This window comes from Caproiciproducens sp., assembly GCF_053840905.1.
In genome coordinates this window covers 1-57,671 of sequence record NZ_JBNLXQ010000014.1, presented here as the reverse complement: position 1 = coordinate 57,671, position 57,671 = coordinate 1, and the positions used below count along the sequence as shown (strand labels likewise).

General features: G+C 54.9%; 54 protein-coding genes and 1 other annotated feature (1 of these 55 running past the window's edge). Of the genes, 8 read left to right on the top strand and 46 right to left on the bottom strand.

The window, feature by feature from the left end; genetic code table 11:
- The 19 genes from ACQGQ5_RS13385 to ACQGQ5_RS13295 form a co-directional block, all read right to left on the bottom strand.
- On the bottom strand, nt 1–438 hold the 5' portion of the coding sequence (locus tag ACQGQ5_RS13385; RefSeq protein ID WP_455736992.1) for a hypothetical protein. 195 nt of this gene lie to the left of the window's left edge; the window shows 438 of its 633 coding nt (coding positions 1–438); it begins with the start codon at nt 436–438; its stop codon lies off the left edge, out of view.
- A 255-nt stretch (nt 439–693) separates the two neighbouring features.
- Nucleotides 694–1,119, bottom strand: a complete 426-nt coding sequence (locus ACQGQ5_RS13380) for a hypothetical protein (protein ID WP_455736991.1) — start codon at nt 1,117–1,119, stop codon at nt 694–696.
- 109 nt (nt 1,120–1,228) lie between these two features.
- Entirely contained in the window at nt 1,229–2,263 is a 1,035-nt protein-coding gene (locus ACQGQ5_RS13375; protein WP_455736990.1) for a hypothetical protein, read from the bottom strand.
- A 256-nt stretch (nt 2,264–2,519) separates the two neighbouring features.
- Nucleotides 2,520–3,002: a Cys-tRNA(Pro) deacylase gene (gene ybaK, locus ACQGQ5_RS13370; RefSeq protein ID WP_455736989.1), complete on the bottom strand. Its 483-nt coding sequence runs from the start codon at nt 3,000–3,002 to the stop codon at nt 2,520–2,522.
- 31 nt (nt 3,003–3,033) lie between these two features.
- The gene (gene cysS, locus ACQGQ5_RS13365) at nt 3,034–4,440 is read right to left on the bottom strand and encodes a cysteine--tRNA ligase (protein WP_455736988.1); all 1,407 of its coding nucleotides are present in this window, start codon (nt 4,438–4,440) and stop codon (nt 3,034–3,036) included.
- On the bottom strand, nt 4,427–5,089 hold the full coding sequence (cysE, locus tag ACQGQ5_RS13360) for a serine O-acetyltransferase (protein ID WP_455736987.1): 663 nt from the start codon (nt 5,087–5,089) through the stop codon (nt 4,427–4,429). The genes cysS and cysE overlap by 14 nt, the downstream gene beginning before the upstream one ends.
- A 41-nt stretch (nt 5,090–5,130) precedes the next feature.
- Nucleotides 5,131–5,335: a binding site (T-box leader), on the bottom strand.
- Nucleotides 5,336–5,450: 115 nt separating this feature from the next.
- Nucleotides 5,451–6,050 carry a CDP-diacylglycerol--glycerol-3-phosphate 3-phosphatidyltransferase gene (gene pgsA, locus ACQGQ5_RS13355; RefSeq protein WP_455736986.1) on the bottom strand — a complete coding sequence of 200 codons (600 nt, stop codon included), beginning with the start codon at nt 6,048–6,050 and terminating at the stop codon, nt 5,451–5,453.
- On the bottom strand, nt 6,047–7,393 hold the full coding sequence (gene rimO, locus ACQGQ5_RS13350; protein ID WP_455736985.1) for a 30S ribosomal protein S12 methylthiotransferase RimO: 1,347 nt from the start codon (nt 7,391–7,393) through the stop codon (nt 6,047–6,049). Before rimO ends, pgsA begins: the two co-directional genes overlap by 4 nt.
- Nucleotides 7,394–8,005, bottom strand: a complete 612-nt coding sequence (locus ACQGQ5_RS13345) for a regulatory protein RecX (RefSeq protein ID WP_455736984.1) — start codon at nt 8,003–8,005, stop codon at nt 7,394–7,396. It abuts the gene before it with no gap.
- The gene (recA, locus tag ACQGQ5_RS13340; protein WP_455736983.1) at nt 8,005–9,114 is read right to left on the bottom strand and encodes a recombinase RecA; all 1,110 of its coding nucleotides are present in this window, start codon (nt 9,112–9,114) and stop codon (nt 8,005–8,007) included. Before recA ends, ACQGQ5_RS13345 begins: the two co-directional genes overlap by 1 nt.
- Nucleotides 9,115–9,251: 137 nt before the next feature.
- On the bottom strand, nt 9,252–10,082 hold the full coding sequence (prmC, locus tag ACQGQ5_RS13335) for a peptide chain release factor N(5)-glutamine methyltransferase (RefSeq protein ID WP_455736982.1): 831 nt from the start codon (nt 10,080–10,082) through the stop codon (nt 9,252–9,254).
- 46 nt (nt 10,083–10,128) lie between these two features.
- Complete coding sequence (locus ACQGQ5_RS13330; protein WP_455736981.1) at nt 10,129–11,088, bottom strand: DUF1385 domain-containing protein; 960 nt, start codon at nt 11,086–11,088, stop codon at nt 10,129–10,131.
- On the bottom strand, nt 11,081–12,550 hold the full coding sequence (locus ACQGQ5_RS13325) for an ATP-binding protein (protein ID WP_455736980.1): 1,470 nt from the start codon (nt 12,548–12,550) through the stop codon (nt 11,081–11,083). Before ACQGQ5_RS13325 ends, ACQGQ5_RS13330 begins: the two co-directional genes overlap by 8 nt.
- Before the next feature lie 46 nt (nt 12,551–12,596).
- Complete coding sequence (locus ACQGQ5_RS13320) at nt 12,597–13,301, bottom strand: response regulator transcription factor (protein WP_275713287.1); 705 nt, start codon at nt 13,299–13,301, stop codon at nt 12,597–12,599.
- 22 nt (nt 13,302–13,323) lie between these two features.
- Nucleotides 13,324–14,658, bottom strand: a complete 1,335-nt coding sequence (locus ACQGQ5_RS13315) for an FG-GAP repeat domain-containing protein (RefSeq protein ID WP_455736979.1) — start codon at nt 14,656–14,658, stop codon at nt 13,324–13,326.
- A 181-nt stretch (nt 14,659–14,839) separates the two neighbouring features.
- Nucleotides 14,840–16,864, bottom strand: a complete 2,025-nt coding sequence (locus tag ACQGQ5_RS13310; RefSeq protein WP_455736978.1) for a DUF5107 domain-containing protein — start codon at nt 16,862–16,864, stop codon at nt 14,840–14,842.
- A gap of 39 nt (nt 16,865–16,903) precedes the next feature.
- On the bottom strand, nt 16,904–17,770 hold the full coding sequence (locus ACQGQ5_RS13305; protein ID WP_455736977.1) for a carbohydrate ABC transporter permease: 867 nt from the start codon (nt 17,768–17,770) through the stop codon (nt 16,904–16,906).
- 13 nt (nt 17,771–17,783) lie between these two features.
- Nucleotides 17,784–18,695: a carbohydrate ABC transporter permease gene (locus ACQGQ5_RS13300; RefSeq protein ID WP_455736976.1), complete on the bottom strand. Its 912-nt coding sequence runs from the start codon at nt 18,693–18,695 to the stop codon at nt 17,784–17,786.
- Between the two features lie 82 nt (nt 18,696–18,777).
- The gene (locus ACQGQ5_RS13295) at nt 18,778–20,076 is read right to left on the bottom strand and encodes an ABC transporter substrate-binding protein (protein ID WP_455736975.1); all 1,299 of its coding nucleotides are present in this window, start codon (nt 20,074–20,076) and stop codon (nt 18,778–18,780) included.
- 544 nt (nt 20,077–20,620) lie between these two features.
- On the opposite strand from ACQGQ5_RS13295, the gene ACQGQ5_RS13290 reads away from it, so the two are divergent.
- The 4 genes from ACQGQ5_RS13290 to ACQGQ5_RS13275 all read left to right on the top strand — a co-directional run bounded on the left by ACQGQ5_RS13290 (nt 20,621) and on the right by ACQGQ5_RS13275 (nt 24,407).
- Nucleotides 20,621–21,535: an AraC family transcriptional regulator gene (locus ACQGQ5_RS13290; RefSeq protein WP_455736974.1), complete on the top strand. Its 915-nt coding sequence runs from the start codon at nt 20,621–20,623 to the stop codon at nt 21,533–21,535.
- 183 nt (nt 21,536–21,718) lie between these two features.
- Nucleotides 21,719–22,648, top strand: coding sequence for a sugar phosphate nucleotidyltransferase (locus ACQGQ5_RS13285; RefSeq protein ID WP_455736973.1), 930 nt, complete (start codon nt 21,719–21,721; stop codon nt 22,646–22,648).
- Entirely contained in the window at nt 22,645–23,772 is a 1,128-nt protein-coding gene (locus tag ACQGQ5_RS13280; RefSeq protein WP_455736972.1) for a phosphotransferase enzyme family protein, read from the top strand. The genes ACQGQ5_RS13285 and ACQGQ5_RS13280 overlap by 4 nt, the downstream gene beginning before the upstream one ends.
- Nucleotides 23,769–24,407, top strand: a complete 639-nt coding sequence (locus ACQGQ5_RS13275; protein WP_455736971.1) for an SGNH/GDSL hydrolase family protein — start codon at nt 23,769–23,771, stop codon at nt 24,405–24,407. Before ACQGQ5_RS13280 ends, ACQGQ5_RS13275 begins: the two co-directional genes overlap by 4 nt.
- Nucleotides 24,408–24,492: 85 nt before the next feature.
- Here the strand turns inward: ACQGQ5_RS13275 and ACQGQ5_RS13270 are convergent, their stop codons facing one another.
- From ACQGQ5_RS13270 to ACQGQ5_RS13195, 16 genes are all read right to left on the bottom strand, one after another.
- Nucleotides 24,493–26,004 carry a leucyl aminopeptidase gene (locus tag ACQGQ5_RS13270; RefSeq protein WP_455736970.1) on the bottom strand — a complete coding sequence of 504 codons (1,512 nt, stop codon included), beginning with the start codon at nt 26,002–26,004 and terminating at the stop codon, nt 24,493–24,495.
- A gap of 119 nt (nt 26,005–26,123) precedes the next feature.
- Complete coding sequence (locus ACQGQ5_RS13265) at nt 26,124–27,986, bottom strand: substrate-binding domain-containing protein (RefSeq protein WP_455736969.1); 1,863 nt, start codon at nt 27,984–27,986, stop codon at nt 26,124–26,126.
- An 11-nt stretch (nt 27,987–27,997) separates the two neighbouring features.
- Nucleotides 27,998–29,215 carry a response regulator transcription factor gene (locus tag ACQGQ5_RS13260; RefSeq protein ID WP_455736968.1) on the bottom strand — a complete coding sequence of 406 codons (1,218 nt, stop codon included), beginning with the start codon at nt 29,213–29,215 and terminating at the stop codon, nt 27,998–28,000.
- A 17-nt stretch (nt 29,216–29,232) separates the two neighbouring features.
- Entirely contained in the window at nt 29,233–31,011 is a 1,779-nt protein-coding gene (locus tag ACQGQ5_RS13255; RefSeq protein WP_455736967.1) for a cache domain-containing sensor histidine kinase, read from the bottom strand.
- A 92-nt stretch (nt 31,012–31,103) separates the two neighbouring features.
- The gene (gene yjfF / locus ACQGQ5_RS13250; protein ID WP_455736966.1) at nt 31,104–32,108 is read right to left on the bottom strand and encodes a galactofuranose ABC transporter, permease protein YjfF; all 1,005 of its coding nucleotides are present in this window, start codon (nt 32,106–32,108) and stop codon (nt 31,104–31,106) included.
- Nucleotides 32,105–33,145, bottom strand: coding sequence for an ABC transporter permease (locus ACQGQ5_RS13245; RefSeq protein ID WP_455736965.1), 1,041 nt, complete (start codon nt 33,143–33,145; stop codon nt 32,105–32,107). Before ACQGQ5_RS13245 ends, yjfF begins: the two co-directional genes overlap by 4 nt.
- On the bottom strand, nt 33,120–34,652 hold the full coding sequence (locus ACQGQ5_RS13240) for a sugar ABC transporter ATP-binding protein (RefSeq protein WP_455736964.1): 1,533 nt from the start codon (nt 34,650–34,652) through the stop codon (nt 33,120–33,122). The genes ACQGQ5_RS13245 and ACQGQ5_RS13240 overlap by 26 nt, the downstream gene beginning before the upstream one ends.
- 114 nt (nt 34,653–34,766) lie before the next feature.
- A complete protein-coding gene (locus ACQGQ5_RS13235) occupies nt 34,767–35,786 on the bottom strand; it encodes an ABC transporter substrate-binding protein (RefSeq protein ID WP_455736963.1) in 1,020 nt (339 codons plus the stop codon).
- Between the two features lie 311 nt (nt 35,787–36,097).
- A complete protein-coding gene (locus tag ACQGQ5_RS13230) occupies nt 36,098–36,790 on the bottom strand; it encodes a DUF3298 and DUF4163 domain-containing protein (RefSeq protein WP_455736962.1) in 693 nt (230 codons plus the stop codon).
- Between the two features lie 56 nt (nt 36,791–36,846).
- Nucleotides 36,847–37,842, bottom strand: a complete 996-nt coding sequence (locus tag ACQGQ5_RS13225; RefSeq protein WP_455736961.1) for a spore photoproduct lyase family protein — start codon at nt 37,840–37,842, stop codon at nt 36,847–36,849.
- Between the two features lie 98 nt (nt 37,843–37,940).
- Complete coding sequence (locus ACQGQ5_RS13220) at nt 37,941–38,543, bottom strand: methyltransferase family protein (RefSeq protein WP_455736960.1); 603 nt, start codon at nt 38,541–38,543, stop codon at nt 37,941–37,943.
- 104 nt (nt 38,544–38,647) lie between these two features.
- Entirely contained in the window at nt 38,648–39,352 is a 705-nt protein-coding gene (locus ACQGQ5_RS13215; protein ID WP_455736959.1) for a LiaF transmembrane domain-containing protein, read from the bottom strand.
- Nucleotides 39,342–39,806, bottom strand: a complete 465-nt coding sequence (locus ACQGQ5_RS13210; protein WP_455736958.1) for a LytTR family DNA-binding domain-containing protein — start codon at nt 39,804–39,806, stop codon at nt 39,342–39,344. Before ACQGQ5_RS13210 ends, ACQGQ5_RS13215 begins: the two co-directional genes overlap by 11 nt.
- A 202-nt stretch (nt 39,807–40,008) precedes the next feature.
- Nucleotides 40,009–41,145 (bottom strand): toxic anion resistance protein, encoded by a 1,137-nt coding sequence (locus ACQGQ5_RS13205; RefSeq protein WP_455736957.1) that lies wholly within the window; start codon nt 41,143–41,145, stop codon nt 40,009–40,011.
- 37 nt (nt 41,146–41,182) lie between these two features.
- A complete protein-coding gene (locus tag ACQGQ5_RS13200) occupies nt 41,183–42,388 on the bottom strand; it encodes a 5-bromo-4-chloroindolyl phosphate hydrolysis family protein (protein ID WP_455736956.1) in 1,206 nt (401 codons plus the stop codon).
- A 618-nt stretch (nt 42,389–43,006) separates the two neighbouring features.
- Nucleotides 43,007–43,639, bottom strand: a complete 633-nt coding sequence (locus ACQGQ5_RS13195; RefSeq protein ID WP_455736955.1) for a hypothetical protein — start codon at nt 43,637–43,639, stop codon at nt 43,007–43,009.
- 283 nt (nt 43,640–43,922) lie between these two features.
- On the opposite strand from ACQGQ5_RS13195, the gene ACQGQ5_RS13190 reads away from it, so the two are divergent.
- Nucleotides 43,923–44,537, top strand: a complete 615-nt coding sequence (locus tag ACQGQ5_RS13190) for a hypothetical protein (RefSeq protein WP_455736954.1) — start codon at nt 43,923–43,925, stop codon at nt 44,535–44,537.
- 170 nt (nt 44,538–44,707) lie between these two features.
- On the opposite strand, the gene ACQGQ5_RS13185 is transcribed toward ACQGQ5_RS13190, so the two are convergent.
- Both ACQGQ5_RS13185 and ACQGQ5_RS13180 read right to left on the bottom strand, forming a co-directional pair.
- Nucleotides 44,708–44,896, bottom strand: coding sequence for an SHOCT domain-containing protein (locus ACQGQ5_RS13185; protein WP_455736953.1), 189 nt, complete (start codon nt 44,894–44,896; stop codon nt 44,708–44,710).
- 236 nt (nt 44,897–45,132) lie between these two features.
- The gene (locus ACQGQ5_RS13180) at nt 45,133–45,441 is read right to left on the bottom strand and encodes a hypothetical protein (RefSeq protein WP_455736952.1); all 309 of its coding nucleotides are present in this window, start codon (nt 45,439–45,441) and stop codon (nt 45,133–45,135) included.
- A gap of 167 nt (nt 45,442–45,608) precedes the next feature.
- Here ACQGQ5_RS13180 and ACQGQ5_RS13175 point away from each other — a divergent pair, with 167 nt between their 5' ends.
- The 3 genes from ACQGQ5_RS13175 to ACQGQ5_RS13165 all read left to right on the top strand — a co-directional run bounded on the left by ACQGQ5_RS13175 (nt 45,609) and on the right by ACQGQ5_RS13165 (nt 47,599).
- Complete coding sequence (locus ACQGQ5_RS13175; RefSeq protein ID WP_455736951.1) at nt 45,609–45,803, top strand: hypothetical protein; 195 nt, start codon at nt 45,609–45,611, stop codon at nt 45,801–45,803.
- A 367-nt stretch (nt 45,804–46,170) separates the two neighbouring features.
- Nucleotides 46,171–46,857: a SatD family protein gene (locus ACQGQ5_RS13170; protein ID WP_455736950.1), complete on the top strand. Its 687-nt coding sequence runs from the start codon at nt 46,171–46,173 to the stop codon at nt 46,855–46,857.
- On the top strand, nt 46,850–47,599 hold the full coding sequence (locus ACQGQ5_RS13165) for a DUF3307 domain-containing protein (RefSeq protein WP_455736949.1): 750 nt from the start codon (nt 46,850–46,852) through the stop codon (nt 47,597–47,599). The genes ACQGQ5_RS13170 and ACQGQ5_RS13165 overlap by 8 nt, the downstream gene beginning before the upstream one ends.
- Before the next feature lie 44 nt (nt 47,600–47,643).
- On the opposite strand, the gene ACQGQ5_RS13160 is transcribed toward ACQGQ5_RS13165, so the two are convergent.
- The 9 genes from ACQGQ5_RS13160 to ACQGQ5_RS13120 form a co-directional block, all read right to left on the bottom strand.
- Nucleotides 47,644–48,945 carry a S41 family peptidase gene (locus ACQGQ5_RS13160; protein ID WP_455736948.1) on the bottom strand — a complete coding sequence of 434 codons (1,302 nt, stop codon included), beginning with the start codon at nt 48,943–48,945 and terminating at the stop codon, nt 47,644–47,646.
- Nucleotides 48,946–49,205: 260 nt separating this feature from the next.
- Nucleotides 49,206–49,907 (bottom strand): GntR family transcriptional regulator, encoded by a 702-nt coding sequence (locus tag ACQGQ5_RS13155; protein ID WP_455737020.1) that lies wholly within the window; start codon nt 49,905–49,907, stop codon nt 49,206–49,208.
- 362 nt (nt 49,908–50,269) lie between these two features.
- Nucleotides 50,270–51,328, bottom strand: coding sequence for a zinc-dependent alcohol dehydrogenase (locus ACQGQ5_RS13150; protein ID WP_455736947.1), 1,059 nt, complete (start codon nt 51,326–51,328; stop codon nt 50,270–50,272).
- 14 nt (nt 51,329–51,342) lie between these two features.
- Nucleotides 51,343–52,239, bottom strand: a complete 897-nt coding sequence (locus ACQGQ5_RS13145; protein ID WP_455736946.1) for an NAD(P)-dependent oxidoreductase — start codon at nt 52,237–52,239, stop codon at nt 51,343–51,345.
- A 77-nt stretch (nt 52,240–52,316) separates the two neighbouring features.
- On the bottom strand, nt 52,317–53,273 hold the full coding sequence (locus ACQGQ5_RS13140) for an ABC transporter permease (protein WP_455736945.1): 957 nt from the start codon (nt 53,271–53,273) through the stop codon (nt 52,317–52,319).
- The gene (locus tag ACQGQ5_RS13135; RefSeq protein ID WP_455736944.1) at nt 53,270–54,259 is read right to left on the bottom strand and encodes an ABC transporter permease; all 990 of its coding nucleotides are present in this window, start codon (nt 54,257–54,259) and stop codon (nt 53,270–53,272) included. The genes ACQGQ5_RS13140 and ACQGQ5_RS13135 overlap by 4 nt, the downstream gene beginning before the upstream one ends.
- Nucleotides 54,256–55,773, bottom strand: a complete 1,518-nt coding sequence (locus ACQGQ5_RS13130) for a sugar ABC transporter ATP-binding protein (RefSeq protein WP_455736943.1) — start codon at nt 55,771–55,773, stop codon at nt 54,256–54,258. The genes ACQGQ5_RS13135 and ACQGQ5_RS13130 overlap by 4 nt, the downstream gene beginning before the upstream one ends.
- Nucleotides 55,774–55,964: 191 nt before the next feature.
- Nucleotides 55,965–56,996: a sugar ABC transporter substrate-binding protein gene (locus ACQGQ5_RS13125; RefSeq protein ID WP_455736942.1), complete on the bottom strand. Its 1,032-nt coding sequence runs from the start codon at nt 56,994–56,996 to the stop codon at nt 55,965–55,967.
- Between the two features lie 30 nt (nt 56,997–57,026).
- On the bottom strand, nt 57,027–57,524 hold the full coding sequence (locus tag ACQGQ5_RS13120; protein WP_455736941.1) for a cupin domain-containing protein: 498 nt from the start codon (nt 57,522–57,524) through the stop codon (nt 57,027–57,029).
- Between the last annotated feature and the right edge of the window lie 147 nt (nt 57,525–57,671).

The following is a 57,671-nucleotide window of genomic DNA, read 5'->3' as shown; positions in this document are numbered from 1 at the left end:
CGGCTCTATAAAGTTGGAAACCGCGTTCAGGGTCGCCTGGCAGATCATTTTATTGACGTCCACGCTGTCGTTTAAAGCGGAGGCTTCCCCGCTGAAGGTGGATTCTCCGTCGCAAAGGGAAACGGCGGCCGTAGAACGGTTCTTGCTTTTTGCAATGCTGATCTCTTCAAAGACGAGCCTGTCCTTTATTTTCCGGCTGTTTTCCGACGGAATCTGAGCGATACTGATCAGCTTATGGTCAACCGTCGTATCGAACCGTACCAGGATGGCCGACTGTATGTCGCGCGCGATCTGTTTTGGCGAGCGGCTCATATCGGAAAGAACATGAATTTCAGTGATCGTGTCACCGGACTGGACAATGCTGGATTTGATTACGCCCGGCAGCTTGTCTATCAGATCGGAATATTCCTTTGCCGCCGTGCTTTGACTGTTCTCCATTTGAGAACCTCCCGATTTTTAAACTGTCTGTGCAGAAACATCTGACCATCTGCGCCATTAGGATTGAATGAAAGCGTTTTCTACATATTCACTCAAATTATATTAAATTGCATCCTGTTTATCAATGCCTTTTGGAAATATTTTGAAAGATCGCCTGTTAAAATTTATAAAAAATACATCCCGCGGCAGAATCCGCGGGATGTACGGCAATATATGGCTGAGATTTCGTTCGGAACAGGGGAGGCCTGCCGCTTGTCAGGTTTTTTTAATAAATTCCGTCCGGCACACGGGACAGGTGATGCTGATTTTCCCTTTCCCTTTCGGAACACGCAGGATATTGGAGCAATGGGGACATTTATAGTACCGGTGGGTCTTTCTGTCCCTCATCCTGTACGCGGTGTTATGCGTCCGGCTGCGCAGCCGGTAAAACGTGCGGCGAAGGCGGTCCTGAACGGGGCTCCACCATTTCAGGAAACGGGTGTTTTCCTGATACCGCCTGCTGATATTTTTTGAAAACATCCTGTAAAAGCAAAACACAAGGGGAACATAAGCCAACAGCAGCAAAACCGGCAGCCTGAAAAGCTGCGCGATTAAGGACAGCAGCGCATAGAACACCGCCAGCGCAACGGAAAACTGATCGGTGCCGTACCTTCCCGTCATCATTCTTCTGAACCAATCCATCGGGCAATCCTCTTCCTTTATGGTACGGCCGGAAAGCTTTCCCAGCGTACCTCAATACTATGATTATAGCTCATAAGGATGAAAAATATCTAAATAAACCGTAAACTTTTTAAGCAAAGCGTACCTCCGGCATGGCGGCCAGCTCCGAAACCGTCGCGCTGTGCAGGTCGGCCAGGCGTCCGTCGGCCAGCCGGGCCCTTCCGTCCGCGCCGACAAACAGGTCCGTTCCGCACAGGATGGTGTTTCCGATATACCGTTCATCCCGATCCAGATCAAAAACGAACAGCGGTCCGCCCTTTTTCCCGCGTTTGGAACAGACGTATTTGTAAATCCTGTCCTCCAGTTCCCCATCGCCGCGCCCGGCGCTGACATAGCAGCCGAAAATACAGCCGCAGTCAATCATCCTCTGCCGGAATTCTTCGGAGGTCAGCCGCCGCGCGTTTTCACCGGTATAGCCGACGTGGAAGCCGTAGAAGCATTTCCCCGCGTGCAGCTGCCGCAGCGCGCAGTTTGCTTCATCCTCCCCGCAGCCCGCGGACATATCGACGGACAGAATCAGGTTCGGCGTTTTCATCAGCTGTTCCTTATTCCGGTCAAAGATAAAGTTGGGAGTCACCGCCGCGAAAAAACAGCATTCCTCATGATTCCGGCAAAGCTCCAGAAGCTGCGCCAGCCGTTCGGCGGAATCCCCGATCTGAAAAACGTAGGTATAGATGCCGAGGGAAACGGCGTCTGAAACGATTTCCTCCATCCGGCGCGGCTCCAGGGAAGCCGCATGGTCCGGACCGCATTCAAACCGCAGCAGCCACGGGAGCTTTCGCTTTACGGCGGCTTCCTTTGTCCGAAGGATCTCCGCCCCGTAATTCAGACAGCTGTACCCGAAATTCAGGCTGACGGTTTTGATCGTCTCCGCGTCAACATTCCGGATCATGTTGAAAATCAGCTTATAGTACGGATTATCGGGATTTTTCAAAACCTCGTGAGCGATCTCAAAAAAGCGCTTCTGAGCCGTCGTTTTTGAAAAATTGTCGCCCATATCCGCCAGATTGCGGATACTGCGCCGGGGGTCGGACCGGATGTCCCGGATCGCTTTTTCTATGACCGCGCCCACGGCGGTACGCATCATCTTATGTCTGTATTCCATTTTTTACGCTCCGTTTGCAAACCGATATTTTTACGGCGTCCGCCGGCTTCGGGTAAAAGTTTCGTTCCCGAAAGAAAATGCCGGCAGTATCACTATAGAATGGATTCCCGCGGAATAAAATAGACAGTTTCAGGTTTTGTCCTGTTTTTCGACAAACAGGGGGATATGTCTAAAAAGGAAGGGCTCCGGTAAGGCTTCTCCGCGCCCGCGCCAAAGGGGATTTCCCATGCAGAAAGCCGCGAACGCGAGCGGTGTCCTACAGGGTGAGCGCGGCCGTCTTTCCGCCGATAAACCGGAGCAGCTCCCGCGGCGCGACTTCCACCTGCGCGCCGATTTTTCCCGCGCTGACGATGATGGCCGGCAGCTGCTCGCAGCTGCTGTCAATCACCGTTTGGAACTGCTTTTTCATCCCGACGGGCGAACAGCCGCCGCGGATGTACCCGGTCACCCTGTTGATTTCGTCCACGCGGATCATTTCCACCGATTTTTCGCCCACGCTTTTGGCGGCTGCTTTCAGATCCAGCTCCTGCGCGACGGGGATGACAAACACGTAATATTCCCGGCCGGCCCCGCGGGTCACCAGCGTTTTAAAGACCTGCTCCACGTCCTGCCCCAGCTTGCGCGCCACGGAAACGCCGTCGATCTTTCCGTCCTCATGGTCGTAAAAATAGTGGTTGTACGGGATTTTTGCCTGATCCAGAATCCGCATCACATTCGTTTTGCTGTTGTCCTTTGCCATTCTCAATCTGCCTTTCGCCGCCGTAACGGAATTACTGCTCTATTTTCCATTTGATTCCCTGCGGAGTATCTTCCAGAACCACATGGCGGGCCTTCAGTTCGTCGCGGATTTTGTCCGCGGTCGCCCAGTCCTTGTTCTTTCGGGCCTCTGTGCGTTCCGCAATCAGCTTTTCGATTTCCTCGTCGAGCGCGGATTCCTTTTTGACATAGAGCAGTCCGAGCACGTCGGCAAGCTCCTGGAACAGGTTCAGCGCGAAACGGCACAGCTCCTTTGACGGCGCGGCGGAAACGTTCAGGCTCGAATTGATGTCGCGCGCCAGATCGAACAAAGCGGAAATCGCGTCGGCGGTGTTCAGGTCGTCCTCCATCGCTTCGATGAAGTGGTCCTCATACTCGCTCAGCCTGCGGCGGACGTCATGCTCGCCCTGCTTTTCGCCGGAGGGCGCGTGCTCCATCAGAAATTTCAGGTTGTCGCGGCAGTTGTAAAGCCGTTCCAGCGCCGCCTGGCACTGTTCGATGACCTCCGTGCTGTAATTGATGGGCGTGCGGTAATGCGAGGCGACCATCAGGTAGCGGATCGGCTCGTAGCCGTACCGTTCGGCGACGTCGCGCACCGTGAAGAAATTGTTGAGGCTCTTGCTCATCTTGCGGTTGTCCACGTTGATGTAGCCGTTGTGCATCCAGTAGTTAGCGAAAGGCGCGTCGTTGCAGCATTCGCTCTGCGCGATCTCGTTCTCATGGTGGGGGAAGATCAGGTCCTGACCGCCGCAGTGGATATCGATGGTTTTTCCCAGATAGCGGCGCGCCATGGCGGAGCACTCGATGTGCCAGCCGGGCCTGCCCTTTCCCCAGGGAGAAAGCCAGCTGGGTTCGCCCGGCTTGGAGCCCTTCCAGAGGGCAAAGTCCATGGCGTCCTCTTTGATTTCCCCGGTGGCGATGCGCGCGCCGGCCTGCAGGTCCTCCAGCGGCTGGTGGGAAAGCTTGCCGTAACCCGCGTCCTTTTTGGTGCGGAAATACACGTCGCCGTTCTCAGCAGGATAAGCGTAGCCCTTCTTAACCAGATCGGAAATAATGCTGATAATCTCGTCGATATTCTGGGTCGCGAGCGGATGGATGGTGGCGGGGCGGACGTTCAGCCCCTTCGCGTCGGTCTCGTACTCCTCGATATACCGTCCGGAAACCGTCAGGTAGTCCGTGCCCTCATCCTTTGCCTTATTGATGATCTTGTCGTCGATGTCGGTGAAGTTCTGGACGAAAGTCACCTTCATGCCGCGGTACTCGAAATAACGGCGCAGCACGTCAAACACACAAATCGGCCGCGCGTTGCCGATATGGATGTAATTGTACACCGTAGGGCCGCACGCGTAAATTTTGACTTCCCCCACAGTGATCGGAACGAACTCTTCCTTCCGGCGCGTCAACGTGTTATAAATTTTCATCTTCTTTTTCCTCTCTTTTTCCGAGCGCTTCTTCAAGCAGATTTTGTATGTTCTTCAGTCTTATTTCCATCTGGCAAAGCTCCTGCGCAACCGGGTCCGCAACGTGGATCTGGTCCAGGTTGCACGGCCGGACGCCGTTCAGACGGACGATCCGCGCCGGTACGCCCACCGCCGTGGCGTTGTCCGGCACCTCGTCCAGCACCACCGCGCCCGCCGCCACGCGGGCGTTGTTCCCTACGCGGAACGGGCCGAGCACCTTCGCGCCCGAACCGACCATCACATTGTCGCCGAGGGTGGGATGGCGCTTTCCGTGGTCCTTGCCGGTGCCGCCGAGCGTCACTCCCTGGTACAGCGTGCAGTTGTCGCCGATGACGGTGGTTTCGCCGATCACCACGCCCATGCCGTGGTCGATGAACAGCCCTTTTCCGATCTGCGCGCCGGGGTGGATCTCGATCCCGGTTTTATGCCGCGCCCGCTGCGATAAATACCGCGCGATGAATTTCATATTGTGCCGGTAAAACCAGTGCGCCCTGCGATAGGCACGGACCGCCTTGAAACCGGAATAAAGGAAATACACCTCCAGCCGCGACCTTGCCGCCGGGTCGCGGTCCATTACCGAATCAAGCTCTTCTTTCAGATTGTTAAACATACCTGCCTCCAATAAAAAAGCCGCCCACGTCCCCAAAAAGGGACGGAGGCGGTCATTGTACCGCGGTTCCACTCCGTTTTATCACTTATATCAGCGGGTAACGGCGCCGGCCGTGCGGAGATACTGATTTCCCCCCGCCTGCTCACGGATGCATTTCGCCGCCCGCCCGGCAAAAAGCGCTTCCAGCCCCGGCGCTTTCTCTCTGATGCCCGCACTGCGGTTACTTCTTCCGCTCAACGCATTTCAATCGTACTGATAATATAGCACGATTTTCAAAGAATGTGACAATAGTATATACCAAAATATTTGTGAAGTAAACCCCCGTCAAGGCCATGCCTTATCCTATCCTTTTTCGGTGAGTTTATTTTGTCGTATTGATGACCCCGATATTCTGCACGATATAAATTCCGCCGGAAAGCAGCGCGAAAAAGGTCGCGATCAGGATCAGGGCGTAGCCCACGCCGTCAAAAACCGCCGCGCACGGCACCCCGCCGAAGGTAAAGGCGGGAATCCATCCCATGGAAACCAGCTCCTCCGCGTACTGGAAAACCAGAATGGCGACGACCGCGATGATCTGGCTGACGGTCTTTGTCTTGCCCCAGTTATTGGCGGCGATCACAACGCCGTTGTCCACCGCGACCAGACGGATGGAGGTCACCATAAATTCCCGCGCGACGATCAGGATCACGCACCAGGAAGGGGCCAGCCTGAGGTCGACAAAACAGACGAGCGCCGACACCACAAGGATCTTGTCGGCGAGCGGATCGAGGAATTTCCCGAAATTCGTGATCTGGTTGTTCCTGCGGGCCAGCTTTCCGTCGTAGTGGTCGGTCAGCGCCGCGCCGGAAAACAGGATCGCCGCCCAAAGATAATGGTGCGGAACCCCGGGAATCAAAAGCACCGCTACAAAAAAAGGAACCAGAACAATGCGCAGAACGGTCAGCTTATTCGGCAGGTTCATTTCCTTTCCTCCTCCAATATGATTTCTCCGGTCAGGTCACAGTCGACGCATTCGGTTATTTTCACATCCGCAAAGCTTCCGGTTTTCGGCCTCGCACCCTTTGCGGTAAAGAATATTTTTCCGTCTATGTCGGGAGAATCGGCGTACGAACGGCCGAACCAGCATTCGGCGTAACGGTCGAACCCTTCCACCAGCACGCGGTAAGTCTTTCCGACCTGCTTTTCGCCCCACTCCTGCATGATGTTCATCTGGTCTTCCATAATCCGTTCCATCCGGCGGCTTTTCACGTCCTCGTCGATCTGGCCGGGCATTTCCGCCGCGGCGGTGCCCTCCTCCTGCGAATAGGTGAAACAGCCCAGCCGTTCAAACCGGATTTCGCGGATGAATTCCGCAAGCTCGGTAAAGTCCTCTTCGGTTTCTCCGGGAAAACCCGTAATCAGCGTGGTGCGCAGCACCAGGCCGGGAATTTTCTCCCGCATTTTATGGATCAGGGCGGTCAGCTCCGCGCGGCTTCCCGTGCGGCGCATCGCCTTTAAGAGCCTTTCGCTGCAGTGCTGGAGCGGCAGGTCCATATAGTTCACGATTTTCTCTTCCTGCGCAATGGTGGTGAGAAGCTCGTCGGTAATAGAGTCGGGATAACAGTACAGCACGCGGATCCAGGAAAGGCCGTCGATTTTACACAGCTCCCGCAGCAGCTTCGGCAGCCGGAGCTCCCCGTAAAGGTCCCAGCCGTAACGGGTGGTGTCCTGCGCGATCAGAATCAGTTCCTTCGCGCCGCCGCGGACAAGGTCTTTCGCCTCGCTTACAATATCCTCCTGTGTCCGGGAGCGGTAGGGCCCGCGGATGAACGGAATCGCGCAGTAGGCGCAGCGGTTGTCGCACCCTTCCGCGATCTTCAGATAAGCGAAATATCCCGGCGTGGACAGCCGGCGTTCGCCGCTGAGCGGCAGAAGCGTCTTTTCCGGAAAGCTTTCCACCTTTACGCCGCCGAGGGCTTTTTCAATCACCGCGGCAATGTCGCCGTCCGCGCCGATGCCTGCGACGGCGTCCACTTCCGGCAGCTCCTTCAGGATTTCCTCCCGGTAGCGCTCGGCCATACAGCCGGTAACGACGATCGCCCTGATTTTTCCCTCCGCCTTCAGCCTGGCAAGCTCCAGAATCTCTTCGATGGATTCCTTTTTCGCCGCGTCGATAAACCCGCAGGTGTTTACGATCGCGGCGTCCGCAAGAGCGGCGTCGTCGCGGATTTCATAGCCCGCCTTCTGCAGTGCGGCCATCATCATTTCGCCGTCCACCTGATTTTTGGCGCAGCCAAGGCTCACCAGTCCTACACTATATGCCATCTATTCGTCCTCGTTTTCAAATTGATTGATCGCGGCGCGGATATCGTCCCAGCCGTAGCCGAGCCTCTGCAGCGCGGCAATGCTCCTGCGGCGCCCCTTTTCGTCGCCCAGAAGCCGCCCGTACTTTTTATCGAGCAGTTCCCGGATCTTCTCCGCGGGATCGGGGGCTTTTTCGTCCAGAATCCGCTGTACAAGCTCTTCCTCGATCCCTTTTTGCAGCAATTCCCGCCGCACGCGCGAAGCGGAATAGCCTTTGCGGCGAAAGAGGTCGGCCGCCAGGTCCCGCGCGTATTCCCCATCGTTGACAAGGCCCAGCTCCGCCATATGCCGGGCCGCCGCCTCGGCCGCTTCCCGGGTGGTGACCCGGCTGATCTTATCGGCAAGCTCCTTCTGCGAATGGTTCCGGTGTTCCAGAAGATACAGCGCCTTTTCCCCGGCGCGCCGGCTGTCGCTCTCCAGAATCAGCCCGTGCAGCCGGTCGTCGTCGATTTCGCGGCCGGGCCGAAGACCCGACCTCAGAAGCGTTTCCGTGTCGATATTCGCAGCGAATTCTCCGTCCAGAAACAGCGCGGAAAGCCCCTTCCTGCGCGGTTCCACCGCCGTAATCAGCATCAGTCGTCCGCGGAGATGTCAATGTTCGCGGAACGGCCCCGGCTGCTCGTTTTCGCGGGCGCGGGGGGCGCGACCTCCACCGGCCTGACGGCGGGGGCCGCCGGAGCGGTCTTCGTGTAAAGCTTCCCCACGTTCTCCTTGACAAGGGCCTCCACTTCATTTGCAATATCGGCGTTTTCCGCCAAAAACGCTTTCGCGTTGTCGCGGCCCTGTCCCAGCCGCGTTTCCTTGTAGGAGAACCACGCGCCGCTCTTCTGGATGACCTCCAGCTTGACCGCAAGGTCCAGCAGCTCGCCTTCGCGGGAAATTCCCCTGCCGTACATCACGTCAAACTCCGCCTCGCGGAACGGCGGGGCGATCTTATTTTTTACGACCTTCGCGCGGGTGCGGGAACCGATCATCTCGGTGCCGTTTTTCAGCGTTTCGATCTTGCGGATATCGATTCTTACGGAAGCGTAAAATTTCAGCGCGCGGCCGCCGGGGGTCACTTCCGGGCTGCCGTACATCACGCCGACCTTTTCACGCAGCTGATTGATAAAAATGGCGACGCAGCTCGATTTGGAAATCGCGCCCGCCAGCTTGCGCAGGGCCTGGCTCATCAGGCGGGCCTGCAGGCCGACGTGGCTGTCGCCCATTTCGCCCTCGATTTCGGCGCGCGGCACCAGGGCCGCGACGGAGTCGATGACGATCACGTCGATCGCGCCGGAGCGCACGAGCGCCTCCGTGATTTCAAGCGCCTGCTCGCCGGTGTCCGGCTGGGAAACCAAAAGGGAATCCACGTCGACGCCCAAAGCGCGGGCGTACACGGGGTCCAGCGCGTGTTCCACATCAATAAACGCCGCGTTGCCGCCGTTTTTCTGCCCCTGTGCGATACAGTGGAGGGCAAGCGTGGTTTTACCGGAGCTTTCCGGCCCGTAAATCTCGGCGATACGGCCGCGCGGAAGGCCGCCGATCCCCAGCGCAAGGTCCAGCGACAGGGAGCCGGTCGGGATGGCTTCCACATGCATGGCCTCGTTCTGGCCCAGACGCATCACAGCGCCTTTTCCAAACTGCTTTTCAATCTGTGCCAGCGCCGTTTCAAGCGCCGCGTTTTTATCTGTTGCCGCCATTTTCCCCTCCGGTTTATGACAGGCCGCGGCTGTGCGGATTTCCCCGCCGCGCGGCCTCAAATTTTTTATCGTCTAAAAAATTATACCGTATTCCCCGCCGAAAATCAAGACGGGGAAAGAAAAATTCGAACAAATGTTTAATTGCTTTTCCGGATACCCGCGACGACCCGGTCAAAGCCGTTAAAGTCTTTGACCACCCGGATTTCAGACAGGCCGGCGTTTTGAAAAAGGCGGGCCACCGGTTCGGCCTGCCCTTCGCCGATCTCTGCCGCCGCCGCGCCGCCGGGCTTCAGCTTCGGCAGCCAGATCGAGGCGATCGCGCGGTAAAACAGCAGTCCGTCCTCCCCCCCGAAAAGCGCCGTGCGCGGTTCCCGCCGCACCTCGGGCTGGAGCGTTTTTATCTCGTCGGCGGCCACGTAGGGGGGATTGGATACGACGCAGTCAAAGGAAGAAAAACGCGCCGCGCTTTCGGGGTTTAAAACATCCGTTTGCACGGATTTCACCTGACGGAGCCCGGTATTTCTGATATTGAGGTCGAGATAGAAAAGCGCCTCGCCGTAAAGCTCCGCCGCGAGCACGGACGCGCCCGGAAGAAGGGAAGCAAGCCCCAGCGCCACCGCGCCGCTTCCGGAGCAGAGGTCGAGGATTTGCGGGTTTTCCCCGCCGTGCAGCAGCTCCGCCGCCGTCTGGACCAGAAGCTCGGTTTCCTCCCGCGGGATCAGCACGCCCTCGCCGACCGCAAGCGTAAGCCCCAGAAAGGGCCAGCTGCCCAGAATATACTGCAGCGGCCTGCCGCCCGCGCGTTCGCGCGAAAGGCGGAGATATTCCTCCGTCTTCTGCTCTTCGGCCGGTTCCGCGGCGTGGACGATTCTTTTCTGGCGGTCAAGTCCGAACACCTTCTCAAACAGGCAGGAGGCGTCGAACGCGGGGCTTTCGACCCCCGCGCCGGCCAGTATGTTTTTTCCCATCCGGTATGTTTCGCCCAATGTCAAGCTGTCCGCACCCGCTTTTCTTTTATTCGCCGATCTTGATTTTGTCCTCGCCGTTTTCCGGAATGACCTGTTTCATGGCTTCGATCGCCACCTCGATCATGCCGTCGTCCGGTTCCTTGGTGGTAATCCGCTGCACCCACAGCCCCGGGGCGGCAATAACGCGCGTGAAGGCGTTGTCGTGACGGCCGCACAGGCGGATAAATTCGTAGCCGACGCCGACGATGAGCGGGACGCACAGAATTTTGACAAACGTCCTGACAAACGGATTGCCGAACGGAATGAAAAATCCCACGATAATGCTCAGGAGCAGCATAATAACCAGAAAGCTTGTCCCGCAGCGCGGGTGGAACCGGCTGTGCTTGCGCACGTTTTCGACGGTGAGCTCCTCGTCGTTCTCATAGCAGAAGATGGTTTTATGCTCCGCGCCGTGATACTGGAAAAGCCGTCTGATTTCCGGCATCCGGGAACAGAAATAAATGTAACCGATAAAAATCGCAATTCGCATGGCTCCCTCGATCAGGGAACGCCACGGCGCTATGGCCGGGCCGGCCGCGTAGTCGCGGACAAGATTGAAAAGGATCGTCGGCAGGAAGAAGAACAGCCCCACCGCCAGCAGAAGGCCCAGCACGGTGCTCGCCGCCATAATCGCGTTCATCATTTTATCGCCGAAGGTCTTTTCGACCCATTTGTCAAATTTGGACGGTTCCCCGTCCTCTTCCAGCCCCGCCTTGTCCACGGAATAGGAAAGCGCCTTGTACCCCACGGAAAGCGAATCGATAAAGCCCGCGATCCCGCGCAGCAGCGGCAGGCGCAGGACGGAATGCTTATCCCGCATCGGGCTGCCGCCCATTTCCTGCGTGGAGACGGAGCCGTCGCTCACGCGCACGGAGGCGACCGTTTTTTTCGGACCGCGCATCATGATTCCCTCCACCAGCGCCTGTCCTCCGATGGACGTGATGCATTTTGTCTTTTCTCTAGCCATTCTTTTCGGAATTCCTTTCTTCGTTTATTGTCTCGTCGGTCTGCGGCTGGGTTTCCAGCTGTTTCAAGGTCGGTATAAAGATGGTGACGGCGGTCCCCACGTTTTCATGGCTCTCGATCTCCAGGCTGCCGGAGTGGAGCTTCATGATCTCGTCGGCAAGCGCAAGGCCGATTCCGGAACCGCGGATGGTCTGGTTCGCCTTGTAGAATTTCTTTTTTACCTTCGGAAGATGCTCCGCCGGAATCCCGCAGCCGTTGTCGCTGATGACGACGCGGATAAACCCGCCGGACTCCGTCGCGGTCACGCTGATGGTGCCGCCCTCTTCGGTATATTTCAGGGCGTTGTCGATGATATTGACAAACACCTGCCGCAGGCGGTTGATGTCGCCCAGAACGGGCGAAAGCATAGCGGGCTCCTCGTAAAGCAGGAATTTATGTTCCATGTTGGCGCGGTCGCTGAACATATAGACCGCCTCCCCCAGCTCGGCGAGAATGTCGATCTTGTCCATGGTCAGCGTCATGCGCCCGCTCTGCATCCGGGAGAAATCCAGAAGCTCCTCCACGATCCCGGACAGGCGCTCCGATTCGCGGATAATGATGCCCATGCCGCGGTCCAGCGTCTCCTTGTCGTTCCCGCCGCCCTGCATGGTCTCCGCCCAGCCCTTGATGGCGGTCAGCGGCGTGCGCAGCTCGTGGGACACCGAGGAGATGAAGTCGTTCTTCATTTTTTCGGCGGCGCCCAGCTCGTCGGCCATGTCGTTGATGGTGTCGCAGAGCTGGCCGATTTCGTCGTCGTTGCTTTTTTCTATTCTGGCCTTAAAGTCACCCTGCGCGATCCGCTTGGCGGTCGCGCCGATTTCCTTGATCGGCGTAATAATCGAATTCATAAAATAATAGCTCGAAACAATCACGAACAGAATGATCAGAAGCCCCGCGAGGATCAGGGACCCCAGAATAATGGCGACCTGCTTGTCGGCTTCCTCCAGCGAAACCACATAGCGGATGGCACCCACAAAGCCGCCCTCGTTGTTGCGCATGACGCGCGTAACGGCCATCACCTTTTCCCCGCTGGTCAGGCTGCCCGTCCAGGTGCCGTAGCCCCCCGTGCTTTCCAGCGCCAGCTTATAGTCCGGCATGGGCTGGCTTTCGTCCGGCGCAAAGCCCACCGAGGTAATGATGATCTTTCCGTTGGAGTTGAACACCATCAGCTCCATGCTCTCCTTATTGGGGAAGTTTTCCACATAATTGCGGGCGGCGGTGCTGAATTCCTGCGGCGATTTCCTGCCGTAATCCGCGAACACGTTGGTCAGCTCGTCGGAGCGGCTGCTCAGCGCCGTCTGGATCCCGTTGTACACATAGCCGCGCACAACATAGGAAAGGACGAGAATCAAGGTAACCAGAATGAGCAGAATGACACCCAGACTGTTTAAGAGCCAGCGCCTGGTGATGCCGTTCGTTCTCATGCCGATTTCCCCTTTCCTTAACGATCGTTGATCTGCCCCGGGAAGGCTATGCCTCCCACTTGTACCCCAGCCCCCAGACCGTGACAATGTGCTTGGGGTTGGAGGGTTCGTCCTCCACCTTCATGCGCAGGCGGCGGATGTTCACGTCCACAATCTTCTCCTCGCCGAAATACGCGTCCCCCCACACATGCTTTAAAATATCGGAGCGGTCGAGCGCAGTGGCCGGATTGGAAAAGAAATACTCCATGATCTGAAACTCCACCTGCGTCAGTTCGATCGGCACGCCCTTCTTCATCAGGGTGCGGTTGCGCAGGTTGAGCGCGAATTCCCCGGAGCGGATTTCCTCCTTGAAGTTGTTTTCGTTCCTCATCTGCTCCAGCGCGACGCGGCGGTACACCGCGTCCACCCTTGCGACGAGCTCGCTGGGGCTGAACGGTTTTGTCACATAGTCGTCGGCGCCCATCATCAGGCCGCTGACCTTATCCATTTCCTGTGTGCGCGCGGTCAGAAGGATGATGCCGATGGAGCCGCTTTTCTGCCGCAGCTCCTTACAGACGGCAAGGCCGTCCCTGTTGCCGGGCATCATGATGTCCAGCACCGCCACGTCGATATTGCCCGCTTCCCGGTCGTAAACCGCGAGCGCCTCGTCCCCGCTGGCCGCCTCAAAAGCGTTGTAGCCGGCCCGTTTCAGATTGATTACCACAAATTCCCGGATTGCCTGTTCGTCCTCGGCAACAAGGATATTTTTCATACCCGTTCCTCCATATCCTGATTTAATCCTGGCTGATCAGCTCAAAGCTGTTTTTTACGTCGCCGACGCTGAGGGAAAGCGCGTCGTCCGGCGACGGGGAGCTGGCTGCAAACACCAGGCTGTCGGACTCAAGCAGCTTGTAAAAGCCGGCCGTTCCTGTGCCGCTGTCCCATTCCTTCTGGGAAAACACCTGAATTTTCAGAAGCGCCGGGCCGAGGGACCCCGAATTTTTCCCCGCCGCATTCCAGCGGTAAAACGTAATCATACGCGTCACGGTATCCGTTTTGGTGGTCACTTTGCCCCGCCACATGTCCGGTATCAGAAACCAGTAGCCGTCGGAATAATCCAGGACCATGCTCATTACCCGGACAAACGTGCCGGTCTGGGTGTCGTAGCGGTGCCAGTTGGTAATATAGTCCGCGTCGTCCGTTTTTTCGCCGCTGTGGCCCGGCATCAGGCTGACGATCGGAACCTCTATGATTTTATCGCCGTTGATATCCTTGGAAACAACGGACGTATTGCGCATCGTATAATTGGCCGTCTGCGTTTTCACGTCGTAAAACGGCGATTTCAGTCGCTTTGTCTTCTGGTCCCAGTAAAGGAGCTCCGTCACGAGGGAACCCTCGTTTTTGACCCCGTCCAGAACAATGCCGTTCTGGCGCTCGTTGATCAGCCCGGCCTTCACGGAGGCGTATTTCGTGACGCCGCCGTCCATACGGCAGGAGCCCATCACCTCCACGGCGCCGTCCTTGACCCGGAACAGCCGGGCAAACGCGGGCTGGTCGCCCACGCTGGTGTTGGCGGTGAAAATCTCGTCCCTGCCGTCGCCGTCAAAATCCATCACCGCAAGCTCGGTGTAGGTCTGTTCCAACTTCAGCTCGTTCATTTTCCCGTTTTTATAATAATAGACGCAGATGGTGCTGGTATTGTTCAGACTGCTGCCCCAGCCCACGACGACCTCGCTCTTTCCGTCGCCGTCAAGGTCGCCGAAGCAGACTTTGTCCACCTGGGCGGCGGGATTGCTGAAAGAGCCCATATCCACCCATTTTCCGTCCTTTTTCATGAACATGATGTTGGTTCCGGAGGTCTCGTCTTCCTTCTGGTAAATCGCCATGGCCTCGTCGTTTTTATCACCGCACAGGTCGTGCGTGATAATCGCGGAGCGGTAGTCCCCGCTTTTCGGATATTTCAGCGTCATCTTCCCGTCGGTTTTGCTTTCCAGCAGCGCGTGAATATCCGCTTTTTCCCCGGTCGGTTTCGGCGGGTGCATCAGCGTCTGGGCGTCAAGGCCGATAAAGGAGCAGCCCGACAGGGTCACCGCCATCACAAGCGCCGCCGCAACGGCTCTCAGCTTCATTTCACCACGCCTTTCTTTATTTACATTGATTATTTATTATATCATTATATACCGAAAATGAACAGTATCAATTATGTTACGAAAAATATCCGAGGCTCCCGCACGCGCGTAAGTATGCCCGTATTCTCACACAAAAAACAGCCGTATGGCTTAATAAACGCCATACGGCTGCCAAAAGCAGTCACATTGTCATACGGAAATCCAGATTGTAGGGCGGGTCGAGCGTGGCCCGCGCTTCGTCCAGAAGCGTTCTCCAGTCCGGCTCCCCCCGCTGCCGCGCCAGCCGCACGGCCTGCGTCATGAACCAGGTGTCGAGCAGCAGGGTCTCCCCCTCGCGCATCACGGCGAAAGGAAACGCGAACTGTTCCTTTAGAAAATCCCATTGTTCCAGCTCGAACGCGGCGCGCACGGCGCTCAGCCGCACCCGCTCCGCGGCCTTCAGCGAATCCGGAAGCGCGCGGTAGCAGTCCCACGCCTTCTGCCAGCGCCCGGCCTTTGTGAAGAGATCGATCGCGTCCTGCGCCATAACCTCGGACTGTTCGGCGCCGCCCAGAGCCAGCGCCTGTTCCATATAGGAGCAGGCCTCTTCCAGCCGGTTGTCCTGCACCATGGCCTGCGCCAGATTCCGGCAGCAGACCGCGGTGGGGCAAACGGCAAGGGACTGCTCCATCGCGCCGATTCCCTCCCGCCATTCGCCGCTTTCGTAAAGCATCAGCCCCAGGTGGAGCAGCGCCTGCGCGCTTCTATTTTCCTCTTTTTCCAGAGAAGCGGCCAGAAGCGCCGTCCAGCGGGGATCCGTCATCCAGGAAACGGGCAGCCCCTTTTCCTGTTCGGGCATCCGGCCCGTCTGCAGCAGGGCGAGCCACGGCGCCTGCTTTTCGCCGAGCGTCTCCTTTGGGAAAACGAGGCCCTTCGGAATCATTCCTGGGTCGCGGGCGGCTTCCAGCGCGCCCCAGCCGCTGCCGAAATGCAGTACCTCGTCCGGCGGGGTATCCTCCAGCGCTTCGTAAAGGCTGTCCGCCCGCAGCAGCTCTTCCCCGCTCAGACGGCGGTCGATCAGGCTGTGAACATACTGCTTGGAGGCTTCCCAGTCACCAAAGGCCTTCTGCGGGTCGGCCTCCATCCCGCCGAAAACCTGTGTGAACCGCACGCAGCCGTTCGGCCCGATGTCCCCGCCGTGCACCTGCGAAGGGAATAAGCCCGCCTGAATCTCAAGGTAGTTCCCTTCCCCGTCCCGCGAAAGGAAGTCCTTCCAGTGGCAGCCCCCGCGCTGCATGCCCCAGCAGAACATTTTCCGGTAGCGCAGCGCCGCGGTGGAGCGTTCCCAGAACGCGGAGCCGTCGTCGTACACCGCCGCTTCCCACGCGTCGGACAGAGCGTGCCGGTTCTGGAAGAAATATTCGCTGGAATACGTGAGGTTCTGCGGATAGCTCGCGTCCAGCCCGTTCAGGCTTTTCAGATACGGCATGGTGTCGTGGGCAAAGCCGTGGGCGGAATTCTGCGAGCCCATGGTTTCCGGCCGGATGCAGACGACCCCGTCGCTCTGCGACAGGACGCGGACATTCCGTTCCTCGCGCACCGCGATATTGGTCCACCAGTAAAGCGGCACCGCACGGGGCTGCGTATTGAGGATTTTCACATGGGCGAACAGCCGGTCGGAATCCTCCGGCAGGTGGAAATCGATCTGCAGGAAGAAGCATTTCTGCCGCTCGTACTCGTACATGCGCAGAAACGGCTCCCCGTCCTTTCCCGTGCATCGGGCGAAAAACATCGGCTCGCAGGTCAGGCAGCTGTGGCCGTATTGCCCCAGATTCCACTCGATGCCGCCGGAGAACCACGCGTTGCGGATCGCAAGGTTGGCAAGGCGGAAAACCGGGTTGGAAAACAGGAGCTCCCGCCCCGCCTTTTTGTCGAAAAGCGACCACAGCCGCCCGCCGAAATCGGCAAGGAAGACGGCGCGCAGAAAACCGTTCTCCATAACGACGGTTTTCAGTTCCCGCGGCTTCAGGCCGCGGTGAAAGCCGTCCTGAACCGTATAGGGCAGCTCGCGGAAACCGGTCTGGTAGGCGAAGCCCTTTTTCTCGCTTTCCAGCAGACCCGCGTCGATCAGGGGCTGATCCTGCGCGCGGTCGCGAAAGCGCGGCAGGGGATTCCCGTTTTCCAGCGCGGCGCCGGGTATTTTCAGCAGCGACGGATAAATTTTCAATGAAAACGTCCCCCTTGGTTTTTTTCGGCAATTCCGGACTTACCCTTTGATGGCTCCGCCGGTCACGCTGGCAATGATCTTTTCCGAAAGGAAGATATACAGAATGAACGTCGGCAGGAACACAATGACCACTGCCGCGAACATGCCGCCCCAGTCCCCCGTATAGCGCATGGACTGGATCATGGAGTACAGGCCGACGGCGACCGGGCGGGTCTTTGCCGTATTGGCGAAAATCAGGGAAATAAAATACTCGTTCCAGATGGTGATGAAGTTGAAGATCGTCACCGTGATAATCCCGGGCTGCGCCAGCGGCAGCATGATCGTCCAGAACGTTTTCATGGGCGAACAGCCGTCGATTGCCGCGGCCTCCTCAAACGTAACCGAAAGATTGTGGAAAAAGGTATTCAGGAAGAAGACGGTAAACGGGACGTTGATCGCTATGTAAAGGAAAATCAGCAGCCCTCTGGACTGGCTGACATGCATCTGGCTGAACAGCGCGAACAGGGGCATGATGATCATGATCGAGGGAATCCCCAGCGCGGTCGCGAATAAGTTCTGAAGAAACCCGTTGCCGCGGAATTTGAAGCGGCTGAGCACATAAGCGGCCGGCGCGGCAACGATAATGACAACCGCGCAGGAAATCAGCGTGTAGACAAGGGAATTCATAAAATAGCTGGATACCTTATGCGTTTTCCACGCCTTCACGTAGTTTTCCGGATGCAGCCCGGTTGCGAATTTGAACAGGTTTCCGTCGAAAATCTCTCTGGTGGTGGAGAAGGACGCCAGGATAATCCAGCCGATCAGCACAAAGGTAAAAACGATCCAGATTCCAACGACCAGATAGCCCGGAGCAAGGGCCAGTTCTTTTTTCCAATTGATTTTCCGTCTGATTTTTTGATTAGCCATTGTTCATTCCCCCTTAAAGCTCAACGTCGTCGTGACGGACAATGAGCTGCGTAAACAGAAAGACGATCACGACCACAATGGTCAGGATGACGCCGATCGCCGCGCCCGCTCCGGAATCGCGCACCGTAATGGCCGAGTTGCTCGCGCCGAACACCAGCTCATACATATAGGACATCGGCGTGACGGTGCTCGCGCTCAGGTTTACGGGCGAAAACAGCTGGCTCCATACGAAGAAAGCCATGGTGCTGACGGTCCAGAGCACGATATTGGTGCGGCAGACTCCCTTCAGAAGGGGAAGCGTAATTTTTGAAAACCGCTGGAACACGTTGGCCCCCTCGATGGTGGCGGCCTCGTAAAAATCCGTCGGGATCCTCTCGATCCCGCTCATCCAGATCAGCATATGGTACCCCACCATGCCGAAGCAGTAGGCGACGAGCATGCTCCAGAACACCATTTCCGGGCCGGTCCACTGCGTGGCGGCCGCTTCCGAAAAACCGAGGGCTTTCAGGATCGAGCTGAGAAGGCCGAAATTGGGATTGTAAACATAGTTGATCCACATGGTCCCCATGGCGACCGCCGAAATGACGTTCGGCAGGTAGATCACGGAGCGGAAAAAGCTTTTCCCGTGGACTCCGCTGGTGAGGATCACCCCGAAAAGCAGCGAGACCAGCATGACGCCGATACCGCCCACAAGCCAGATCAGGCCGATGTTCTGCAGCGCGCTCATAAAAAGGGGCGTATGGAAAAGGGTCCTGAAATTCCCCAGCCCGTTAAACTTCCATGCCGAAACGGCATCCGTAACGCCCTCTGCTTTAAAGAAGCTCATGATGACGGTCCTTATGGTAGGGTACAGGAAAACCATGGCGTACAGAAAAACCGCGGGTGCCAGAAAAATAACAATCATCGATTTATTTTTTGTTTTCATAAGAACCTCCCGAGAATCCCAGGGACAAAAGGGCGGCAGCGTAAACACGATGCCGCCCTTTCCCCGCCGCTGTGTCGTTGAATTATTTCTTCATTGCGTCCGCAAAGCCCTTCGCGTCAAGCTTGCCGCTGACAAGCAGGGCGAAATTGGTCTTGATCTTCGCGTTGATGTCCGCGTCGTTTTCCATGCCGACCGCCCAGGGATACCGGGTGGTGGTCGCGTCCAGAACCGCCTTGGCGTCCGCAAGCTGCGTCGGCCACGTTGCGTCGTTCGCCATCGGTACGCCGATGGATTCCGCCGCAAGCTTGTTGTCCCATTCGCCGGTGGTCATAAAGACGATGAATTGGAAGGCTTCCGCCGCGTGTTTGCTGTCCTTGTTGATGCCGAAGCACTGCGCGCCGTACTGGTTGGCCTCCGGGCCGTCGCCGTCCTTGCCGACCGCCGGATACGCGAAGGTGCCCCAGTTGAAGTCCGCCGGGGCGGAATTCTTGATTTCATTCGGAAGCCAGGTCCCGTTCAGGTACATGGCCACGCTGCCGCTTGCGACCTCCTGCTGTCCCGCGGGGTAAATATTGCCGGCCGCGTTCTTGGATATGTAGCCCTTGTCGTACATTTCCTTCCACTGCTCGCCGAAGGTCTGGACGGCGGGATCGTCGATCTTTTTGTTTTCCACCATGGCAAGCGTCTTATCCCCGCCGATCAGGCGGGCCATATGGTAGCCGAACAAGGCGGCCATATATGCGTCGTCCACGGTAATCGCGGTCTTGCCGGCCGCCTTGATTTTGGCGCAGGCGTCGAGCCACTCTTCCCACGTCTTCGGGACCGCCGTAATTCCGGCCGTCTTGAAGATGTCCTTGTTGTACATGACAAGGAACGAGGACGGCTGGTAAGGAATGGTGGAAAGCTTTCCGTCCGGCCCGAGGGAACGGGCAAGGTCGACCAGCTTCTTATTGATCACGTCGGTCAGCGGTTTGCCGTCCGTGGTGTCGTAGGACTTGGCGGCCAGATCCTCCACATTGAGCAGATATTTGCCCCAGGTGCCGTTTACACGCTCGACGTCCTCGTCAAAGAGGTCGACTTCCTGTCCGGCGTCCAGCGCGGGCTGCAGGGTCTTGCGGATATCGCGGCCCTGCCAGTTGATGTCGACGGTGATCCCCGTCTTCTCCTTAAAGGCTTCCGCCGCTGCCGCAATGGTCTGTCCCTGCGGCTCGGTTTCGTTCCACATGGAGTAATAAGTAACGGTTACGTCGCTCTTCGCGGCTCCGGACGCCGCTTCGCCGGAGGCGGCCGGCGCCGATGACTGAGCGGCTCCGCCGCAGCCGCCGAGCGCCATGGCGCAGACTAAAACAATGGCCATAAGAGAACATAATTTCTTTTTCATTTTCAGACCTCCTAATTTTATGTTTGAATTTGAGGCGTCCCTGAATTTGCATATTGACCAATAAATTGGACTCCAATGTTTCATTTTTATCCAATTCGCCGTTCAACATCCCTATTTTACGGTGTTTTCACTAATATTGATTTAGAATTTTTTGCATTAAATTTGCACAATCCATTTAAGTTGCACAAACGGTCTTTTGCTTTCGCGGGCGGCGGTTTTCTCCTGTCTTGCGGGCGGACCCCGGCCCGCGACAAATTCCGTATCAGCTTACTCCCCGGAAACAAAAAAACGCCCCGTTCAGCCGAACGCAGCGCCTTTGCCTTGTGTTGCTCGTATTATAGCACGGCCATTTCATTTGTCAATTCGCAAAACGGCTAAAAGCACCGGAAAACGGACATTGTACAAATTTTATGCGCAGAATGACAAACCTTCCCCGGGCGGTGATTCCCATCCCGGATATTTCCGTATTGAAATATTTACAGAGAAAAGGAATGCTATGATTAAATATTATAAAAGGATTGACGCAGGTGAGGAGCTGAGACTGATGACGCAATTTGTAAGCACCTTTTTGAAGCAGGAAATCGTAATCGATGAACTGATCACCGTCCATTATTTTGAGTACAACAGCGATTTCTATTTTCCGGGCGAAACCCACAATTTCTGGGAATTCCTGTACGTGGACAAGGGGCAGGTGGACGTAACCGCCGGAAACACCAACTATGTGCTGAAAAAGGGGGACATCATCTTTCACAAGCCCTATGAATTTCACAGCCTGTGGGCCAACGGCGTGATCGCGCCGAACCTTGTGGTCATCACGTTCAAATGCGGCTCCCCCGCCATGCGTTTTTTCGACAACAAGATCCTGAAGGTGGGCGACTTTGAACGCGACCTGCTCGGCCGCGTGATCGAGGAATCCTTCGGCGCCTTTTCCTCCCCGCTGGACGATGTGGATATGAAGGAGCTGGTGCGCAGCGGCAAAGGCGCTTTTGCCTGTGAACAGGTCATCAAGCTCTGCCTGGAGCTGATGCTCATCAGCCTGATCCGGAAGGGCGGGGCCGGCGAGGAACGCGTTTCCTCCTCCATCAAGGAGAAATCGGGTCAGGACACCTTTTCCCGGATCGTGGCGTACCTGAGTCAAAACATCCACAACAAGGTCACCCTGAGCGACGTGTGCCGGGACAACATGTGCGGCTGTTCCTTCCTGCAAAAGGTGTTCCGCGAAAAAACCGGCGGCGGCGTGATGGAATACTTCGGGAAGATGAAGGTGGACAGCGCCAAGCAGTCCATCCGCGAGGGGACGAAGAATTTCACCGAAATCGCGAACGACCTCGGATACTCGTCCATCCACTACTTTTCCCGCCACTTCAAAAAGGTGACCGGGATGACCCCCTCGGAGTACTCTTCCTCCGTCAAGCTGCGGACCGACAGCCAAAAAGGCCGCCCGCCCCATTTTGAGTGATGCCGATCCATAACAGAACAGCAGAAAATACGGCCCGTCCGGGAATCCCGGACGGATTCTTTTTGTGCAAAAATGATTTTTTGTGCAAATTTTGTGATGGATAAGATATTTATTTTAAAGCAAGCATCCTCTAAAATAAGGGCAGAGAATGTAAAAAAGCAAACATACAAAGGAGAATGCGGCATGAAGGAACCTGTACTCGTTGTCATGGCGGCGGGAATGGGCAGCAGATACGGCGGGCCGAAGCAGATCGACCCCGTAGGGGACAACGGGGAGATCATCATCGATTTTTCGCTTTACGACGCGGTGAAGGCCGGCTTCAAAAAGGTTGTTTTTCTGATCAAGAAATCCATTGAGGCGGATTTTAAAGAAATTATCGGAGACAGAATGTCCAAAATCATAGAGGTAAAATACGCGTATCAGGAGGTCGGCGTACTGCCCGAGGGGTACCGGGCGCCTCCGGGACGCGAAAAGCCCTGGGGCACCGCGCACGCGGTGCTCTGCTGCCGCGAAGCGATCGACGCGCCCTTCGCGGTGATCAACGCCGACGATTATTACGGAAAAGACGCGTTCCGCCTGATTTACGATACTCTCCTCCACAGCCGGGACGACGGGCTGTACCGTTACGCGATGGTGGGCTACACGCTGGAAAACACGCTGACGGACCACGGCCACGTGGCAAGGGGCGTCTGCGCCGCCACCCCGGACGGGTTTCTCGAGGATATCCACGAGCGCACCCACATTGAAAGGCGGGAAAATGCGGTCCAGTACACCGAGGACGGCGGAAACACCTGGGTAACCATCCCCCCGGGGAGCGTCGTCTCCATGAATCTGTGGGGCTTTTCCGAATCGATCCTGGGGGAAATCGCGGCAAGGTTCCCCGCTTTCCTGGACGATGCTCTGGAAAAGGACCCGCTGAAAGCAGAATTCTTCCTGCCCACCGTGGTGGATGAGCTGCTCAAGGGCAAAAAAGCCAGCGTAAAAGTGCTGCGGTCCCCGGACAAATGGTACGGGATCACCTACCGCGAAGACAAACCGGTGGTGGTGGAAGCGATCCGCAGAATGAGAAAACAGGGGATCTATCCTGATAAGCTTTGGGAGGGCAATACATGAAACCGGTGAAAAAGGAGCTTCTTCCCGCGATCGCGGAAAAATTCCAGTTCGAGGGCCAGTATGTGGGAATCCTGCCCTATGGAAGCGGACATATCAACGACACCTTTTCCGTCTTTTTCCAGCTTGAGGAACAAACCCGCCGGTACATCCTGCAGCGGATCAACACCAACGTGTTCCGCAAGCCGGCGGAGCTGATGGAAAACGTGGTGGGCGTCACCCGTTACCTGCACAACGCCATCGCCGCCGCCGGCGGCGACCCGTACCGCGAAACGCTGAACCTGATCCCCACGCGGGACGGCGCGTACTATTATGTCGACGGGGAAGGCGGCTACTGGCGCTCCTATTACTTTATCGAGAACACCGTCACCCTTCAGCAGACAAGGACCAAAGAAGAATTTTACGATACCGCCCGGGCCTTCGGCCGGTTCCAGCTGCTTTTAGCCGACTATCCGGCGGCTACGCTCCACGAAACCATCCCGCTGTTCCACGACACGCCGAACCGCATCCTCCAGTTTAAGGAGGCGCTCGCCGCGGACGTAAAAGGCAGGGCGGCCGGTGTGAAGGAGGAAATCGCTTTCGTTTTCGGGCAAGAGGACTACACCCGTCTTCTGGTGGATATGCAGGCGCGGGGGGAGCTTCCTTTGCGGGTCACCCACAACGACACCAAGCTGAACAACGTGCTGGTCGACAGCGAAACCGGTAAGGGCGTATGCGTCATTGACCTGGACACGGTGATGCCCGGCCTTTCCCTGTACGATTTCGGCGACTCCATCCGCTTCGGGGCAAGCACGGCGGCGGAGGACGAACGGGATCTGTCCAGGGTGCATTTTGACCTTGAGCTGTTTGAAGCATATACCAAAGGCTTTCTGGAGGTCGCGGGAAGGGTGCTGACCGACGAGGAAATCAGGAGGCTGCCCGACGGCGCGAAGATGATGACGCTGGAATGCGGCATCCGCTTTCTGGCGGATTATCTCGCCGGCGACACCTATTTCAAGATCAGCCGCGAGAGCCATAACCTTGACCGCGCCCGGACGCAGTTCCGGCTGGTGGAGGAAATGGACCGGCAGTGGGGCGTTATGGCTAAGATCGTCGGCCAATACTGCAAACAGGGGCTGGGAAAATGAGAAATATTCTTTGCTACGGCGATTCCAATACCTACGGGATGAAACCCGGCATGACGGGCAGATACGCGCGGGACGTCCGCTGGACCGGCCTGCTGCAGAAGCTGCTCGGCGGCGGATACTATGTGATCGAAGAAGGGCTGGGCGGCAGAACGACCGTCTGGGACGACCCGATCGAGGAATATAAAAACGGCAAGACTTATCTTCTCCCCTGTCTGGAAAGCCACAAGCCGCTGGACCTGGTCGCCGTCATGCTGGGCACGAACGATCTGAAAAAGCGCTTTTCCCTGCCCGTGTGCGACATTGCGTCGGGGATGGAAAATCTGATCCGGACGATTTTAAAATCGGAGTCCGGCAGCGAAGGAGGCGCCCCGCAGGTGCTTCTGGTCGCGCCGGTCCCCATCGCCGACGTGGGGATCCGCGCCTGGCGGCTGATGTTCGGCGAAGGAATGAAAAACAGCCTTCTGCTGGCGGAAGAGTATGAGCAGGCCGCAAAACGGAACCGCGTGCATTTTCTGAATCCGGGCCGGAGCGTGGAAGTCGGCCCGGAGGACGGCATCCACTACACCCAGGCGGGCCACCGGAAAATGGCGGAGCTGATCGAACAGAAAATCCGTGAGATTTTTCCGAACGGCTGAATGCCGCAAAGTTCTGAATATTCCCTTATTTTGATAGAGTCCCCGAGAACAGGAGCCGCGCCAGCTGGCGCGGCTCCTGTTCTTTTTATATTTTCTGCCCGCTGCACTGCCCTTCCGTATTGAGCAGGTCGTAAAGCGTGGTGACTCCCGCGCCGGTGGCGCCGGCCGACTGATGCTCGAAAACCGGCTTGTCCACCCACGCCGTCCCGGCAATGTCCAGATGGATCCACGGCAGATGCTCCGTAAACTCCCGGATAAATAAACCGGCGGAAATCGTCCCGCAATAATGCTCGCCCATATTTTTGACGTCGGCGATCCCGCTTTTCACCATTTCCTCATACTCCGGGAAAATAGGCAGCCGCCAGTACTGTTCGCCGGAGACGCGCGCCGCCGCGGACAGGTCGTCCCACAGCTGGTCGCTGTCCGTCAGGACGCCCGCCGTGGTAAAGCCGAGCGCGCCCACAACCGCGCCCGTCAGCGTGGCGATATCCAGCACCCTGTTCGCGCCCTCCGCACGGATGGCGTAGGTAACGGCGTCCGCCAGAATCAGCCTTCCTTCCGCGTCCGTATTCCGGATTTCGATCGTCTTGCCGGACATGGACCGAATGACGTCCCCCGGAAGGAAGCTCTGTCTGGAAATACGGTTCTCGCAGGCCGGGATCACGGCCACGGCGTTTGTTTTCACCCGGTTTCGCGCAAGGGCGAAAATCGCGCCCGCCACCGCCGCGCCGCCGGCCATATCCCCCTTGATGCCCAGCATGGAGTCCTTGCTTTTCAGGCAGTATCCGCCCGTGTCGCAGGTGACTCCCTTTCCCACCAGCGCGGTCCTCAGCGGGGATTGGGAGTCCGCAAGATAGCGCAGGACAATCAGGCGCGGCGGGTTCGCGCTGCTGCCGCCGACCGTCAAAAACGCGGACATTCCCAGCCGTTCGGCCTCTTTTTCGTCCAGGATCTCGGCCTGCACCCCGCATTTCCCCGCTTCCCGTCTCAGGGCGTCCGCCATGGCGGACGGGGTCATCCGATTGGAGGGGGCGTTGACAAGATCGCGGGCCAGCACCACGCTGTCCGCCAGATTGACGGCTTTTTCCAGATATTCCTCCGCCGTTTCCGTCAGCCGCTGCGGAATCCCGTGCAGAAAGAAGCGGAAGGAATCCTCCCGGCTGTCCGCCCGGTACGGGGCGTAATCATACAGGCCCAGCTTGACGCCCAAAACCGCGCTGCGGATACAATCCAGCCCGCAGACGGGCACCATTGCGGACAGATTGATCTCCGCCCCGTACTGATGAAGCTTCCGGAGCTCCCGGGCACCCCTGGCGACGGCGTCCGTCATTCTGCGGGCGCTCAGCTCCCCGCGTTTTCCCAACCCGATATAGAGAATCAGGCGGGAATCCTGCCAGAGCGGAAAGCTTTCGAGGAACTCCGCCCGGAACATTTTCTGGACCGGCAGCGAGGTGTGGTCCGCGTCTTCATAAAGAAATACCATCTGTGCTTCCTTAAAGGAGCCTATCTGAATATCGATCATACTGTCCTTCCGTTTCTGCGGCAAGTCCCCGTCTCCGGACGGCGGGGTGCGCCTGCGTCGTGATTCTTCTATCATAGCATACCTTCGACAAAAATCAACAGGCCTTCGGACCCTGTCCGGAGAAGCCGCCGTGTCCTCAGGGCAGCGCTGCCCCCGGTAAAAAACGCCCGGAATACTATCAATAGTACCCCGGGTCAGTACTTCCTGCTCTTAATCGTTTCCTCCGTATTTTCTTTGGTAAAGACCTTTTCGTCGGTAATGATCCGCAGGGGGAGCTCCTTGCCGGACATCAGGTCGGTAATCGCTTTCATCAGCTGCGGGCCGAGCAGCGGGCTGCACTCCACCACGCAGTTCATTTTCCCTTTCAGAATGGCGTTCAGCGCGTTCTTTGTGCCGTCGACGGAAATGATTTTTACGTCCTTTCCGGGAGCGATCCCGTTTTTCTCCAGCGCCTCCGCCGCGCCGAGCGCCATATCGTCGTTGTGGGCGTAAACCACGTCGATATCCCATTTACGGTTTTTCAGGTATTCCTCCACGATCTGCTTTCCGCCGTCGTAGGTAAAGTCCCCGCTGCGCGAATAAACGATCCGGTACCCGGAAGATTCCTTTAAAATCTCCTCAAAGCCGACGGTCCGCTCCACGGCGGGCGACGCGCCCACCGTCCCCTGAAGCTCCATAATGCGGACTCCGCCCTTTTTTTCACCGGAGGGAACGTTCTGCGCGATCCAGCGCATGGCGCGGCGGCCCTCCTCCACGAAATCGGCCCCGATAAAGGTCAGGAACATGTCGTCGTCCTTCACCGTGATTTCGCGGTCGGACAAAATGACGGGGATGCCGGCCTCCTTCGCTTCCCGCAGCACCTCGTCCCAGCCGCTGTCGATCACCGGGGAAAGGACGATCACGTCCACCTTCATGGCGATAAATTTCCGGAGCGCCTCTATCTGCCGCCGCTGCGACTGGTCGGCGTTCTCATAAAAAAGCTGGATTCCGAATTCCTTTGCCGCGGACTGAATGGATTCCGTATTGGCAAGGCGCCACGCGCTTTCCGTCCCCACCTGCGCGTAGCCCACGCGGATGGTCTTCGGAGGAGAAATCCGCGGCTTGTTCAGGTTTTCCACAAACGCGTCCACGTTTTCTTCCGTCACCTTATGGCTGTGCAGGATTTCCTGCTTCGGCACACCGGCCACATTCTGAAGGATATCCAGGGAAAACTGGATCGCCTCCCGCCCGCCGGTCGGGCAGGTGATGGTCTCGTCGATCATGCCCTTTTTGACCAGCCCGATTCCGTCGTTTTCCCCGGTGAAGCCGTCCACCCCGATAATCCGGATATTTTTCAGTCCCAGCTTTTCGATGGCGCGGCAGGCGCCTAAGGCCATGTAATCGTTGTGGGCGAAAATGACCCGCACCCCGTTCAGCTTTCCCCTGTTTGCCAGCAGATAGTCCTCCGTGCTGTCGCGCGATTCGTTCTCAATGGAAATTTGGCGGATGTCGAGCTGGCGGTACGGCTTCAGAAAGCTCTGGAAGCCCTCGCTGCGCTCCGCGCTCGTCTGGGAGCCCGTGCTTCCGCAGATTTCCAGCACGCCGCCCGGCACCCCGTCCAGCATGCGCAGCACGGACTCCCCCGCCTGTTTGCCGATGCTGCGGTTGTCCGGCCCGATAAACAGGGAATAATCGTAGCCCTCCACCACGCGGTCCATTACGATGACCGGGATCGATTTGTACACGCCGCTGACCACAGGGGTGATCTTTTTCACGTCGCAGGGCGATACGATCAGCAGATCGACCCCGCACGCGCGCAGCCGCCGGATATCCGCGATCTGCTTATCGCTGTTCTGCGTGGCGTCCGTAAAAATCAGCCGGACGCCGGGATGCTTCCCGGCTTCCTCCTTCAGCTCCCTGATGAGCGCCAGCCGCCACGATTCCCTCATGTTCGCCTGGGAAACCCCGATCAGGTATTCCACCTTCTCCGGCTCCCGACTGCCGCAGCCGGGGAACAGGGAAAGCAGAACCGCGGCGCAGAGCAGCGCCGAAAGAAAGCCTCGCATCCGTTTTCTCATTTCCTTTTCCCTCACATTGCCGCAGATATTTTACTCTGCCCGTTCTTCCGGTACTCCGCCGGGGAAACGCCCAGCACCTTTTTAAAGGCGCTGCTGAAATAGTGCTGGCTGGAGTACCCCGTCAGCTCGGCGATCTCATAAATCTTCATTTCCTCGTTGGAAAGCAGCTCGATCGCCTTGCGGATCCGGGCGCGGGTCACGTAATCCACAAAGGTGATCCCCATGGAATGGCGGAAAACGCGGCTCAGATGCTGGGGGGACACGTGGAACGCGCAGGCCGCGTCCTGAAGCGAAAATTCCTCGTTTTTGTAATTTTCGTCGATGTAGTTCTGAACGTCCTTGATCAGCTGGGGGACCTCCGTCAGCTCGTAAAAGCGGTTGAGGGCACGTTCATATTCCGCGGGTATTTCCCGCCGTCCGGTTCCCTGTGCCTGCGCCAGCGTCGCCCGCACGGGCAGATGCTGCTCCAGCAGGCGGCGAAGCCGCGTCACCGTGTCCTGCCAGCCGTCCTGCGGCTGACTGGAGGAAATCATCACCAGGTTCCCCGCCGGGTTGCGGAAAAGGGCGACCGGGCAAAACGGCTGGAAAAGCTCCCCCGCGATATTTTCCGCCGCGTAATAAAGCAGGTCGTCGTTCCAGTCCCCGCCGATTTCCATATTGTTTTTATAGTCCAGCCCCGCGACGACGACGCCGAACGCTTCCGGGAACTTCAATTCCAGAAAGCTGACCCGCTCGTCGATTTCCTCTTCGCAGAAATGGCCGCCGAGCCAGTCGTTTAAAAAATTTTCCGTCAGCTTCGCCTTGTTTTTTTCAAGGAGCACTTTTGCCCATTCCAGGTACTTCGTCTGCTCCCGGCTCCTTTTCAGCTCTTCCTTGGCGCGGTCCAGCGACCGATAAAACACGTCCTCCATGATCGGCTTCAACAGGTAATCGTAAACGCCCAGCCGCAGCGCGCTCTGGACATACTGGAAATCGTCGTACCCGGTGATGACGACGACGAGCGCGTCCTTTAAAACGCCCTTCAGCTTTTCAATAAACTGGATGCCGTTCAGAAACGGCATGTTGATATCGACGAACAGCAGGTCGGGCGCGAATTTTTCCGCAAGCTCCAGCGCGGTTTCCCCGTCCTCCGCCTGCGCCACCACCTGCATTTCCCGGTCCTGCTTCAAAAGGCCGGCGATCCCTCTGCGGATGATCTCTTCATCGTCCGCGATCAGCACCTTATACATCGTTCCTCTCCTTTCGCTCAGCCGCCGTCATCCGCCGGAAGGATCACCGTCACCGTGGTCTCCTCGCCCTCCCGGCTCTCTATGGAGATTCCGTACTCCTTCCCGTAGCACAGCTGGATCCTTTCCTGAATGTAAAAGAGGCCGAAGCTCTGCTTCTGGTCCAGCTCCGTATGGCTGTTCAGCTGACGGTTCAGCAGCTCCAGCCGGTCGGCGGGAATCCCCGCGCCGTCGTCGTGCACCCTGAAAACCACCAGCTTCCCCTTCCTGTGCGCGGTCACCGCAACGGTGCCGCCCCCGCGCTTTTCCTTGACGCCGTGATAGATGGCGTTTTCCACCAGAGGCTGCAGAATCAGCTTGGGGACCTTGCAGCCGGCGAGCTTTTCGTCCACCTCGATCTGGTAATTCAGCTTATCCTTGTAGCGGATCTTCTGAATATACAGATAGTTGGACACGTGGGTGATTTCCTCCCGGATGGTGATCATGTCCTTGCCGTGGCTCAGCCCGATGCGGAACATGCTGGTCAGCGCGTCGACCAGCCGGACAATGTCGCTCGCCCCGTAATCCCTCGCCATCCAGCTGATGGTATCCAGCGTATTGTACAGAAAATGCGGCTTGATCTGCTCCTGCAGGGATTTCAGCTCGGCAAACCGCTTGTTCTGCTGCTCCACGTACACCATGCGGATCAGGTTCCCGATCTGGTCGATCATATGGTTGAAGCTCAGGCCCAGCTCCCCGATCTCATCGTTGTATTTGCTGTTGAAGCGCACCGAAAGGTCGCCGCCCTCCGCCTGCTTCATCAGGGTCTGCAGCTTGAAAATGGGTTTTGTAATGGTTTTGGCGAGCTCAAAGGAAGAAAACAGGACGAACAGGATCGTAAACAGGACGCATCCGAACAGGATATAAATGATGGTGTTGACGCCCGCCATGACCTCGTCGTTGGAAAACACCCCTACCGTGCGCCAGCCGGTGTATTCCGATTTCTCGGAATGGATCTGGTAGTTCCCGCCCCGGATATTCGCGGTGACAAACGCGTTTCCGCTGCCGCCCAGCCAGAGCGGGCTGACGCGGTACACCACGTCGTTGACCGGGGCGTAGACAATGCTGTTGTCCGCGTCCGTGACAAACACGAAGCCCTTTTCGCCGATGGTGACGCTGTTGATGGACTTTTTGATGATGTCGTGGCGGATATCGAACAGGATCACGCCCAGCACTTCCCCGGTTTTGGGGTCCCTGACCGCCTTGGTAAGCGAAAAAACGTCGTCCACGCTGTAGTCCTGATTGGTGACGATGTTCCTGCCCGTCGCGTCGCTGATGAGGCGGATCTCCTCCGGGGACTGCTCCGCCTGACGGTACCAGGACTCGTTCCGGAACGAGTCGCGGGAAATCCGGGACATGCCGGTGCTGACATAGAGGTCGTTTCTGGTGGCGACCAGGATTCCGGCGATCTCGTCGTGGGAGGAAGCGATATTCTGCAGAAGCTCCCTGATCTGGCCGGTCTGCGTTTTCCACTTCGGGTCTTCCTCCGACCGAAGGTTCCAGAACTCGTTGTTTTTCAGCTCAACCGAAATATAATTCGCGGTTTTTTCAATCGTCCCGATGTATACGTCGATGGAGTCGCACACCTGATTGATCGTCTGGGCGGTGTGGTCCATTGCGGTCTGCTGCGCCTGGTTGACAAACACAAGGCCGCTGACAATGGAAAAAACAGCAAACGGGATGAGCGCCATAAAAAGATAGGACAGTACCATTTTGTTCCGGAACCGGATGTTCAAAAATTTGTCCAATATCTTTCGCAAGACGCTCACCTCATCGGCTGCTGATTTCTAAGATTAAGAATTGTGTATATTATATAATATTCAGGAAAAAATATCAAATTATTTTGCCATATTCATGCGGCTTTTTCCAGTTTTCCATCCTTGATTTTTTCCGACCTGCCCGCCAGAATACGCTGAATGACGATGAACAGGCAGAGCAGCGCCGCGCTGAACACCTTCGTCCACCAGGTGTTCAGATTCTGGTACGTCACAATGGTCTGGATAACGCCCTGGATCATCACGCCCACGGTGGTGCCGATCACGGTGCCGACGCCGCCGGTCAGCAGCGTGCCGCCGATGACCGCGGAGGAAATCGCGTCCATCTCAAGCCCCACGTTCTGAAGGGAATAGCCCGCCAGCGTATAAAAGCTGAACACCACGCCCGCCAGCGCCGCGCAGAAGCCGCTGATCGCGTAAACCGCCACCTTGGTCCTCCCCACGGGCAGGCCCATCAGCGAAGCGGACAGCTCATTGCCGCCCACCGCGTAAACCGTCCTGCCGAACCGGGTGAATTTCAGCACGAACATCGCCCCGATCAGGACCGCGGCGGCGATCAGGACGTAATAATAGATTTTCGCGCCCGCAAAGGCAATTTTGCTCAGCGCCATCTTTTTATAGAAACCATCCGTAATCGGAATGGACTCCGTGCTGATGACGGCGCACAGGCCGCGCATGAAGAACTGTCCCGCCAGCGTGACAATGAACGGCTGGAGCCGATAGGAGTGGATCATAAAGCCCATCAGCGCGCCGAACAGAAGGCCGATCAGCAGCACCAGCGGAATCACCGCGCCCGCCGGCACCCCGCTTCTGAGCAGGAACGCCGAGAACACGCAGGTAAACGCAATGGTGGACGAGATGGAGATGTCGATGCCGCCCGTCAGCAGAACAAACGTGATGCCGATGGAGGCGATCATCATATAGGAGCCGTCGTTCAGCAGGTTGCAGAACGTGGACAGCGAAAGGAATCTGTCATAGGCGACCGAGCCCGCCGTAAAAAGGCCGATAAACAGCAGGGAGGTGACCAGCAGCGACACATTCCGTATGTGGAATCTTTTCTTTGTTTTTCCCGATTCGCTCATGCCGGTTTCACCGTCCTTTCCTGTTTGTGACCGGAGAATCTCTTTTTCATTTTTTCCTTGAATTCCGCCGACTGGAAGAGGCAGATGCAGATGACGATGATTGCTTTCACCACCGCGGTGATTTCCGGCGCCACGCCCATGGCGTAGACGGAGGTCGTGATGCTCTGGATAATCAGCGCGCCGGCAAGGCTGGCCGGAACGGAGAACCGCCCGCCGCTGAGCGAGGTCCCGCCGATCGCCACCGCGAGGATGGCGTCCAGCTCCATAAAGAGCCCCGCGTTGTTGCAGTCGGCGCCCTTGATGCCCGCGCTCTCGATCAGCCCGGCGACCGCCGCCGTGATGCCGCAGAAGGTGTAGACCATCCACTTCACGCCGTTGACGTTAATGCCCGCGAAGTGGCTGGCGACCGGGTTGCACCCCGTGGATTCCAGAAAAAGCCCGAACGCCGTCCTTTTGGTGAAAAGCAGCGCCAGCGCCACCACGAAAAGCACGATGAAAAGCGGGAACGGAAGGCCCAGAATATAGCCGCCGTTGATGAAGTAATACGCGTCCGAATTGACGGTGACGATTTTCCCGTCGGTAATCAGCTGGGCGATGCCTCTTCCCGCCACCATCAGGATCATCGTCGCGACAATGGGCTGGATTTTGACTTTGGACACCAGGAAGCCGTTCCACGCGCCGCAGAGCATACCGCCCAGAAGCGCCAGCAAAATAGCCGCCTGGACACTCTGCCCCGCGCCCGGCAGGATCCTGCCGTCCACGACGCTGCACGCGACGGCGCCGCTGATCGCCATGACGGAGCCGACGGAAATATCCGTCCCGCCCGTCGCGAGGACGAACGTCATGCCGGTCGCCAGGAGCATCAGCTTGCTGCCGTTGCGCAGGATATCGATCAGCCTTCCGTACAGGTGCGCATCCACGATTTTGATCTCGAAAAAGGCTCCGCCGGAAACAATCCCGTTGATCAGCAGAATGGCGAGCAGCACAACGACCGGCCAGAACCCCTGGTATTTAGACAGCCTCTTGATCTTCTCCATTTTTAACCCCTCCCGCAATTAAGCTCATGACCGCGCTTTCTGCAATGTCCTTCCCGCTGAGCTCGCCGACCTTCTGTTTGTCGCGCAGAACGATCATGCGGCTGCAGCAGCGGAGCATTTCGTCGATTTCGGATGAAATAAAGACCACCGTCATCCCCTGCTCGGCCAGCCCGACGATCATTTTCTGAATTTCCGCCTTGGTCCCCACGTCGATGCCCCGGGTGGGTTCGTCAAGCATCAGCAGCTGGGGGTCCGTGGCAAGCCATCTTGCCAGAATAACCTTCTGCTGGTTTCCGCCGCTCAGGTTCTTCGCCTGCTGTTCCTGGGACGGGGTCTTGATCTCCAGCAGTTTGATGTATTTGTCGGCAACGCGTTCGGCCTGCGCGCGGGAAATCGCCCTGAACATGCCCTTCTTCGCCTGCAGGGCGAGAATGATGTTTTCCCGGATGCTCAGGTCCCCGATAATGCCTTCCGTTTTCCGGTTTTCTGGGCAGAACGCAACGCCTCGGCGAATCGCGGGAAGGGGCCCCTTCCCCGCCAGCTTCCGGCCGTTCAGGCTGATCTCCCCCTGCTCCAGAGGATCGATCCCAAAAATCAGGCGGACGATCTCCGAGCGACCCGAACCGAGCAGCCCGGAAATGCCGAGCACTTCTCCCTTATAAATTTTCAGGTCGACGCCGCTGACGGTTCCCGGCCCGCAGGCCCGCTTCATCTCCAGCAGGCTGAGCCCCCCGCCGGTCAGCTCCTCCTTTTCGGAGGAAAGGTCCAGCTCGGCGTACTCCTTGCCCAGCATTTTGCCCACAAGCTGCGTTTTCGGCAGCTCGGCGGCCGCGTAGGTGCCGACGTAACGCCCGTTGCGCAGCACGGTGATGGTATCCGCAACCGCGTACACCTGATCCAGAAAATGCGTGACGAAAAGGATTCCCATTCCCTGCGCCTTCAGCATGTTCATCACTTCAAAAAGCTTTTCCACCTCCACGCTGCTCAGGCTGGAGGTCGGCTCGTCGAGGATGAGCACCTTCGCGGAGATGTCGACCGCGCGCGCAATGGCCACCATCTGCTGCACCGCAACCGAATAAAAATCCAGATTTTTCGTCACGTCGATCGTAAGATTGAACCGTTTCAGCAGGTCGCCCGAGTCCTGATTGATTTTTTTCCAGTCGATGCTTCCTCTTTTTTTCGGTTCCCTTCCGATGTATATATTTTCCGCCACCGAGAGGTTGGGGCAGAGGTTGACTTCCTGATAGACCGTGCTGATTCCCAGCTTCTGCGCATCCTGCGGGCTCTGGGGAAAAATGGGGACGCCTTCCAGCAGGACGGACCCGCCGTCCCGTTCCTCCACGCCCGTCAGGACCTTGATCAGAGTCGACTTTCCCGCGCCGTTTTCTCCCAGAAGGGCATGGATTTCTCCGCTTTTCAGCTCGAGGGGAACATCGTCCAGCGCCGCCACCCCCGGAAAGCTCTTGGAAATATGTTCCATTCGAATCAGCATATTTTCGCTGCTCATGAGCGGACTCCTCCTTTGTGATATTGTTTTCCCGTGTGCCGTGAAGCAAAATCCGCTCCGCCGAACAAAGACGGAGCGGATTTTTAAGAGAGTCGGAGAATTGTATGAAAAAGGTTAATAAACGCGGGTGGGAAGGTCTTTGGCGGCGGTATCGGCGCGGAAAACGCTTTCATCGGATTTGATCCACTTTTCAACCGTCTCGCCGTTCTTCAGCTTCTGGCAGGTCTCAAAGAACTGGGGTCCGAGCAGCGGATTGCACTCTACGGTGACATTCGCTTCCCCGTCGACCATGGCCTGGAAAATCCCCTTGACGCCGTCGCAGGAAACGGTCTTGATATCCTTGCCGGGCTTCATTCCCGCTTCTTTCATGGCCTCGATCGCGCCGAGCATCATGTCGTCGTTATGCGCGTAAACCGCGTTGATCTGGTTGCCGTAGGTTTTCAGGAAGGATTCCATGACTTCCTTGCCCTTGGCTCTTGTGAAATCGCCCGTCTGAGAAGCCAGAACCTTCATGTCCGGATATTTCGCGGCCAGCTGATCGTCAAAGCCCTTCTTTCTGTCATTCGCCGCGGAAGCGCCCACGGTTCCTTCCAGTTCAACAACGTTTCCCTTGTTGTTCAGCAGCTTTGCCAGCTCGTCGGCGGCGTTCTGCCCTTCCGTGATGAAATCGGAACCGATAAACGTGGTGTACAGGTCATCGGAAACCTTCGCCCTGCGGTCGAGCAGAACGATCGGGATCCCGGCGTCCTTCGCCTCCGTAAACACGGCGTCCCAGCCCGTTTCCACAACCGGGGCGAGGCCGATGACGTCAACGCCCATTTCAATAAAGGATTTTATCGCCTTAATCTGATTTTCCTGTTTCTGCTGTGCGTCCGCAAACTTGAAATCGATGGTGTCCACATGCTGTCCGGCATAGAACTGAATGGACGCCGTTTCCGCGTCGCGCCAGCCGGACTCCTGCCCGATCTGCGCGAAGCCGACCGTCAGCTTTTTGTTGCCCTCCGCCTTGGAAACGACTTCCGCGCCCGACTGTGTGCCCGCCGACGCGGTGTTCGCCGCAGGCGTACCGGCGCATCCGCCCAACGCAAGGCCCGCGATGCATACGGTTAAAATTGCAGCAAGTATTCTTTTCAAATTTTTCTCCTCCGCTTCCGGGGGATCGCCCCCCTTATTTCGTTTCCATTGTAGCGCATCCTCCCTTTTAAGTCTTTACGATAACAAAACCTGTTTGTATCATTTTTTAGCATCCTCCGGAAAGCATTTTCCCGCCGGACGCCGAGGCCTGCCCGATTTTGGGATCGTTTGTATCATTTTGTCGAATAGTCACCCCACAGTCGGAGGGCCTTTGTATAAGAATGGGAGGGGGTGGGGGCGGGGAGAAAACATTGAAAAAAGAAAAAAGCCGCGGACTGCAGCTTTTTCGTGTGTTTTTATTGAATTTTCCTTCAGCGGAGCGCACAGGACGGCTTCCAGCCCAAAACGTCATATGGAACGGTAAAAACGACGATTCCGGTGGAATACGGCGCGATTTCATACTGCTGATAATAGACCGCGGCGCCCTGCGGGGTCAGGTAATACTGCTCCTCATTGAAGTACTGGGCGATCAGCTTGCGGTAATCATCAAAATAGATCCCCGGATTTTCCGCCATATTCCGGTCGGCCTGCTTCAAAATATTCTGCAGAAGCCGGTACCGGTAATTGCTGTGCGGCCCGAAGAACCGCGCGAGCGGATAACGCCTGCCGTTTTGCAGGCTCCACGTGTCGGAACGACGGACGGTGTTGCCGTGCGCCCCGCCCGTATATTCGTACTGGTCGCGGTAAAGGCTCAGAAAACAGTTTTCGTTGTAGGCCGTTTCATATTTCAAAACGGCGTCATACGGCCGGAACGGAAATCCGTTTGTCTGGGAATCGCGGTATTCCTGAACGGCCTGCCGGTACAGGGTTCCCGCAACATAGCGGTGGAAATTTTCCGTCTGCATCCGGATCATGCCGTTGATCCGGCTTTCGGCCGCCCGGTTTCCCCCGAGCCTTACTTCCGGGAATTCGGCGGTCATGGTGATCATCACGGTATTCTCATACCGGAATTCCCGCCCGACCTTCTGGGCGGTCAGTTCCGCGCTGAAATTCGGTTCGTACATTTTCATCCCTCCGCCCCATCATATGCCGGAAAAAGCGGTAAGGACTCAGAATTTAATTACACGACATAGAGAATGGAACAGCCGCCGAGCTTTTCCGCGATCTCCCGCCGGAGCAACTCTTCCCCCTGCGCGCGCAGCTCGTTGCGGTAGCAGTACTTTCCGCGCCCTCTCACCGTCATCAGGGAAGCGTCGTAAAGCTCCGCCGCGTTGGGAAACGCTTCGTTGTTGATCGCCCGGTGAACATAGCTGTAAGTCATAAAGATGATCTCAATGGTCAGCTCTTTCTTTGCCCTCGGAGACAGTTCGTCGGCAAGCTGCTGGATCAGCTGCGCGTAGAGCTTCTGCCAGCCGCCCAGAAGAACCACCGGGGCAATCAAAAGCCCCACCCGGTAGCCCGCTTCGTACATCTTATTCAAAGCCTGTATCCTGTTTTTTAACGGAGAGGTCCCGAATTCCACCCTGCTGATGATTTCCTGAGGATTGACGCTCATACGGAAAATGGTCCTGCCCCCATGCTCCAGATTCAGCAGGGGGTCCACCATGTCGAACTTGGTCGGGAACGTCAGAAAGCCCTTTTCGCTCTTTGCAAAGCGCTCGATCGTCCAGACGAGGTTTCCCGTAATGGTGTTTTCCAGTACAATGTCGCTGTTGCTGCCGATTTCAAAGGTCAGATCGCGGTCCGCGGCGGCGGCCGTTTTCATCAGCTTGCCGAGCATCTGCTCCCGGTTGACGAACAGCCTCAAATACGAGCATTTGTTGTAGTTGCAGACCAGATAGCAGTAAAGGCACGCCGCGCTGCAGCCGGAGGAGGTATAGGGCACCAGAAAATCAGAAATCTTATGGTTTTCCACATATTTGTGCGTTTTGCGGACGCCGACGATCAGGTACCGCTTCATACGGCCGAATTCCCGGTTGGAATTGCCGCGAAGCTCCTCGATATTGTTATGGCTGCGGATCGGTATCCACGGCGCTTCATTGAATTTCCGCCGCAGCTGTTCCCCCAGTTCATAGGAAAGAGCGTCCGGCTCATAATAGACGCGTTCCGGGTACATTTTATCACCTTCCGGTCTATTATTGACAGCCGGACGGCGTCTATGCTTTGCCGCTCAGGCAGCCGAAAAAAGCACAGCAAAATTTTCTTTTTTCAATGTCACCAGACGTGGGGAACCAGTCTCCAGGTACGCTGCTCATAGTCCCTGTAAACCGCGCCGAAGTTTTTTTCCAGCGCTTTTTCCTCCGTGCGGATACGGTAGCCGTACACGGCGGCGGCAATCAGCAGGGTGGCCGGAACGCCGGGGACGGACCGGAAGGCCAGCGAGATTCCCAACAGCGTCAGGATGCTTCCGGTATACGCCGGATGGCGGATGAGCCGGTACGGTCCATCCTGTACGATTTTCTGTTCCGAACCGACCCGCACCGCCATGGAAAAGAATTTTCTCAGTGTCCAGACGGAATACAGCCGAAGAATCATGCCGGAAACGGCAGCCGCGAATCCCAGCCAGAAAACGGGCACAGGCAGCACGACCGGAAAAAGTCGGATATAGAGCGGGTTCAGAAGAACGGACAGCCAAAATCCGACGATAATCAGCAGCATGGACCCTCTGTCCTCACCGTTCCTTTTTTCACCCTTTTGATTGTTCCGGGCGGTCAGCAGCAGGATCGCCGTTTCCATCAGCAATACCGCGATCAGTAAAATCTGAAAAACATTTTTCAGAACCGGCCCGGGAAAATAAGTATCTCCGTAAAAATACATAGCAACATCTTCTTTCAAAACACGAGAAAACCTGCGGCCTTCCGCCGAACCCCGCGGACTCTCGGCAGGGTTCCGGCAGAAAGCCGCGGCTTTGGTAAGCCGGCTCAGATATAATGGACCTCGATGCCGCCGAGCTGTACGTTGCCCGTCAGGGTAAGCTGCGGGGCGTTTTCCGCGGGCTGTGCCAGACGGATGTCGTTGTCCACGCCGCCAAGGCTGGTGCTCAGATGGTCAATGACCTGCCAGGAGCGGGGAACATAGAGCTTGATGGCGCCGAAGCTGCAGTCAAGGAAAATCTCCGCGCCGTCCGGACTGAGCCGGGCCTGATCGAAGAACAGCTCCAGCGCGCCGAACGAGACGTAGAACTGTCCGCTTTTCAGGCTGTCGCCGTGCAGATACTTGCTGGACGCGCCGAAGCTCACTTTTGCGCAGGGGTTGTCGTCGTCGATGTTTTCCGCCGCCGGCTGAAGGGATTCCGGTCCGTCGTGCCAGCACATGTGGCTTTTCGGGTGCCTGTGAAAGAGAAAGCTGAAGCCCGTGCTGGCAAAAACGGCGGCCAGGATCAAAATCCAAAGGGAAATCCGGACGAGGTGAAGCGGCTGCTGGTAGATCACATAAAGAAATGCCAGAGGAACGAAAACGCCGAAATAATTGCGGTGAACCGCGCTGCTGATCAGCAGCGCCGCGAGCAAAACCGTCGCCAGAACGCTGACAAACCCGATCTGTACAAAAGACCCTGTCTGGCTGGCAATGACAAATACCGCCGAGAGCAGGAAGAAAATTCCCCAAAACCAATTTCTACTTTTCATAAGTGCTCCTTTCGTTTAAACGCTGCCGCAGCTCGCTGTAATAGTACCGCGACACGTATACCTGTTTGTGGCTGTTGATAAACTGGACCAAACTGGAAGCGGTAAGGTTCCGCGTGACGGAGTACACCTGCAGGATATTGACGATGGTGGATTTCGCCGCCCGCACAAAGTTTTTCGGAAGAATTTCCTCCAGCTCGTACAGACGGTATCTGATTCGGTAAGCGTCGTTTGCGGTGTGGGCGTAAATATGCTCCCCCTCCGTTTCAAAGAACAGGACCTCGTCCAGCGGAAAATAGAATTCCTGATTCTGTTTAAAAAAGGTGATCTTGGTGTTCCGGGAGGACTGTTCCAGAACATAGCGGTGTATTTTCTGAACGGTGTCGTCCACGCGGCCGCAGCGGATCAGCACCTCATCCTCATCCAGATCGTTGACTACCTCAATGCGTATCTTCACCTGACCACCCCCTCTGCAGACAGTATAGCGGGTTTGCGGCAGGATGAAAAGGGGGAAACGCCGTCCGGTCGCATTTGTGCCCGCAACAGGTAAAAAAATCCGGGTAAAAGGAAACGGCGGCCCCCCGCGAACGCAAAAAGGGAACCCGGCGAACCGGGTTCCCTTGAGAATAAAGGAGGAAAGGCTTGATCGGCTTCAAAGCTCAGCGCAGCTGCAGGAGCTTGTTTTTCAGGTCGGTTTCCAGCTTTCTGAGCTCCTGCTCCGCCTGCGTGCGTTTTTCGCGGCCGTCCCGCTGAATCTGCATAACCTCGTCCAATGTGGAAATCAGCGTCTCGTTGGTATGCTTCAGCGTTTCGATGTCCACAATGCCGCGCTCGGACTCCTTCTGCGTTTCGACCGTCGCCATTTTGAGCGCGTCGGCGTTCCTGCGCAGCAGGGTGTTCGTCATATCCGTGACCTCGCGTTGGGCCTTGGCCGCCTGTGTGGAGTGCTCCACGCCCAGCGCCAGCACCATCTGGCTTTTCCACAGAGGAATGGTGTTGACAATGGTCGACTGGATTTTTTCACTCATAATCAGATCGTTGTTCTGGATCAGGCGCAGCTGGGGCGCCGTCTGAACGGAGACCGTGCGGGTCAGGTCCAGATCGTGCAGCTTCTTTTCAAAACGGCTGCACATGTTGGACAGGTCGTTCGCCGCCTGTGCGTCCTCCGGCAGACCGGAAGCCTGCGCTTTCTGCTGCAGGGCGGGAAGGTCGTTTGAGCGCGCCTGCTCCAGCTTCTGCTTTCCGGCGAGCAGATACATGGAAAGCTCTTTGAAATAGGTCTTATTGACCTCGTACATTTTATCCAGAATGGAAATATCCTTTAAAAGCTGTACCTGATGCGCTTCCAGCGCGTCGCAGATCTGGTCTACGTTGGTTTCCGCCTTGGCGTAACGGGCTTTCAGGGCGATGATTTTATTGCCGCCGCGCTTGAAACGCGCGAAAAAGCCTTTATCGTCCTCGTCGACCTCAAAGCTTTTCAGCTCGGCCACTACGCCGGAGAGCATCTTTCCGACTTCGCCCAGATCCTTGGTGCGCACGTTTTCCAGCGCGCTTTCGGAAAAGTCGGCCATCTTTTTCTGGGCCCCCACGCCGTACTGAAGAATCTGGCTGCTGTTCGTCAGGTCGATCTTCGCGGCGAAATCCGCCACCATCTTCTGTTCGGCAGGGGTAAGCTGCGGTTCCGGCGCGGCGCCCTGCGCGGGGACCGCCTGCTCAAGAACCGTCTGTGCGGAAACGGGCTGCCCGGAAGCCGGGTCAAGGGTAAGCTCCGGAACCGGGATCTCATTCTGATTCATGGTAAATCCTCCATACCAATTGATAATTCGGTTTCTTTTAAGAAAGCTTGCTTTCGTCCGGCTCTTCTGCAAAGTCGCTGCCGGTCAGGCCCTCCTGCTTGAGCATGGTCTCCAAAGTGGAAATATCCGCGGAAACGTCGAGCGCGTCGTCGGCAAACAGGGTGTCCAACAAGTTTTCAAAGGCTTGGTTGACCGTATCCAGCGCCCGCTCGATCTCTTCCTTGGCCTTGGTAATATTTTCCCCCTGTACCGGCTGTGTTTCAAACTCCTCGTAAGACTTCACCAGCTTCAGGGTCGTAGGCATATAGTAGCGAATCAGCCGGCGGATGTCCGGCAGCTTTTCGGGATGCTTCCGCACACACTCAAAAATGCGGGCCGTCACGTTTTCAAGCCGGTCCAGCTTTCCGGAGATCACCTCGCCCGGCAGGGCGTCGTTTACGGCGCGGATCTGCCGCAGATACCCGTTGCCCTCTTCCCGGGCGGCCGCGAGCTCCGCTTCCTTCGGGTCCGCCTGTTTCGCTTCTTGTGTCCGGGCGGCTTCCGTGCGGGCGGCATAGGCCTTCTCCGCTTCCAGATACTCGCCGTACGTCCTGTCGTCCACCATAAAGCAGGTTTCATCGCGGTCCAGATGCCCCTGCGGGCATGCGCCGCTGGCGATCATCTTTTTAAGGTCTTTCTTCGCGCGTTCCTGTGTCACTCCGGCCGTGTCGGCCAGCTTGGCCACCGTGCAGAAAACCGCGCCGCCCATCGCCTCGCGGTACCGCGCAAAGCGGCGCGCACGGCGGCGCAGGGCGATTCCGCAGCCCATCATGCCGAAAACGGCCAGCGTAATGGGTATTAAAACGGAAAAGGCCACGGCAAAATCAGATAAAGTCATATATCCGGTAACGCCTACCATGAGGACCGAAATGTCCGCGATCAGCATCGGAATTCCCACACAAGCGCCGACGATTGCATAAACAAGGCCGGAAATCCCCCCCGGCATCCTGTCCCGGAACGCGGTGCGGGCGGACGGTTCCCGGTAGTCAGCCCGCGTATCCTGCGATGCCTGCCCGTAGGTATAAACCGGGCGCTGACCCGCGTCGTTCCGGCTGCGCAGGTCTTCCTCATCCTCGCCGGTAAACTTCCGGATGCTTTTGTCCACCGCCCGGCCGATTTCTTCAAAATTACCGGAGCGCACGGCACGCCGTACGGCTCGTCCGACTTCTCTCCCGATATGATATTGATCGTATTTGTTCCGCATGGCTTCCTCCAGAGAACCCGCTGTGCAGCCCCGTGCACAGTATGGAAAGTATTTTTTTCATTATAAATCATTTCATAGGAAATAACAACTTCTCCTGAATATTTCACGCGCTTCTGCGATCATGCCGGGCGGACCGAAAATGGGGATTGTCTTCCGCATCATGCACGATGCGCCCACGGTCCAAATATTATAGGGGTGAGGAAACAGACGTTTTTGCCAATATATATATGATTTGTTTTCCTAATCCATTGATTAACGGTGATATAAAGTGAGTGACATCGCATTACAAATAGAACGTTCGGCAGCAGGGTCAGTGACTCCGGGGTCAAACGTTATTTTCGAGAACACAGTCTATTCGGCGGGAAATATCAGCTACAACAATCTGACAGGCTTCCTTACCTTTTTTGAAGTCGGAAGATACGTGATCGATTGGTGGGTTGCAACCCAGTCGGCCTTCTCTACAAACGGTACGGTATTTGCCCTGTCCTCATCACAGGGGGAATTTCTGGAAGGCAACTCCCCAATAAAAACCGGGGAAGTCGTAGGAATCGGGATTATTGATGTGACGGTACCGGGCACTGCAGTTTCGCTCGTCAATGCCAGTACAGGAACCGTATTCTACTCGCCAAACGTGCCGCTGACCGCAACGCTTGTCGTGGTGGAGGACGATATTTCCGGTTCCGGGCCGACCGGACCTACGGGTGATACGGGACCGACCGGACCTACGGGTGATACCGGGCTGACCGGACCTACGGGTGATACGGGACCGACCGGACCCACGGGAGATACCGGGTCAACCGGATCAACGGGGGATACGGGACCGACCGGACCTACGGGAGATACCGGGTCAACCGGACCCACGGGAGATACCGGGTCAACCGGATCAACGGGCGATACCGGGTCAACCGGACCCACGGGAGATACCGGGTCAACCGGATCAACGGGCGATACCGGACCGACCGGACCTACGGGTGATACGGGACCGACCGGACCCACGGGTGATACCGGGTCAACCGGACCCACGGGTGATACGGGACCGACCGGACCCACGGGAGATACCGGATCAACCGGACCAACGGGTGATACGGGACCGACCGGACCCACGGGAGATACCGGGTCAACCGGACCTACGGGTGATACGGGACCGACCGGACCCACGGGAGATACCGGGTCAACCGGACCTACGGGTGACACGGGACCGACCGGACCCGCGGGCGGAGAAACGGGTGATACCGGTCCAACCGGATCCACAGGGGATACCGGCCCAACCGGACCCACAGGGGACACTGGCCCAACCGGTGCGTCAGGCCCTCCGGGCGGCGCCACAGGGGATACGGGGCCAACGGGGCCGACCGGTGACACGGGGCCGACCGGTGACACGGGGCCGACCGGGGATACCGGGCTGACCGGACCTACGGGTGATACCGGGCCGACCGGCACTGTCCAGCCAAATCCGTTCGAAGTATACGTTCAGGCAGGCGCTGTCGGTGGAGACGGGACACAAGCCGCTCCATTTGGCACAATACAACAGGGTTTGACGGCGGTATCGCCCACAGGCACCCTGCATATCCTAAGCGGAACTTATCCCATCACTTCAACGATAACCATTAACAAAGCGAATGTGACCGTAAAAGGCTATCCAAACACATCCGTCATTTTGCAGGCGCAGGTAATTGCTTTTCTGGTTACGGGAACGGGAGTAACGATCGACGGATTGACCATTACCAGCAACAATCCTTACGCCGTAGAGTTTATACAATTTGCCGGTACAAATCATGCGCTGTTGAACAGCGTGATCTTTGGTCCCCCACAGGCGGGGCCGTCAACCGATTGGGTTGTAAACCGCGGATTTGTAACGCAGGGCAATGTGACGAATTTAAAAGTACAGGACAATATTTTTTATTCTTTGAGGCAGCCGGCTTATTTAAATCCCAATTCAACGGGAAACATCATCAACAATATTGTTTATAATACCCGCGGATGGGTCGTGGACAGAGCGGTCTTTTTCTTTTCAGGGAACTCCTGGGGAATTCCGATCAACGCGGTTGATATTGCGTTGCTGGTCGGAACCGCCGCGGGCGCCCCCTATGACCCGCTGACGGCGCTCAGTTCCAACAACAGTGCCGCGGTAATCAGCGATCAGCGATAACCGGCGGACGTTCGCCGCTCAGCGAACACGGTTTCCTTAAAGGAAGGATTTTCAAGAAAAGAGCCGCATCGGATTTCCTTCCGATGCGGCTTTCATTTCTGCGGTGTCTCGTTGTTCCAGTGCCTGAATCCCTTCGACCGGCCACTGTAAGCCGACGAGGAATTGGCTCCCTATTTCAGCAGTTGATTCCTTAACATTCTGTATTCTTCATAACTTATTTCGCCATCAGCAAATCTTTCGTTTAGAAGTTCTATTGCATCAGGACGGATTTTTACAGATGCCATATTCAAGCCTTGGTTTCCTATACTGAAATATGTTATCGCCAGCAGGGCTAAAATCACGCCGATCACGATCATCATATAAAACGCCTCCTAAATCATTATTGTAAATATATCACGTAATTATGAAGGCATTATGTTCAATTGATTTGATAATATTTAAATAAGAGAAAGCAATGCTGTATGATACAGGATGGATGTACCCATATCCAGCTCCTGGTAGAAAACAAATAAAGAGCGGAAAGCCCCCCGGCCGCCAAAAAGCAGCCGCGAGGGCCGTTTTTACCGAAGCAGTTATGCTACAATACAAGGTTTCCTCATCCGCCGCTTTTGTCCCAATCGAAGCGCTGGCCGCATCCGATGCAGTATGGCTGTGTGGGGGCCGCAGGTGTTCCACAGATTAAGCAAGTATAAAACGGAATCCCCGGTCTGAACATAACATGATCGATCCGAACGGGAACATCGGATATATTTTCTATCGGCTTCTTCGGTATCTGCTTTTCAAGGGCTTCAATGGCTGAATCGGCCGTCACTATATTGATGCCGTTGATGTTCCCCCTTCTGTCAGCCAATGATTTTCTGTATTGGATATTCTTCAGCGCCGCCGTGAAATCTGACCTTTCCATAAAACCACTCCTTGCATTTTATAATATTCGTCCAAAATCTTTTTTGGCATACAATTGTTTTGGGCGGCATTTTTTGTATCTGCCTGTCCGGGATTCCTAAGAGCCATATTGACAAGCTGTCAACCATTCACATATTATATAGTAATCTTTCATGAAGGAGGTATTGCATGAGTCTGAATCGTTATATCAACAGCGATGCGGTTGAATCCGCATCGGATCGCTGCGATTGCAGCAACAGTTGTGACAGCGGAAGCGCAAGAGCATTGAAGTGCATCCTTTCCTTGCTGGATGATTTAAATAGCAGCGATCTGCGCATACTGGATGATGTCATTGAACGTCTGGTCTGCAGCCGCAAAAGATAAGTATAGCCGTTGTCTGCTCCTATCATATAAATTGCCTTTGGTTTCTCTGCCGCCCCTGACAAGGGCGGCTTTCTGTTGCGGCTTCAGCGCAAAAGGAACCGGGAAAGCCGGCATTCATGCGGCTTTCCCGGTCCGGGTAAAAGGATAAATATGTTGGCCTGGCGGATCACTTTGCATAAAGACGCGGCCCCGAACGTTGCGCTATACATGCGTATTTAAGCGCATATTGTATATTAACACCCTGTTTAACGCATAATATAATCAAACATTACCAAATGCGCATAATTATAAAATATATGCTGATAAGCGCATATTTTATTGACGTGTTTCCAAAAGAAAGTTATAATCAATCACAGAGGTGTTTTCGATGTTCTTTTTCTTTCATTACAATCCATTGGTCGCCATAATCGGAGATATCAAAAGCTCAAAGCAATTAGAAAACAGACGTGCTGTGCAGACCCGTCTGAAAGAAGTATTGGATGCAGTCAATCATGAGTACCGGGACGACATCGCTTCAAAATTCATGATAACCCTTGGTGACGAGTTCCAGGGACTTTTAAAAACAGGCTCCTCCGCGATATTCATTATTGACAAAATTGAAAGGGAAATGTATCCAATAAAATTGCGGTTTGGCCTTGGCGTTGGAGAAATAACCACGGACATCAATTCCAATATGCCGCTGGGAGCCGATGGCCCGGCTTATTATAATGCAAGAAAAATCATCGACGGGCTAAAGGCATCTGAAAAAAAGAAAATGGAATCAAAGGTGAATGTTAGAATCGAAGTACAAGGCAATCCTGATATGTCCGAATTAATCAATACCGTTTTTTCATTATTAACGACAATAAAAGAAACGTGGACCCCTCGTCAAGTCGAGATCATCAATTCTTATTTAAAAACCGGCGGTACGCAAAAGGATGCGGCAAGAGTCCTAAACATCAATCAATCCAATGTACAAAAAGCATTGTCCTCCGCAAATTATTACACTTATCGAAAAGCGATAGAAAACATTGCGAAAGTTCTATCGGACATAAAGGAGGATCACGGTGTATAAAAATTTATTGGTCCTCTTTGTACTCCTTCATGTGCTTGGAGATTTTTACCTCCAAACCGATACGATTTCTGAGAAGAAAATCTCCGGGTACAGGTATGTTCTGCTTCATAGTGTCCTTTATGCCGCCGTATTCTGTACGGGCACTATCTTAATATGGTCTTCGCAAATTGCTGCCGCGGTTTTCGTCTTATCCATTTTACACTTTTTGATTGATTCGGTTAAGTACCTCTGTGTTAAATACGATAAACATGTCTCAGAATCCATTGTTTATTGCACGGATCAATGTGTACATATTTTGTCCCTGATAATCACGGTCATCATTTTTAAATACCGCAATTACAATATCGCATTTTTACCTGAAGCGAAAAGTTTTCTAAACATATTTCCTGAGAACGGTGTGGCCGCCGCTTTAAGATGGGCCTGTATGATTTTGATTGTTTGCAAGCCTGCTAATATTACAATTAAAAAAATGCTGTCCAAATACAAACCAAACAGCAAAAATGGAAACAGCGATAAAACCATCAAAAATGTCGGGGCGTTTATCGGAACCCTTGAAAGGATCATCATCGTCCTGCTGTTGAGTGTGAATCAATATGCCGCGATAGGATTGGTATTAACCGCGAAATCAGTTGCCCGATATGATAAAATATCGAAAGAGCCGCCATTTGCCGAATATTATTTGCTTGGCACCTTGTTGAGTACGTTGCTTGTAATTCTTACCTATTTACTGTTATGTAAATGATGACGTGGTTAGAGCGGTAAGGCCTTTGGATGTTCTTAACTGATTTATTGTCGATCCAAAAAGTTGACGGCCGTCTGCAATGGATCGCCGCCGATCGATACGGGGACATCCGGACGGAGCATACGCTGGTCTGCGCTGGTGTCAGGGCGCAGCCATCTTTTAAAGGAAACCTGCCCTTTGATCCCGCTGTTTTTGAGTTGAAAGGACAGCACGTCCCCATAACAACTCGGGCTGTTGGCGCTCGGATAGCCAATTACCGTTCCCAGTTTACCGTCCTGTACCCAAACAGCAAGCATAGTGGCCGAACTATAAGTAAACTCATTCGTTAAAACTACCAATGAAATACGCGGATTTGTTTTGGCCGTACTGAGGTCGGGCTTGATATCGGCGTTCCAGTCGACCGTACCATCGGTCTGCGCCATGGCAAGCGGCGACTTGCGCACGTACACGCCATATTCCGGAGGCTGCATTCCTATCGCGGCAAGAAGTTTCTCGCATGCATCGGAATTACCACCCGGGTTATTTCGCACATCAATCATCACTCTTGTAACGCCGCCGTCGACAGCCTGCTTGAGGCTGTCGATTGTCTTGTCAAGAGCTGCTCCGGTTTGGCAGTCATGCAATCCTATATAAAAAACGTCACCAATCATGCGGCTATCGACGATATCATTCGTTTTCCACACACTGTAAGGGCTTCGCGATTGGAAGGTAACCTCTTGGCTGCTTGTTTGTGTGCCGTTTTGTTCGGTTATTAAAATCGTACGCTTGTCACAGTCGACCCCCGCCCGTTCCAATATCGGCCGATATGTCGACCATATCGTGTTATTCATCATCACCGCGGCGTCATTTTCGGCAGCCTCATAATGTGAAATTGTATTGAAGACCTGATTTACCGGTATCCCGCCGATGGCGGTTATTTTTTTCCCGGTGATATTTCCGCTGTCATCCACCTCAAACAAACCGCTTTCCGTCATGCGGTAGGAACCTCGTAAAGTCTCATTTGATTGAGTTTGGGAAATTGAGGTATGCCCATCCTGAAGCGACGCCAGATACGCACTGGCAAGCCAGGCAAAATCATCGGAAGACATTTTTTCAGATGCCGCGGCCAGAAAACTCTTTTTCGCCGCCGGATAGCCGGCCGGAATGTTATTTAAAGAAAATTCCGGATGGGTGCTTTCTATGATGGAATTCAATTGTCCTGCGTCCGCTTTAACTTGTGCCGCCGTCAGTGTACCGTCGGCGGAAGCTTCAGCTGTTTGGTTATCATGTAACTGCCATTGTACTATTACGCTAATGACAGCAATCAACAGAGCCGCAACGAGAAGAAGCCATCCCTTTTTCTTCATTGATAGTCCCCCAGCTCCCGTTTTAAATGATCATCGCTGTTATGATAATTTCCAGAATTTCATTATATACCATCTGTTTCAAAGATGCAATTTAGTGCTGTCAATCGTCTTGTATGTGAAAGTAATAAATTCCTTGTTTTCATTGCCATAGGTCCTTAAAAACAGCACAAATCCGAGCCCTTCTCCAATTGGAAAAGAGCTCGGATCTGTTGTGTTTGGTGCGGGTGTTCATAACGACAAATTCAGGAAACCGCATTCGTTCAAAGAAAATCGTCGACCATATGCTCCGAGGAAAGCGTGTCATGCATAATCGTCGGAGAAAACCGATGCAAATGCGCGATTTTACTGTTTCGGATATGGGTGCGCATGGCATTCTCCGCCCCAACGGAATCATGATTTTCAATCGCCGTCAAAATTTTTTTATGCAGTGCAGCGGCATCATTCAAGCCCTTTTCATCATTACCCAGCAAACGGGAGATCCGGCGTATCTGACTGCTCAGATTATTTTGAAAAATAGAGACCAGCAGCGAATTCTGAGCACAAGACACGATTTTCCCATGGAAGGCGTAATCCATTTCGTACATGGCGATTGTATCGCCCTCTTCTCTGAAGGCAGCAAGTTTGCCGAGGATATCCTGCATTTCCTGCACCTGTCTTTCGGTTACTGTTTTCGCGCACTGATGACAGGCCAGCCCTTCCAGATATTCACGGACATCGTAAACTTTCGCAACATCCTCATAATGGATCTCGCTGACGATGCTTCCCTGGGACGGAATGTTGTAAACAAGCCCTTCCGAAACCAGCTGCTGAATCGCTTCCCTGACCGGGGTGCGGCTGGTATTAAGCAGCGCACAGATCTGACGTTCCACAAGGGCAACTCCGGGTTTCAGCTCATACGTTACGATCATTTCCTTAAGCTTTTCATATGTATATTGCTTTTTTGATTTCTCATTTTTTCGCAAATTTAAATCGAGTGTTTCCAAAAAAATCGATCACCTTTCACGTAAATTTCATTACCGATTACCTATAATCTACTATACTTTTTAAGGTCTGTAAATAGGTATGATCATGTTTTTTCATACCGCACCCGTGCTGCCGATCCCTTGACATTCTTTCTGGCATGCCACACCTGAAATGAAGTGGTAACCTGTGAGCAGACAGAAAAAACACTGTTTACTGAAAGGTTATCACTTCACATAGCGGGCGGCTTTTTGTTTCAAGCGGCAAGGCGCTTCAAACCTGCTAAAGAAAGGAAAACAGGCCGACCATATTATTGGACGGCCTGTTTGAAAAATAATTTTTTACCGTAAAACCAGAAACGCAATTAAGGATGTACAATCACTTTCATGGCGCCGTCCTTGCGATGGGAAAAGACGTCAAGCGCCGTTTTTATGTCGGCGAGATCGTAGGTATGCGTGATCAGCTCATTGACGTTAATACGCTTCTGTTGAATGAGCTCCAACACCCGCTTGGAACAATTGGGGTTGGCCCGTGAGCCGAGGACGTGAAGCTGCCGGATGACGATGCTGTCCAATGGAACGACAAGATCGTCCTTGGGGTACAGCGCAAGAACTACGACATTTCCATCCCGACGTACGCTCTTGACGGACTGATACAGCGCATCCTGTGTGCCCGCGCATTCGATGACCTCATCCGCACCGAGTCCGTCGGTGATGCGCAAGATTTCCTCCACGGGATCCACCTTTTCATAATCGACCAGAATATCCGCACCGCATTTTCCCGCCATCCGCAGACGGTCACGGCGCCCGACCATAATGGTCCGGGTCCCTCTGGATTTCGCGATCTGCATAGCGAGATTTCCAATCGGACCGGGACCGTAGACTACGAAATATCCCGCGGGCGTCACACCAGCGTTGTCTACGGCGTGCAGGGCGACGCCGGCCGTATCGCACATGGTAGCTTCGTCAAAGGTAACTTCACCCGGCATTTTTGTAATTGATTTTACTTTGAAAACACCATATTCCGCATAGGCACCATTGTTGGCAAACCCATAATGGCGATGACCAAGCTCCGCTTTGCCGTAATTCAGGCAGAGCGTATACTGTCCCCTGCGGCAATTGTCACAGATACCGCAGCCACAGTGCGCCTCTCCAGCCACGCGGTCCCCCGGCTTAAACCCGGAGGTCTCCGGCCCCAGCTCTACGACTTCGCCGGACCACTCATGCCCAAATACAAACGGATAATGCGGCGGCCAGCCCTTGCTCTGATAGTGCCCCGCAAAAAGGCCGGGATCCGAGCCGCAGATCGAAACGGCTTTCACCCTGCAAAGGACTTCTCCTATCCCCGGTTTTGGAACATCGATCATCTGAATCCCGTATTCATCCGGACCCGTGGAAACAACCGCTCTCATTTTGTCACTCATAGTGTATTCCTTCTTTACTTAACAATATAATCCTTCTGGATTCCGTTCAGCTTTTCATTCACCAACACGATGCCGCTGTAGTCGACTTTGCCCAAACCGTTTGCCCGCATCGCGGTGTAAAACTGACGGGAAACCGCTGTCATGGGAAGAGCCAGTTCACTTTCCTTTGCGATATCCAGCGCAATATTCATATCTTTTTCCATAAAAATGGAAGTCGCCATCGCGCTGAAATCGCGGGTCTTGAGTGCGTCCACCTTGAACTTGATGATCGGAGAGGCGGCGGCACTGTCCGCGATCAGGTCGATCATCGTATTCCAGTCGACCCCGACCTTTTCTCCCACCACAAGGGACTCGGCAAGCATCTGCATGGTATTTCCGACCATCATATTGATAATAATCTTAATGTAGCGCGCTTCCTCATGCGCGCCAAGATATGTCTGACGATTGCCAAGAATCCGAAGCAGCGGAAGCGCGGTTTCATAGGCATCCTTCGGGCCGGAGGCCATAATGCCGAGCTTGCCCTCCGCCGCAAAGGCGATGCTTCCCGTCACTGTAGCGCGCAGGAATCTGATCTTTGCCTCCTCCAGCTTCTCATTTACCTCGGAGGAACTTTTGGGATCGATGGTGCTCATATCAATAACAATGGTATGGGAATCGATCGTCTCAATCGCACCATCGCTGCCCAAAATAACATCCTTCAGCACGGCGCCGTTCGGGATCATGCAAAACAGAAAATCCACCTTTTTGGCAAGCGCGCCGGCGCTCGGTTCCAAAATTGCCCCATCGGCCGTGAGAGGATCCGTATTGGCCTTTATTTTGTCGCAGATGTGAAGCTCATACCCCGCATCCATCAGGCGTCGAGCCATACGGCTGCCCATATTTCCCGTACCGATCCATCCAACCTTCTGCATAATGAATTACCTCCGTTAATTAATATTGTTTGGCATATTTTGTACTTTACTGAATAGGACACAGTCAGGAGAAATGTTTAAGCCATTTTCTGAGAAAGCTTCTGAAGGCTGCGCTCTAAAACAATGGAAAAGATAATGACACCGCCGACTATGAACTGCTGCCATACGCTGGGAACGCCGCTCTGAATCATTCCGTTGGAAAGGAAAAGCATAATCAGGGCACCGACCAGGGCATTGGAAACACTGCCGCTGCCCCCACCGATTGCGGTTCCGCCAATCAGAGTAGCGGCGATTGCATTCAGAGCAAAATTCTCACCGATCGCCGGTTCTGCAGTTCCTAGATTTGCAATATACATCACTGTAGTCAGTCCGACCAGCATGCCCGAAAGCATAAAGACCAGGATCGTAATTTTGGATGTCTTGATTCCCGATATCCTTGCGGCGCATTCATTGGTACCCGTTGCATAAAGCTGTCTTCCAAAAACGGTGCGGGACAGCAAAAACCAAACCAACACGGCGATGACGCCGGCCAGAATAAAGAATGTCCACGGATTGGAAATGAACAGGGGGCGGAACGACGGGCCAAAATCATAGATTTGAGAACCACCCAGAAGCACATACGCCACACCCTGCAGAATCCACTGCATGGAATACGTCGCCACGAAAGAAGAAACCTTCAGTTTCGCCACCAGCAGACCGTTGATCAGCCCGACCGCGCAGCCTAAAAGCAGCGCCGCCACAATGGCCAACCACGGATTATAAGTGGCGCGGAGAATCATGCCGCAGATACAGGATATCAGCGCAACCGAAGCGCCGATTGAAAGATCGAACCCGTTCAGAATAATGACCAGCGTCATGCTGATTGCCAGAAGAACGCTGAAAGGGGCCTGCTGAAGTATGATGTTTGCGAAATTTCCCCAGTTTCCCAACGACCAAAAGGTATTTGTAAAGCAGGAAAAAAAGAGGAATATCAGGATCAGGATAAGAGGGCGGGAATGCTTAATCAAAAATGCAGAAAAATATTTGTTTTTCATCTGTAAATCCTCCTCATGCCCTGCTTCTTCTTTTTGGCCTCACTGACAACATTGACAATGATAATGGAAAGGATAAACACGCCGATTAACACTTGCTGCACGTAATTGGACAGCCCGATCACCAGAAGACCGTTTTTGATCGCGGTGATGGCCAATACCCCAATCACCGTGCCGCCGAGCCCTCCTTTTCCTCCGTCGAAGGAGGTGCCTCCCACAATCACCGCCGCCATGGCGTCAAATTCATAGCCGCTGCCGATAATCGGACTGGCCGAATTGGTTCTAGCCGCCAGAAGGACTCCCGCAAAGCCCGCCATCGCGCCCGAAATGGTATAAACAGCAACCCGAACGCTCGAAACATCAATGCCGGACTGATCCGCACACTGCTCGGAGTCGCCCACTGCATAAACATGCATGCCGAATCTGGTTTTGTGAAGAATGAAAATCATAATGATGATGGTAGCGGCGGCAAAAAGAACAACCGATGGGATTCCAGCAATCTTGCTGTTGGAAAGATTTCGGAAGCTTTTGCTGAATCCCGAAATGACATCCCCTCCCGTGACTACCTGTGACAGGCCGAAGGTCATGCTCATCGTCGCAAAGGTAATCAGCCAGAAATTATATTTCAGTATTCCAATCATAACCCCATTGAAAATTCCCACCGCTGTTCCGACCGCCACCCCGATGAGAATACAGATTAAAATCTGAATGGCTGACGGATTTTCGATTCCCTGCATATACATGCAAGCCACCATACTGGATAATGTGGTAATTCCACCGACTGACATATCGATCTGTTCGGACAGGATCGACATTGTCATTCCGATCGAAACAATCATAAGCACCGACGAATTCGTCAGTATATTTTCCAGATTTCCCGGCGCGACGAAGCGGGGATTCAAAATCGTAAACAAAATTACGACGATCAGAACGCCCCAGATCATTCCGGGGATTCTTTTCACTGCTTTCATGAAAGAATTCGTTTTCACGTTGCTTCGCCTCCTACAATCGCCAGACTCAAAATATGCTCCTGTGTAAACTTTATTTCGTTTGTGCATACTTCGCCGCTGATTTCGCCATCCTTCATCACATAAATCCTGTCCGCAAGGCCGATCAACTCCGGCAGATCCGATGAAATCATCAGAACGGCGGCTCCCTGTCTTACAAGATCGTTGATCAAGGCGTAGATTTCGGATTTCGCGCCTACGTCGATTCCCCTGGTCGGTTCATCAAATATGAAAAGGCTGCTTTCAGAAACGAGCCATTTCGCCAGAACAACCTTTTGCTGGTTTCCTCCGGAAAGCGTTGAAACGCGCTTTTTTTCCGAGGTTGTTGCAATTCTCAGATTTTCAATACCCCTCTTCGCTTCCTCCCGGATAGCCCCCGCGTTGACCAGTCCCTTGCGGAAAAGCTGGGGCAATGCGGACTGCACGATATTATCCTCTATTGACATGCTGACGCACAGCCCCTCAGATTTCCGGTCCTCCGGCAGGAAGGACATTTTATGTTCCACTGCACGGCTGGTATGGTACCCCTTCCCCGCAATATCCTTGCCGTTTAAAAATATCTTCCCGCTGTCAATGGGATCATAGCCGAAAATTGCCTTTGCCAGCTCCGTGCGGCCCGCGCCTACTAATCCCGCCAGGCCGACAATTTCCCCGCTGTGGATATTCAGGTTGATATTTCGAAAGCGTAGGCCCGCCAGGTTTTCGACTCGCAGCACCTCTGCCCCCGGCACATTATAGGTGCGAGTGTAAACATTTTCGATTTTTCGTCCCACCATCATCGTAATCAGTTCCTGCATATCGAGCTCGTCGGCTTCCCGCGTCCCCACATAGCAGCCATCCCTCATTATCGTTACGCGGTCCCCGATCTCCATCAGCTCCTGCATGCGGTGAGAAATATAAATGATGGACACGCCCTCGTCGCGCAGCTTCCGTGTGATGCGGAACAGATTATCAATCTCCTTTTGGGTAAGGCTCGATGTCGGTTCATCCATAATCAGCAGATCATTTTTTGTGGATATGGCCTTTGCAACCTCCACCATCTGCTGCTGGGCAATGCTTAAATCGCGGATCATATCGGTCGGTTTAATCGCAATTTCAAGACTGTCAAGAAGCTTCTGACAATCGCTGTTCATCTTTTTTGTGTCGATCACGCGCAGCCCGCCCTTCACAGGCTCACGTCCCACATACACATTTTGCGCAACCGTGCGGTTCAGCATAACACTCAATTCCTGATGAATGATATTCACACCGTTCTGATGCGCTTCCTGCACGTTTTTCGGAGCATATTTCTTCCCTTTGAAAATCATTTCACCGCTGTCTATTTTATTGATGCCGGCCATCATTTTTACGAGGGTCGACTTGCCGGCCCCATTTTCACCAATGATAATATGGATTTCTCCTTTGCGGATATCAAAACTTACATCGTTTACCGCAATAACGCCCGGAAAGGCTTTGGTTATATTTTTCAATTCTAATAAAATCTCTTTACTGCCCATTTTTCACCAGCTCACATCCAATATTATTTGCCGCTCATCGGGCAAAAGGGGGGTTCAAACACATATAACCTCCAGAAGATAGATAACGCCCATAAACATACATCGCCGACCGCAGATCAATAAAAAGCGGGAAAACCCATATCCAGTGGGATCTCCCCGCTTTTTCAAACTTACCGTTCCATCATAGAAAATCAAATGCCATATTTCGTTTTATAGGATTGAATAGTATCTTTTTTAACCACGATTCCCTGCTGCAGGGTATCCTTCTCCAGCTTTTCGCCCTGAAAATATTTCATGGCTGCAACGACGCCTTCCTGGCCGATCTTTCCGGAAACATCGTCTACAGTGAGCTCGATAGTTCCATTCTGAATGGCCTGCGCCAACTCCTTCGACATATTCATCGTGGCTATTTTAATACCCTTCCGGCCGGACTGGCGCACCGCTTCCGCCGCGCCGAGAGCAGACTCCCCGTTGGCTGCAAAGATAACGTCCACATCCTGGTATTTCTGGAGCAGGTTCTGTGTAACCGTCAGGCCCTCCGTGCGCAGATAATTAGCCGGCTGACTGGCGAGGATCTTCATGTCAGTTTTGCCGAAGACTTCCGTGGCGCCCCGTTCAATATCCTGCGCGCTTGAAGAACCCGTCGTGCCCGTCAGCATAAGGATATTTCCTTTATTACCGCACTCTTCCGCGATTGCTTCCGCGGCCTGTTTTGCAAGGTCGTAAAACTCGACGCCTACGAAGGTGACATAATCCACACCCTCATCAGTCAATTTTGCGCTTACGGCAATAATGGGAATGCCAGCTTCATTAATTTTCTCAATTGCCGGCGTAATTCCCTTGGAATCAGCGGCGGCAATCAAATAAACATCCGGGGGATTGTTTAGGGACTGCTCCAGCAGCTGAATCTGTTCCTCGTTGTTATCTGGCTTCGTCGGGGAAAGGGTTTCAAGCGTCCATCCGTATTCTTCACACTGTGCCTTCGCGCCTTCCTGAAGATCGGTCCAGAAGGTACTGCTGAGCTTTTTCACGAGAAGGATCGCCCGCTTCTTGCCGACCTCGCTGGTGGACTTAGCGGTTCCACCATTATCCGCGGAACCTGAGGTGACAGCGGACTGTGTTCCACCGGTGGCGGAGGATCCCGCGCCGTCGGAACAGCCCGCGGCCCCCAGAAGCATGCACGCCGCTAAAAACAGAGCTGTTTTCTTTAACCATTTTTTCATTACAAATTCCTCCCTTTTATAAACGGTGCCTTATTTCTGTTCAGAAAATTGCTTTTCCTCTACATTGGCACTAACGTCATGATATCCTTTTGACTCAAGGGAATAGCCCGCCTCTTTCAGCGACGGCTTGGTATACAGCCACATCATTTCGAGTGGTTCGTCATACGGGTTATAGAACCAATGAACTGTTCCGCGCGGCACAAAGATCGTATCGCCGGCTTTTTGAACGGTTTCGTAGTCGCCGACGCCACCGATACCCTTCCCGGAAACAATGTACATGATCTCCTCACAGTCGTTGTGTGCATGCTTTTTATGTAGGGACGTTTTCCCGGCAAACTTACTGTAGCCAAAGGATACTTCTCTGGAGCCAACCGTATCCTTGTCGACCAAAATCAAACGGGAAGCGTCCTCCAGGTCCGGAATCGGGTAATTGACGCCGTTCTCCTCCAGGGTCAGCAGATAGGGAGACTCCTTTCGGTTGGCCTCCAGCTTTCCCTCTTCTTCCTTTGTAATCTCAAACTCACTCATTTGAATCCTCCATTCCATTCGGTTCTTATTTTTGGGGTATTGTTTATCAATAAGCTGCGATGGTGTAGATATGCTTGCCGCCCTTCAGAGGACCGTCTATGTAAGCCTGAAGCTCCTCGTCGGTAAAGCGCTGGGTGACCTTGTTGG

Bases quoted from the DNA above. Each gene is read 5' to 3' on its own strand.
- ACQGQ5_RS13205 (WP_455736957.1), bottom strand. From the start codon at position 41,145: ATGAATCAGAATGAGATCCCGGTTCCGGAGCTTACCCTTGACCCGGCT.
- rimO (WP_455736985.1), bottom strand. From the start codon at position 7,393: ATGGCATATAGTGTAGGACTGGTGAGCCTTGGCTGCGCCAAAAATCAG.
- ACQGQ5_RS13345 (WP_455736984.1), bottom strand. From the start codon at position 8,005: ATGCTGATTACGGCGGTGGAACCGCGCAGGAAGGGGCTTTCCGCGCTG.
- ACQGQ5_RS13145 (WP_455736946.1), bottom strand. From the start codon at position 52,239: ATGCAGAAGGTTGGATGGATCGGTACGGGAAATATGGGCAGCCGTATG.
- ACQGQ5_RS13180 (WP_455736952.1), bottom strand. From the start codon at position 45,441: ATGGAAAGGTCAGATTTCACGGCGGCGCTGAAGAATATCCAATACAGA.
- ACQGQ5_RS13375 (WP_455736990.1), bottom strand. From the start codon at position 2,263: ATGGAATACAGACATAAGATGATGCGTACCGCCGTGGGCGCGGTCATA.
- ACQGQ5_RS13245 (WP_455736965.1), bottom strand. From the start codon at position 33,145: ATGGAGAAGATCAAGAGGCTGTCTAAATACCAGGGGTTCTGGCCGGTC.
- ACQGQ5_RS13300 (WP_455736976.1), bottom strand. From the start codon at position 18,695: ATGAAAACAAAAAATAAATCGATGATTGTTATTTTTCTGGCACCCGCG.
- ACQGQ5_RS13270 (WP_455736970.1), bottom strand. From the start codon at position 26,004: ATGATAGAAGAATCACGACGCAGGCGCACCCCGCCGTCCGGAGACGGG.
- ACQGQ5_RS13140 (WP_455736945.1), bottom strand. From the start codon at position 53,273: ATGAAAAACAAATATTTTTCTGCATTTTTGATTAAGCATTCCCGCCCT.
- ACQGQ5_RS13320 (WP_275713287.1), bottom strand. From the start codon at position 13,301: ATGAAAAATATCCTTGTTGCCGAGGACGAACAGGCAATCCGGGAATTT.
- ACQGQ5_RS13260 (WP_455736968.1), bottom strand. From the start codon at position 29,215: ATGTATAAGGTGCTGATCGCGGACGATGAAGAGATCATCCGCAGAGGG.
- cysS (WP_455736988.1), bottom strand. From the start codon at position 4,440: ATGAAAATTTATAACACGTTGACGCGCCGGAAGGAAGAGTTCGTTCCG.
- ACQGQ5_RS13170 (WP_455736950.1), top strand. From the start codon at position 46,171: ATGTTCTTTTTCTTTCATTACAATCCATTGGTCGCCATAATCGGAGAT.
- ACQGQ5_RS13120 (WP_455736941.1), bottom strand. From the start codon at position 57,524: ATGAGTGAGTTTGAGATTACAAAGGAAGAAGAGGGAAAGCTGGAGGCC.
- ACQGQ5_RS13200 (WP_455736956.1), bottom strand. From the start codon at position 42,388: ATGCGGAACAAATACGATCAATATCATATCGGGAGAGAAGTCGGACGA.
- ACQGQ5_RS13225 (WP_455736961.1), bottom strand. From the start codon at position 37,842: ATGTACCCGGAACGCGTCTATTATGAGCCGGACGCTCTTTCCTATGAA.
- prmC (WP_455736982.1), bottom strand. From the start codon at position 10,082: ATGGGAAAAAACATACTGGCCGGCGCGGGGGTCGAAAGCCCCGCGTTC.
- ACQGQ5_RS13240 (WP_455736964.1), bottom strand. From the start codon at position 34,652: ATGAGCAGCGAAAATATGCTGATTCGAATGGAACATATTTCCAAGAGC.
- ACQGQ5_RS13265 (WP_455736969.1), bottom strand. From the start codon at position 27,986: ATGAGAAAACGGATGCGAGGCTTTCTTTCGGCGCTGCTCTGCGCCGCG.
- ACQGQ5_RS13150 (WP_455736947.1), bottom strand. From the start codon at position 51,328: ATGAGTGACAAAATGAGAGCGGTTGTTTCCACGGGTCCGGATGAATAC.
- ACQGQ5_RS13285 (WP_455736973.1), top strand. From the start codon at position 21,719: ATGAAGGAACCTGTACTCGTTGTCATGGCGGCGGGAATGGGCAGCAGA.
- ACQGQ5_RS13330 (WP_455736981.1), bottom strand. From the start codon at position 11,088: ATGGCTAGAGAAAAGACAAAATGCATCACGTCCATCGGAGGACAGGCG.
- pgsA (WP_455736986.1), bottom strand. From the start codon at position 6,050: ATGAACCTGCCGAATAAGCTGACCGTTCTGCGCATTGTTCTGGTTCCT.
- ACQGQ5_RS13125 (WP_455736942.1), bottom strand. From the start codon at position 56,996: ATGAAAAAATGGTTAAAGAAAACAGCTCTGTTTTTAGCGGCGTGCATG.
- ACQGQ5_RS13130 (WP_455736943.1), bottom strand. From the start codon at position 55,773: ATGGGCAGTAAAGAGATTTTATTAGAATTGAAAAATATAACCAAAGCC.
- ybaK (WP_455736989.1), bottom strand. From the start codon at position 3,002: ATGGCAAAGGACAACAGCAAAACGAATGTGATGCGGATTCTGGATCAG.
- ACQGQ5_RS13160 (WP_455736948.1), bottom strand. From the start codon at position 48,945: ATGAAGAAAAAGGGATGGCTTCTTCTCGTTGCGGCTCTGTTGATTGCT.
- ACQGQ5_RS13325 (WP_455736980.1), bottom strand. From the start codon at position 12,550: ATGAGAACGAACGGCATCACCAGGCGCTGGCTCTTAAACAGTCTGGGT.
- ACQGQ5_RS13290 (WP_455736974.1), top strand. From the start codon at position 20,621: ATGACGCAATTTGTAAGCACCTTTTTGAAGCAGGAAATCGTAATCGAT.
- ACQGQ5_RS13275 (WP_455736971.1), top strand. From the start codon at position 23,769: ATGAGAAATATTCTTTGCTACGGCGATTCCAATACCTACGGGATGAAA.
- ACQGQ5_RS13315 (WP_455736979.1), bottom strand. From the start codon at position 14,658: ATGAAGCTGAGAGCCGTTGCGGCGGCGCTTGTGATGGCGGTGACCCTG.
- ACQGQ5_RS13175 (WP_455736951.1), top strand. From the start codon at position 45,609: ATGAGTCTGAATCGTTATATCAACAGCGATGCGGTTGAATCCGCATCG.
- ACQGQ5_RS13295 (WP_455736975.1), bottom strand. From the start codon at position 20,076: ATGAAAAAGAAATTATGTTCTCTTATGGCCATTGTTTTAGTCTGCGCC.
- ACQGQ5_RS13215 (WP_455736959.1), bottom strand. From the start codon at position 39,352: ATGAAAAGTAGAAATTGGTTTTGGGGAATTTTCTTCCTGCTCTCGGCG.
- yjfF (WP_455736966.1), bottom strand. From the start codon at position 32,108: ATGAGCGAATCGGGAAAAACAAAGAAAAGATTCCACATACGGAATGTG.
- ACQGQ5_RS13280 (WP_455736972.1), top strand. From the start codon at position 22,645: ATGAAACCGGTGAAAAAGGAGCTTCTTCCCGCGATCGCGGAAAAATTC.
- ACQGQ5_RS13185 (WP_455736953.1), bottom strand. From the start codon at position 44,896: ATGATGATCGTGATCGGCGTGATTTTAGCCCTGCTGGCGATAACATAT.
- ACQGQ5_RS13380 (WP_455736991.1), bottom strand. From the start codon at position 1,119: ATGGATTGGTTCAGAAGAATGATGACGGGAAGGTACGGCACCGATCAG.
- ACQGQ5_RS13220 (WP_455736960.1), bottom strand. From the start codon at position 38,543: ATGTATTTTTACGGAGATACTTATTTTCCCGGGCCGGTTCTGAAAAAT.
- recA (WP_455736983.1), bottom strand. From the start codon at position 9,114: ATGGCGGCAACAGATAAAAACGCGGCGCTTGAAACGGCGCTGGCACAG.
- ACQGQ5_RS13305 (WP_455736977.1), bottom strand. From the start codon at position 17,770: ATGGCTAATCAAAAAATCAGACGGAAAATCAATTGGAAAAAAGAACTG.
- ACQGQ5_RS13230 (WP_455736962.1), bottom strand. From the start codon at position 36,790: ATGTACGAACCGAATTTCAGCGCGGAACTGACCGCCCAGAAGGTCGGG.
- cysE (WP_455736987.1), bottom strand. From the start codon at position 5,089: ATGTTTAACAATCTGAAAGAAGAGCTTGATTCGGTAATGGACCGCGAC.